The organism is Vibrio sp. S12_S33 (assembly GCF_963889785.1).
Lineage (GTDB): Bacteria > Pseudomonadota > Gammaproteobacteria > Enterobacterales > Vibrionaceae > Vibrio > Vibrio aestuarianus.
In genome coordinates this window covers 1-57,671 of sequence record NZ_CAWPQZ010000007.1, presented here as the reverse complement: position 1 = coordinate 57,671, position 57,671 = coordinate 1, and the positions used below count along the sequence as shown (strand labels likewise).

54 protein-coding genes and 1 pseudogene (1 of these 55 running past the window's edge) are annotated in these 57,671 nt (G+C 43.0%); 45 read left to right on the top strand and 10 right to left on the bottom strand.

Going from position 1 to position 57,671, the window contains the following annotated elements; all coding sequences use genetic code 11:
• A protein-coding gene (locus AACW06_RS05300) for a methyltransferase (RefSeq protein ID WP_192074337.1) crosses the window boundary here: on the bottom strand, window positions 1-942 show its 5' portion. Its footprint begins 189 nt before the window's first position; 942 of the gene's 1,131 nt are visible here — the first part of the coding sequence; its start codon is at window positions 940-942; its stop codon lies off the left edge, out of view.
• Window positions 943-1,104: 162 nt separating this feature from the next.
• Here AACW06_RS05300 and AACW06_RS05295 point away from each other — a divergent pair, with 162 nt between their 5' ends.
• The 9 genes from AACW06_RS05295 (at window position 1,105) to nqrM (ending at window position 9,193) form a co-directional block, all read left to right on the top strand.
• Window positions 1,105-1,413 carry a BolA family protein gene (locus AACW06_RS05295; protein WP_192074297.1) on the top strand — a complete coding sequence of 103 codons (309 nt, stop codon included), beginning with the start codon at window positions 1,105-1,107 and terminating at the stop codon, window positions 1,411-1,413.
• Window positions 1,414-1,912: 499 nt separating this feature from the next.
• Window positions 1,913-3,253, top strand: coding sequence for a Na(+)-translocating NADH-quinone reductase subunit A (locus AACW06_RS05290; RefSeq protein ID WP_192074296.1), 1,341 nt, complete (start codon window positions 1,913-1,915; stop codon window positions 3,251-3,253).
• Window positions 3,254-3,258: 5 nt separating this feature from the next.
• Window positions 3,259-4,503, top strand: coding sequence for an NADH:ubiquinone reductase (Na(+)-transporting) subunit B (locus AACW06_RS05285; protein ID WP_192074295.1), 1,245 nt, complete (start codon window positions 3,259-3,261; stop codon window positions 4,501-4,503).
• Window positions 4,493-5,260 carry a Na(+)-translocating NADH-quinone reductase subunit C gene (locus AACW06_RS05280; protein WP_053310890.1) on the top strand — a complete coding sequence of 256 codons (768 nt, stop codon included), beginning with the start codon at window positions 4,493-4,495 and terminating at the stop codon, window positions 5,258-5,260. The genes AACW06_RS05285 and AACW06_RS05280 overlap by 11 nt, the downstream gene beginning before the upstream one ends.
• A complete protein-coding gene (locus AACW06_RS05275; RefSeq protein ID WP_053310891.1) occupies window positions 5,260-5,892 on the top strand; it encodes an NADH:ubiquinone reductase (Na(+)-transporting) subunit D in 633 nt (210 codons plus the stop codon). The genes AACW06_RS05280 and AACW06_RS05275 overlap by 1 nt, the downstream gene beginning before the upstream one ends.
• A gap of 7 nt (window positions 5,893-5,899) precedes the next feature.
• Window positions 5,900-6,496, top strand: coding sequence for an NADH:ubiquinone reductase (Na(+)-transporting) subunit E (nqrE, locus tag AACW06_RS05270; RefSeq protein ID WP_053310892.1), 597 nt, complete (start codon window positions 5,900-5,902; stop codon window positions 6,494-6,496).
• A gap of 33 nt (window positions 6,497-6,529) precedes the next feature.
• The gene (nqrF, locus tag AACW06_RS05265; RefSeq protein ID WP_053310893.1) at window positions 6,530-7,753 is read left to right on the top strand and encodes an NADH:ubiquinone reductase (Na(+)-transporting) subunit F; all 1,224 of its coding nucleotides are present in this window, start codon (window positions 6,530-6,532) and stop codon (window positions 7,751-7,753) included.
• A 192-nt stretch (window positions 7,754-7,945) separates the two neighbouring features.
• Window positions 7,946-8,956 (top strand): FAD:protein FMN transferase, encoded by a 1,011-nt coding sequence (locus AACW06_RS05260; RefSeq protein WP_171979461.1) that lies wholly within the window; start codon window positions 7,946-7,948, stop codon window positions 8,954-8,956.
• Between the two features lie 3 nt (window positions 8,957-8,959).
• Entirely contained in the window at window positions 8,960-9,193 is a 234-nt protein-coding gene (gene nqrM / locus AACW06_RS05255) for a (Na+)-NQR maturation NqrM (RefSeq protein WP_192074294.1), read from the top strand.
• A gap of 33 nt (window positions 9,194-9,226) precedes the next feature.
• On the opposite strand, the gene AACW06_RS05250 is transcribed toward nqrM, so the two are convergent.
• Window positions 9,227-10,441 carry a response regulator gene (locus AACW06_RS05250; protein WP_192074293.1) on the bottom strand — a complete coding sequence of 405 codons (1,215 nt, stop codon included), beginning with the start codon at window positions 10,439-10,441 and terminating at the stop codon, window positions 9,227-9,229.
• 216 nt (window positions 10,442-10,657) lie between these two features.
• On the opposite strand from AACW06_RS05250, the gene dinB reads away from it, so the two are divergent.
• The 5 genes and pseudogenes from dinB (at window position 10,658) to AACW06_RS05220 (ending at window position 15,711) form a co-directional block, all read left to right on the top strand.
• On the top strand, window positions 10,658-11,722 hold the full coding sequence (dinB, locus tag AACW06_RS05245; protein ID WP_192074292.1) for a DNA polymerase IV: 1,065 nt from the start codon (window positions 10,658-10,660) through the stop codon (window positions 11,720-11,722).
• 156 nt (window positions 11,723-11,878) lie between these two features.
• Window positions 11,879-12,622 (top strand): YggN family protein, encoded by a 744-nt coding sequence (locus AACW06_RS05240; RefSeq protein WP_192074291.1) that lies wholly within the window; start codon window positions 11,879-11,881, stop codon window positions 12,620-12,622.
• Between the two features lie 151 nt (window positions 12,623-12,773).
• Window positions 12,774-13,378 (top strand): annotated as a pseudogene (locus AACW06_RS20950) (CHASE4 domain-containing protein).
• Window positions 13,336-14,229 carry a GGDEF domain-containing protein gene (locus AACW06_RS05225; RefSeq protein WP_238336636.1) on the top strand — a complete coding sequence of 298 codons (894 nt, stop codon included), beginning with the start codon at window positions 13,336-13,338 and terminating at the stop codon, window positions 14,227-14,229. Before AACW06_RS20950 ends, AACW06_RS05225 begins: the two are co-directional and overlap by 43 nt.
• Before the next feature lie 126 nt (window positions 14,230-14,355).
• Window positions 14,356-15,711, top strand: a complete 1,356-nt coding sequence (locus AACW06_RS05220; protein ID WP_192074290.1) for a sodium-dependent transporter — start codon at window positions 14,356-14,358, stop codon at window positions 15,709-15,711.
• Between the two features lie 57 nt (window positions 15,712-15,768).
• On the opposite strand, the gene AACW06_RS05215 is transcribed toward AACW06_RS05220, so the two are convergent.
• The 4 genes from AACW06_RS05215 to AACW06_RS05200 all read right to left on the bottom strand — a co-directional run bounded on the left by AACW06_RS05215 (window position 15,769) and on the right by AACW06_RS05200 (window position 19,889).
• Complete coding sequence (locus AACW06_RS05215) at window positions 15,769-16,866, bottom strand: succinylglutamate desuccinylase/aspartoacylase family protein (protein ID WP_192074289.1); 1,098 nt, start codon at window positions 16,864-16,866, stop codon at window positions 15,769-15,771.
• On the bottom strand, window positions 16,826-17,731 hold the full coding sequence (gene rimK / locus AACW06_RS05210) for a 30S ribosomal protein S6--L-glutamate ligase (protein ID WP_192074288.1): 906 nt from the start codon (window positions 17,729-17,731) through the stop codon (window positions 16,826-16,828). The genes AACW06_RS05215 and rimK overlap by 41 nt, the downstream gene beginning before the upstream one ends.
• Window positions 17,731-18,171: an ATP-dependent zinc protease family protein gene (locus tag AACW06_RS05205; RefSeq protein WP_053310900.1), complete on the bottom strand. Its 441-nt coding sequence runs from the start codon at window positions 18,169-18,171 to the stop codon at window positions 17,731-17,733. The genes rimK and AACW06_RS05205 overlap by 1 nt, the downstream gene beginning before the upstream one ends.
• A gap of 245 nt (window positions 18,172-18,416) precedes the next feature.
• Complete coding sequence (locus tag AACW06_RS05200) at window positions 18,417-19,889, bottom strand: beta-Ala-His dipeptidase (protein WP_192074287.1); 1,473 nt, start codon at window positions 19,887-19,889, stop codon at window positions 18,417-18,419.
• 892 nt (window positions 19,890-20,781) lie between these two features.
• Here AACW06_RS05200 and AACW06_RS05195 point away from each other — a divergent pair.
• The 14 genes from AACW06_RS05195 to pgpA all read left to right on the top strand — a co-directional run bounded on the left by AACW06_RS05195 (window position 20,782) and on the right by pgpA (window position 33,316).
• Complete coding sequence (locus AACW06_RS05195) at window positions 20,782-22,074, top strand: NCS2 family permease (protein WP_192074286.1); 1,293 nt, start codon at window positions 20,782-20,784, stop codon at window positions 22,072-22,074.
• A gap of 52 nt (window positions 22,075-22,126) precedes the next feature.
• Complete coding sequence (tet(34), locus tag AACW06_RS05190) at window positions 22,127-22,591, top strand: oxytetracycline resistance phosphoribosyltransferase domain-containing protein Tet(34) (protein ID WP_192074285.1); 465 nt, start codon at window positions 22,127-22,129, stop codon at window positions 22,589-22,591.
• 86 nt (window positions 22,592-22,677) lie between these two features.
• Complete coding sequence (frsA, locus tag AACW06_RS05185) at window positions 22,678-23,925, top strand: esterase FrsA (RefSeq protein ID WP_192074284.1); 1,248 nt, start codon at window positions 22,678-22,680, stop codon at window positions 23,923-23,925.
• A 100-nt stretch (window positions 23,926-24,025) separates the two neighbouring features.
• On the top strand, window positions 24,026-24,415 hold the full coding sequence (gene crl, locus AACW06_RS05180; RefSeq protein ID WP_192074283.1) for a sigma factor-binding protein Crl: 390 nt from the start codon (window positions 24,026-24,028) through the stop codon (window positions 24,413-24,415).
• A gap of 122 nt (window positions 24,416-24,537) precedes the next feature.
• Window positions 24,538-25,677: a glutamate 5-kinase gene (gene proB / locus AACW06_RS05175; protein WP_192074282.1), complete on the top strand. Its 1,140-nt coding sequence runs from the start codon at window positions 24,538-24,540 to the stop codon at window positions 25,675-25,677.
• A 15-nt stretch (window positions 25,678-25,692) separates the two neighbouring features.
• A complete protein-coding gene (locus AACW06_RS05170) occupies window positions 25,693-26,943 on the top strand; it encodes a glutamate-5-semialdehyde dehydrogenase (protein WP_192074281.1) in 1,251 nt (416 codons plus the stop codon).
• 125 nt (window positions 26,944-27,068) lie between these two features.
• Window positions 27,069-27,518, top strand: a complete 450-nt coding sequence (gene nrdR / locus AACW06_RS05165) for a transcriptional regulator NrdR (protein WP_053310908.1) — start codon at window positions 27,069-27,071, stop codon at window positions 27,516-27,518.
• A 5-nt stretch (window positions 27,519-27,523) separates the two neighbouring features.
• Window positions 27,524-28,618, top strand: a complete 1,095-nt coding sequence (gene ribD, locus AACW06_RS05160) for a bifunctional diaminohydroxyphosphoribosylaminopyrimidine deaminase/5-amino-6-(5-phosphoribosylamino)uracil reductase RibD (protein ID WP_192074280.1) — start codon at window positions 27,524-27,526, stop codon at window positions 28,616-28,618.
• A 1-nt stretch (window position 28,619) separates the two neighbouring features.
• Window positions 28,620-29,276: a riboflavin synthase gene (locus AACW06_RS05155; RefSeq protein WP_192074279.1), complete on the top strand. Its 657-nt coding sequence runs from the start codon at window positions 28,620-28,622 to the stop codon at window positions 29,274-29,276.
• Between the two features lie 67 nt (window positions 29,277-29,343).
• Window positions 29,344-30,453 (top strand): bifunctional 3,4-dihydroxy-2-butanone-4-phosphate synthase/GTP cyclohydrolase II, encoded by a 1,110-nt coding sequence (ribBA, locus tag AACW06_RS05150; RefSeq protein WP_192074278.1) that lies wholly within the window; start codon window positions 29,344-29,346, stop codon window positions 30,451-30,453.
• A gap of 203 nt (window positions 30,454-30,656) precedes the next feature.
• On the top strand, window positions 30,657-31,127 hold the full coding sequence (gene ribH, locus AACW06_RS05145; RefSeq protein ID WP_192074277.1) for a 6,7-dimethyl-8-ribityllumazine synthase: 471 nt from the start codon (window positions 30,657-30,659) through the stop codon (window positions 31,125-31,127).
• Window positions 31,127-31,594, top strand: a complete 468-nt coding sequence (gene nusB / locus AACW06_RS05140) for a transcription antitermination factor NusB (RefSeq protein ID WP_053310912.1) — start codon at window positions 31,127-31,129, stop codon at window positions 31,592-31,594. The genes ribH and nusB overlap by 1 nt, the downstream gene beginning before the upstream one ends.
• 247 nt (window positions 31,595-31,841) lie before the next feature.
• Entirely contained in the window at window positions 31,842-32,816 is a 975-nt protein-coding gene (gene thiL / locus AACW06_RS05135) for a thiamine-phosphate kinase (RefSeq protein WP_192074276.1), read from the top strand.
• The gene (gene pgpA / locus AACW06_RS05130; RefSeq protein ID WP_192074275.1) at window positions 32,813-33,316 is read left to right on the top strand and encodes a phosphatidylglycerophosphatase A; all 504 of its coding nucleotides are present in this window, start codon (window positions 32,813-32,815) and stop codon (window positions 33,314-33,316) included. Before thiL ends, pgpA begins: the two co-directional genes overlap by 4 nt.
• Before the next feature lie 56 nt (window positions 33,317-33,372).
• On the opposite strand, the gene AACW06_RS05125 is transcribed toward pgpA, so the two are convergent.
• The 3 genes from AACW06_RS05125 to map form a co-directional block, all read right to left on the bottom strand.
• Entirely contained in the window at window positions 33,373-33,756 is a 384-nt protein-coding gene (locus AACW06_RS05125; RefSeq protein WP_192074274.1) for a DUF3461 family protein, read from the bottom strand.
• Between the two features lie 128 nt (window positions 33,757-33,884).
• Complete coding sequence (gene glnD / locus AACW06_RS05120) at window positions 33,885-36,509, bottom strand: bifunctional uridylyltransferase/uridylyl-removing protein GlnD (protein WP_192074273.1); 2,625 nt, start codon at window positions 36,507-36,509, stop codon at window positions 33,885-33,887.
• A 104-nt stretch (window positions 36,510-36,613) separates the two neighbouring features.
• Complete coding sequence (map, locus tag AACW06_RS05115) at window positions 36,614-37,456, bottom strand: type I methionyl aminopeptidase (RefSeq protein ID WP_192074272.1); 843 nt, start codon at window positions 37,454-37,456, stop codon at window positions 36,614-36,616.
• Between the two features lie 379 nt (window positions 37,457-37,835).
• On the opposite strand from map, the gene rpsB reads away from it, so the two are divergent.
• The 17 genes from rpsB (at window position 37,836) to accA (ending at window position 57,159) form a co-directional block, all read left to right on the top strand.
• On the top strand, window positions 37,836-38,567 hold the full coding sequence (rpsB, locus tag AACW06_RS05110; RefSeq protein ID WP_053310918.1) for a 30S ribosomal protein S2: 732 nt from the start codon (window positions 37,836-37,838) through the stop codon (window positions 38,565-38,567).
• 130 nt (window positions 38,568-38,697) lie between these two features.
• Window positions 38,698-39,543 carry a translation elongation factor Ts gene (gene tsf / locus AACW06_RS05105; protein WP_192074271.1) on the top strand — a complete coding sequence of 282 codons (846 nt, stop codon included), beginning with the start codon at window positions 38,698-38,700 and terminating at the stop codon, window positions 39,541-39,543.
• A gap of 151 nt (window positions 39,544-39,694) precedes the next feature.
• On the top strand, window positions 39,695-40,426 hold the full coding sequence (pyrH, locus tag AACW06_RS05100) for a UMP kinase (RefSeq protein WP_053310920.1): 732 nt from the start codon (window positions 39,695-39,697) through the stop codon (window positions 40,424-40,426).
• Between the two features lie 33 nt (window positions 40,427-40,459).
• Complete coding sequence (frr, locus tag AACW06_RS05095) at window positions 40,460-41,017, top strand: ribosome recycling factor (protein ID WP_053310921.1); 558 nt, start codon at window positions 40,460-40,462, stop codon at window positions 41,015-41,017.
• A 90-nt stretch (window positions 41,018-41,107) separates the two neighbouring features.
• Entirely contained in the window at window positions 41,108-41,863 is a 756-nt protein-coding gene (locus AACW06_RS05090; protein ID WP_192074270.1) for an isoprenyl transferase, read from the top strand.
• A gap of 13 nt (window positions 41,864-41,876) precedes the next feature.
• Entirely contained in the window at window positions 41,877-42,719 is an 843-nt protein-coding gene (locus tag AACW06_RS05085; RefSeq protein WP_192074269.1) for a phosphatidate cytidylyltransferase, read from the top strand.
• A gap of 48 nt (window positions 42,720-42,767) precedes the next feature.
• Window positions 42,768-43,976 (top strand): 1-deoxy-D-xylulose-5-phosphate reductoisomerase, encoded by a 1,209-nt coding sequence (gene ispC / locus AACW06_RS05080; RefSeq protein WP_192074268.1) that lies wholly within the window; start codon window positions 42,768-42,770, stop codon window positions 43,974-43,976.
• Entirely contained in the window at window positions 43,973-45,331 is a 1,359-nt protein-coding gene (gene rseP / locus AACW06_RS05075) for a sigma E protease regulator RseP (protein ID WP_192074267.1), read from the top strand. The genes ispC and rseP overlap by 4 nt, the downstream gene beginning before the upstream one ends.
• Window positions 45,332-45,379: 48 nt before the next feature.
• Window positions 45,380-47,812 (top strand): outer membrane protein assembly factor BamA, encoded by a 2,433-nt coding sequence (gene bamA / locus AACW06_RS05070; protein WP_192074266.1) that lies wholly within the window; start codon window positions 45,380-45,382, stop codon window positions 47,810-47,812.
• A 14-nt stretch (window positions 47,813-47,826) separates the two neighbouring features.
• Window positions 47,827-48,336 carry an OmpH family outer membrane protein gene (locus AACW06_RS05065; protein WP_192074265.1) on the top strand — a complete coding sequence of 170 codons (510 nt, stop codon included), beginning with the start codon at window positions 47,827-47,829 and terminating at the stop codon, window positions 48,334-48,336.
• A gap of 7 nt (window positions 48,337-48,343) precedes the next feature.
• Complete coding sequence (lpxD, locus tag AACW06_RS05060) at window positions 48,344-49,375, top strand: UDP-3-O-(3-hydroxymyristoyl)glucosamine N-acyltransferase (protein WP_192074264.1); 1,032 nt, start codon at window positions 48,344-48,346, stop codon at window positions 49,373-49,375.
• Window positions 49,376-49,490: 115 nt separating this feature from the next.
• Window positions 49,491-49,922 carry a 3-hydroxyacyl-ACP dehydratase FabZ gene (gene fabZ, locus AACW06_RS05055; protein ID WP_171375422.1) on the top strand — a complete coding sequence of 144 codons (432 nt, stop codon included), beginning with the start codon at window positions 49,491-49,493 and terminating at the stop codon, window positions 49,920-49,922.
• A gap of 1 nt (window position 49,923) precedes the next feature.
• Window positions 49,924-50,712 (top strand): acyl-ACP--UDP-N-acetylglucosamine O-acyltransferase, encoded by a 789-nt coding sequence (lpxA, locus tag AACW06_RS05050; RefSeq protein ID WP_192074263.1) that lies wholly within the window; start codon window positions 49,924-49,926, stop codon window positions 50,710-50,712.
• 121 nt (window positions 50,713-50,833) lie between these two features.
• Window positions 50,834-51,985: a lipid-A-disaccharide synthase gene (gene lpxB / locus AACW06_RS05045; RefSeq protein ID WP_192074262.1), complete on the top strand. Its 1,152-nt coding sequence runs from the start codon at window positions 50,834-50,836 to the stop codon at window positions 51,983-51,985.
• A 2-nt stretch (window positions 51,986-51,987) separates the two neighbouring features.
• Window positions 51,988-52,599, top strand: a complete 612-nt coding sequence (rnhB, locus tag AACW06_RS05040) for a ribonuclease HII (RefSeq protein ID WP_192074261.1) — start codon at window positions 51,988-51,990, stop codon at window positions 52,597-52,599.
• A 75-nt stretch (window positions 52,600-52,674) separates the two neighbouring features.
• A complete protein-coding gene (gene dnaE, locus AACW06_RS05035; RefSeq protein ID WP_192074260.1) occupies window positions 52,675-56,154 on the top strand; it encodes a DNA polymerase III subunit alpha in 3,480 nt (1,159 codons plus the stop codon).
• A gap of 45 nt (window positions 56,155-56,199) precedes the next feature.
• Complete coding sequence (accA, locus tag AACW06_RS05030) at window positions 56,200-57,159, top strand: acetyl-CoA carboxylase carboxyl transferase subunit alpha (RefSeq protein WP_053310933.1); 960 nt, start codon at window positions 56,200-56,202, stop codon at window positions 57,157-57,159.
• 408 nt (window positions 57,160-57,567) lie between these two features.
• On the opposite strand, the gene AACW06_RS05025 is transcribed toward accA, so the two are convergent.
• Window positions 57,568-57,671, bottom strand: a 104-nt coding sequence (locus AACW06_RS05025; RefSeq protein ID WP_238336641.1) for an IS1 family transposase, incomplete at its 5' end; no start/stop codon positions are given.

Below are 57,671 nucleotides of genomic sequence, written 5' to 3'. Positions count from 1 at the left end.
GGTTTGTTGCTGATGAAACGGCGGGTTACACAATACTAAAAATGCACTGTCTTGTTTAAATCCATCCAAGCAGTTGTTAGTAATACATTGAATATTGCGATCTTCTCCCAAATTATCCATCAAGTTTTGTCTTGCAGATTCGACCGCCATGAAGCTTTCGTCAACGCAGGTAATTCGGGCATGAGGATTTAGTTGTCCCATTTTGACTGATAAGACGCCATTGCCGCAGCCGAGATCGATAACATGGCGCAGATTCGGGTCTTGAGGCAAGTGCTGCAGTAAAAAGCGCGCACCTAAATCCAGGCTTTCACCAGAATAGACATTCGGTAAATTTTTAAGATGAATTGATTCGCCATCAACATCCCACTCGACGAAAGAGTTGACCTCTTGAATCGGTGTGCAATTGGGGACGGAAAAGACGAGACGATGTTTTTTCCACGCAAGGGATGTGGTCGTTTCACCTAAATATTTTTCAAATAATCTAAGCGTGGATGTATGAATCTCTTTCGCTTTATTTACTGCTATCACTGGACAGCTAGCGGGGAGCTGATTGCGCAATTGGACAAGCTGCCATATTAGATGACGATTACTTTTAGGTAATTGAAATAAAACGAGATCAATATGCTGTGGAATGTCATCCATAGTAGTGAGCAAGTCGATTTCATTACCACCATTATTGTGTAAGTTTTTTAATGTCCCACGATGAGATATAAAAGAATCACTCATCATAGTGACGTGATGATTTTGTGAAAACCAACACGATAAGGCGCCAAAACTATCGTTTAGAATCAGAATCCGTTTGCCAGCATCTAAACCTTGCTCCTCAACGTAATTAATTACATATTCATCACCGGCGTCCCATGCTTGTAATGTTTCATTGGTACGTTTAGGGAAGCGATGTAAGCTCAATGAGCGTTCATGCAACGTTAGCTCTGTTTTCATCATGTGTGTATGTCATTGTGTGAATTGCTGCTACATTGTCGCAAATGGCAAGGAAACAAGAAACCAAAACCTTTCTCAATCCTAGTGGTCTAGGTAAACTAATCAACGTTATGTTCCGTATTTAAGTATCTCGTCCATCCTGTGACGTGATAAGGAAAAGGTATGATTCAAAGCATCATTGAAAAAAAGCTGCACCAGGCGTTTAACCCTGACTATTTAAAAGTCGAAAACGAAAGTTACATGCACAATGTTCCGGCAGGTTCTGAAAGTCATTTTAAAGTGATCATTGCGAGTGAACTTTTTGAGGGCGCTCGTTTGATTGCTCGACATCGACAAGTTAACCAAGTTCTGATGGAAGAATTGGCGAGCCATATCCATGCATTATCAATGCATATTTACACCCCTCAAGAATGGAAAGAGCAGACAAGTGGCGCGCCTGATAGCCCAATGTGCATGGGGGGCGGTAAATAAAAAGCATTGGATGTTTCATTGGTTGGTGAGTGTTTGATTTGTTTTTGAGCTGAATATTAACAGTGTGACAACAAACTCTTAAGTTAGGCAGGTTAAGACAGGTTGTTTCAATTGGTGATCAAAAATAAACACCTAGTTAGATTGTGGAATTGGCTATTTGTGCGATGCTTCAAACTTATGACGATTCGCTAGTCTTTGATATTCAATATTTTCGAAATAAAACCCGTTATCAAGGGATTGGTCGTGGCATCGAGTTCCGAAAAAATGCTAGACTACCGCACCTAATGGATCTATCGCATCGTATGTGATGAGATTGTTAAAAGGATGTTGCGATTTTGGCGTTTTAAACAAGCCGAAAGCGGACACAAATAAATGTCGTGTCTAAGGCTGGTTTAACTTTTATTTGGCCTCTTTCCAAGAACGACCATGAAAGATAAACAAGCTTTGAATTTACGCAAATTAAAAGAATCTTTTTCCCGATAAAATAGTGCAAGTGCGTATGATTACAATAAAAAAGGGTTTGGACCTTCCTATTGCAGGAACTCCATCCCAGGTGATTAATGATGGTAAAACCATCACTAAAGTCGCCTTGCTTGGCGAAGAGTACGTCGGCATGCGTCCTACAATGCATGTTCGCGTAGGCGATGAAGTAAAGAAAGCTCAAATTCTTTTCGAAGATAAAAAGAATCCCGGTGTGAAATTTACTTCACCAGCAAGCGGTAAAGTTATTGAAGTGAATCGTGGTGCTAAGCGTGTTCTTCAATCTGTAGTGATTGAAGTAGCAGGTGATGAGCAAATCACGTTTGATAACTTCGAAGCCAACCAATTGGCAAGTCTTGATCGTGCAACGGTTAAAACTCAGTTAGTTGAGTCTGGTCTTTGGACTGCGTTGCGTACTCGTCCGTTCAGCAAGGTTCCAGCAATTGAGTCTTCAACTCAGGCTATTTTTGTCACAGCAATGGATACCAACCCATTAGCGGCAAAACCTGAAGCGATCATTAACGAACAGCCTGAATCGTTCGTTGCTGGGCTTGATATTCTCTCAACGCTAACAGAAGGTAAGGTTTACGTTTGTAAATCAGGTACCAGTCTGCCGCGATCTTCTCAATCAAACATTGAAGAACATGTCTTTGATGGGCCTCATCCAGCAGGTCTTGCTGGTACTCACATGCATTTCCTCTATCCAGTTAGTGCTGAAAATGTGGCGTGGAGCATCGGTTACCAAGACGTCATTGCTGTTGGTAAATTGTTCCTAACCGGTGAGCTATACACTGACCGTGTAATATCACTTGCTGGTCCTGTGGTAAATAACCCTCGTCTTATTCGCACTCAGATCGGCGCTAGCCTTGAAGAGCTAACGGATAACGAATTGATGCCTGGTGAGGTTCGTGTGATTTCTGGTTCAGTACTTTCGGGTACTCATGCTAGTGGTCCACATGCTTATCTTGGTCGTTATCATGCTCAGGTTTCCGTCCTTCGTGAAGGCCGTGACAAAGATTTTCTTGGCTGGGCGATGCCTGGTAAGAATAAATTCTCTGTAACTCGTTCTTTCCTTGGTCACTTATTCAAAGGTCAGTTGTTCAATATGACAACGACTACCAATGGTAGTGATCGTGCAATGGTGCCAATCGGCAACTATGAAAAAGTGTTGCCACTAGATATGGAACCAACACTGCTACTTCGTGATCTATGTGCCGGTGATATCGATAGCGCTCAGCGTTTAGGTGCTCTGGAACTAGACGAAGAAGATCTCGCATTGTGTACCTTTGTATGTCCTGGTAAATACGAATATGGTCAACTACTTCGTGAGTGCCTAGATAAGATTGAGAAGGAAGGGTAATTTTCATGGGCCTTAAAAAGTTTCTTGAAGACATCGAGCATCATTTTGAGCCTGGTGGTAAACATGAAAAATGGTTTGCTTTGTATGAAGCAGCGGCAACGCTTTTCTACACTCCTGGTTCAGTAACAAAAAGAAGCTCGCACGTTCGTGATAGCGTTGACTTAAAACGTATCATGATCATGGTTTGGCTAGCGGTGTTCCCAGCAATGTTCTGGGGCATGTATAACGTTGGTCATCAAGCTATTACTGCTCTAAACCACTTATATACTGGCGCTGAACTGGCTGGTGTTATCAGTGGAAACTGGCACTACTGGTTAACCGAAATGCTTGGTGGCACATTAAGTGCCGAAGCCGGTTGGGGCAGTATGATGTTACTGGGGGCGACGTACTTTTTACCAATCTACGCAACGGTATTCCTTGTCGGCGGTTTTTGGGAAGTCTTGTTCTGTATGGTGCGTAAGCACGAAGTTAACGAAGGCTTCTTCGTCACTTCTATCCTTTTCGCCTTGATTGTTCCGCCAACATTGCCTTTATGGCAAGCCGCTTTGGGTATTACCTTTGGTGTAGTTGTAGCGAAAGAGATCTTCGGTGGTACAGGTCGTAACTTCTTAAACCCTGCGCTTGCTGGACGTGCGTTCTTGTTCTTTGCCTACCCTGCTCAAATCTCAGGAGATGTCGTTTGGACTGCTGCTGATGGTTTCTCTGGTGCAACTGCTCTTAGCCAATGGGCTCAAGGCGGTAATGGCGCACTAATGAACAAAGTAACCGGTGAAGCGATCACGTGGATGGATGCTTTTGTTGGTAACATCCCAGGCTCTATTGGTGAAGTTTCAACACTAGCTCTTGCGATTGGTGCGGCGTTTATTGTGTACATGGGCATTGCTTCATGGCGCATTATCGCTGGTGTTATGATCGGTATGATTGCTATCTCAACAGTGTTTAATGTTGTTGGATCAGACACTAATGCAATGTTCAACATGCCATGGCATTGGCACCTAGTGTTAGGTGGTTTTGCGTTCGGTATGTTCTTCATGGCAACAGACCCTGTATCCGCTTCATTTACCAATAAAGGTAAGTGGGCATACGGCATTCTGATTGGTGCAATGTGTGTAATGATTCGTGTGGTTAACCCTGCATACCCAGAAGGTATGATGCTGGCGATTCTATTTGCGAACCTATTTGCACCTCTGTTCGACCACGTGGTTATTGAGAAGAACATCAAGCGGAGACTAGCGCGCTATGGCAAGTAATAACGATAGCATTAAAAAGACGCTGTTTGTTGTTATCGCATTGAGCTTAGTGTGCTCAATCATCGTATCGACAGCGGCGGTTGGCCTGCGTGATAAGCAAAAAGCAAACGCAGTGCTTGATAAGCAAAGTAAAATTGTTGAAATGGCAGGTCTTCAAGCCGAAGGTACTGTGCCTGAGCTATTTGCTCAGTACATTGAACCTCGTCTTGTTGATTTTGACAGCGGTGATTTTGTTGAAGGTGATGCCGCTAATTACGACCAACGTAAAGCTGCAAAAGTACCAGCAGAGTCTATCAAGCTAACGGCTGAACAAGATAAAGCGAAAATTCTTCGTCGAGCTAACACGGGTGTTGTTTACCTAGTGAAGAATGGTGATGAGATTTCTAAAGTGATTATTCCTATTCATGGTAATGGTCTGTGGTCAATGATGTACGCATTTGTGGCTGTAGAAACCGATGGTAATACCGTGTCTGGTATCACTTACTATGAACAAGGTGAAACTCCGGGATTGGGTGGTGAAGTTGAAAACCCATCATGGCGTGCTCAATTCATCGGCAAGAAATTGTTTGATGAAAACCACCAGCCAGCAATTAAAATTGTTAAAGGTGGTGCTCCAGCAGGTTCTGAGCATGGTGTTGATGGTCTATCTGGTGCCACATTAACCAGCAACGGTGTTCAACACACATTTGACTTCTGGTTAGGTGATATGGGCTTTGGTCCATTCCTAGCAAAAGTTCGTGACGGAGGTCTGAACTAATGTCTAGCGCAAAAGATCTTAAAAAGAGCATTCTAGCGCCAGTATTGGATAACAACCCAATCGCGCTACAAGTTCTTGGGGTTTGTTCTGCTCTTGCGGTAACGACCAAACTCGAAACGGCATTTGTAATGACACTTGCGGTAACCTTTGTAACCGCATTGTCTAACTTCTTCGTTTCAAGCATTCGTAACCACATACCTAACAGTGTGCGTATCATCGTTCAAATGGCGATCATCGCTTCGTTAGTTATTGTGGTAGACCAAATATTGAAAGCTTATCTTTATGATATCTCTAAACAGCTTTCAGTATTCGTTGGTTTGATCATTACTAACTGTATTGTTATGGGCCGTGCAGAAGCTTTCGCGATGAAATCTGCGCCAATTCCGTCATTTATTGATGGTATCGGTAACGGTCTTGGTTACGGTTTTGTATTGATTACTGTTGGTTTCTTCCGTGAACTTCTAGGTTCAGGCAAGCTATTTGGTATGGAAGTGCTACCTCTAGTAAGCAACGGTGGTTGGTATCAACCCAACGGTTTAATGCTACTAGCCCCTTCGGCATTCTTCCTCATTGGTTTCATGATTTGGGCAATTCGTGTGTTCAAACCTGAACAAGTAGAAGCGAAGGAGTAAGGACGTCATGGAACATTATATTAGTTTGCTAGTGAAATCGATTTTCATCGAAAACATGGCGCTTTCTTTCTTTTTAGGTATGTGTACATTCCTTGCGGTATCTAAGAAAGTAAAGACATCTTTTGGTTTAGGTGTCGCGGTTGTTGTGGTTCTGACTATTTCAGTACCAGTGAACAACTTAGTTTACAACCTAGTACTGAAAGAGAATGCTTTGGTTGAAGGCGTCGATCTGACATTTCTTAACTTCATTACCTTTATCGGTGTCATTGCGGCATTAGTACAGATTCTAGAAATGATCTTGGATCGTTTCTTCCCGCCTTTGTACAACGCATTAGGTATTTTCCTACCGTTGATCACCGTAAACTGTGCCATCTTTGGTGGCGTATCCTTCATGGTTCAACGTGATTATAACTTCACAGAATCAGTAGTATATGGTTTCGGCTCGGGTGTAGGTTGGATGCTTGCAATTGTCGCTCTTGCCGGTATTCGTGAAAAAATGAAGTACTCAGATGTACCTCCGGGTTTACGTGGTTTGGGTATCACCTTCATCACGGTAGGTTTGATGGCGTTAGGCTTTATGTCTTTCTCTGGTGTTCAACTGTAAGTCGGGTAAACCGCAACAATAAAGGAATAGTCAATGGACATTATTCTTGGTGTAGTGATGTTTACTCTGATTGTTCTAGCACTCGTATTAGTGATTTTATTCGCTAAATCGAAGCTAGTACCAACAGGTGACATTACAATCTCAATTAATGGCGATGCTGATAAAGCCATCGTAACCACGCCAGGTGGCAAGCTACTTAGCGCGCTAGCTGGTTCTGGTGTATTCGTATCATCTGCTTGTGGTGGTGGTGGCTCTTGTGGTCAGTGCCGCGTTAAAGTGAAATCTGGCGGTGGTGATATTCTACCTACCGAGCTTGACCACATTACTAAAGGCGAAGCTCGTGAGGGTGAGCGTTTAGCGTGTCAGGTTGCAGTGAAGACTGACATGGATATCGAACTTCCAGAAGAGATCTTTGGTGTTAAAAAATGGGAATGTACCGTTATCTCTAACGATAACAAGGCAACATTCATCAAAGAGCTTAAGCTGCAGATCCCTGATGGCGAATCCGTACCTTTCCGTGCGGGTGGCTATATTCAGATTGAAGCGCCAGCTCACCACATCAAATACTCAGACTTTGATGTACCTGAAGAGTATCGTGGCGACTGGGATAAGTTTAACTTGTTCCGCTACGAGTCTAAGGTAGATGAAGATATCATCCGTGCTTACTCAATGGCTAACTACCCAGAAGAGTTCGGTATTATTATGTTGAACGTGCGTATTGCTACGCCGCCACCAAATAATCCAGACGTACCACCAGGTCAAATGTCATCGTTTATTTGGTCACTGAAAGAAGGTGATAAGTGTACGATCTCTGGGCCATTTGGTGAGTTTTTCGCGAAAGACACTGATGCAGAGATGGTCTTCGTCGGTGGTGGTGCTGGTATGGCGCCGATGCGCTCTCATATCTTCGACCAACTGAAGCGTTTGAAGTCAACTCGTAAGATGTCTTACTGGTACGGTGCTCGTTCTAAACGTGAAATGTTCTACGTGGAAGATTTCGATGGCTTAGCTGCTGAGAATCCAAACTTCGTATGGCATTGTGCGCTTTCAGACCCAATGCCGGAAGATAACTGGGACGGATACACAGGTTTCATCCACAACGTATTATACGAAAACTATCTTAAGGATCATGAAGCTCCTGAAGATTGTGAATACTACATGTGTGGTCCACCAATGATGAACGCTGCGGTTATCGGCATGCTGAAAGATCTTGGTGTAGAAGATGAAAACATCCTTCTTGATGACTTCGGTGGTTAATTTACCTCGATAGTTAAGTGATGGCTGGCTCTTAGGGGTCAGCCATTTGTTTTTATTCTCATTGTAATTGAAGTTTGATATTTTTTTAAAAAGGTTCAAATTCTACAATCGATAATGGTTGATTGAGTTGATATAGCAAATAGGAATGCGACTTCTTTCCTATATCCACTTTTCATTGATAGGAGTAAACAAGTGAAAAAATGGCTTGTTGCGTTAGCTTCTTTACTTGTGTTGGCGGGTTGTGAAAAACCAGTCGAGCAAGTGCATCTTAGCGGCCCGACGATGGGTACCACATACAATATTAAATACATTAAAGCAGACGGCATTCCGAGCTCTGAAAGTGTACAAAAAGAAGTCGATCGTTTATTGGAACAAGTCAATGATCAAATGTCGACTTATCGTAAAGATTCCGAGTTAAGCCGCTTTAACCAGTTTCAGGAGACAACGCCTTTCACTGTATCGAGCCAAACGGCTATTGTTGTGAAAGAAGCGATCCGACTGAATCAACTGACTTTAGGTGCGCTAGATGTCACTGTAGGTCCTCTGGTTAATCTATGGGGGTTCGGCCCAGAAGCCAGACCTGATGTTGTGCCTACTGATGCCGAATTAGCAAACAGAATGGCAAACATCGGTATTGAACATTTATCGGCAACAAGTACTACACTGAGTAAAGATCTTCCTAATCTTTATGTCGATTTATCTACAATAGCGAAAGGCTGGGGAGTTGATGTGGTTGCTGACTATATTCAGTCGCAAGGTATTGAAAATTACATGGTCGAAGTCGGTGGTGAGATGCGCTTGAAAGGGTTAAACCGAGATGGTGTCCCTTGGCGAATTGCTATTGAAAAGCCCACTATTGATGAGCGTACGATTCAAGAAATTATTGAACCTGGTGATTTAGCAATTGCAACATCTGGTGATTATCGTAATTACTTCGAACAAGACGGAATTCGCTATTCTCATATCATTAACCCTGAAACAGGCAAACCGATTAATCATAAAGTCGTGTCGGTTACCGTGCTTGATGCTTCATCAATGACAGCTGATGGCTTAGCGACCGGGTTAATGGTACTTGGTGAAGTCAAGGGAATGGAAGTGGCTGAGCAACAGCAGATCCCAGTGTTTATGATTGTGAAAACAGACAACGGGTTTAAAGAGATTGCATCGACAGCTTTTAAGCCCTATTTAAATAAAAGTGAGTAAACCATGAGTACGTTTTTCATTACATTCAGTGTTTTTTTATGTGTGATTGCTGCGATGGCAGTTGGCTACGTATTTCAAAAGAAAGTAGTTAAAGGTAGTTGTGGTGGGCTTGGTGCTGTGGGGATTGATAAAGTATGTAACTGTCCAGAACCATGTGATGCACGTAAAAAGCGTGAAGCACGTGAAGCGGCTAGAGCTGAAAAACTAGCGCAGTGGGATAAAGACCGCATCGCTTAAAAGAAAACGCCCGAACTTCTTCGGGCGTTTTCTTTATCGACTAACCAGTTGGTTTCGGCCATTTTCCTTTGCTTGATATAGGTAGCCATCCGCTTCACGAATTTGGTTTTTAAGCTCATCATTTACAGATGAAACTCCAATACTGATGGTGATATGAATGTTGTGCTCCTTGTGTCTGATGGTGGTTTTCTCCACTCGTTGTCTCATGTGTTCCAAGCGAGTGACGAAATCATCGTAACTTTGACAGGATTGGATACAAAACTCTTCACCACCAAACCGCGCCACGATTTCATTGGGAAAGCAAATTTTTAGAATGTTGGCTACGGTCTTTAAGGCAACATCACCGCCATCATGGCCCAAAGTATCGTTCACTTTTTTGAAGTGGTCGATATCAAGCATAGCAATATGGCGTAGTTCGCAACCGTTACACTCTTGGTCAAAGAGGTAACGACGATTCCACAGCCCTGTCAGGGCATCTTGGTTGGCCATGCGGTAGAGTTCGTTGGTCGCTTCTTTCATGTCCATGATTTGGTGGACACGACAAAAGAACTCTTCTTGGTTGAATGGTTTGTAGAGAAAGTCGTTCGCTCCAGCTTTAAGAAAGCGAGCAGTCATGGTTCGATCACCGCTACCAGAGAGCCCCAAAATGGCGAGTTTATTCTTGTCTGTACTTACCCGAATTTCACGAATCATCGTAATACCATCTTTTTTTGGCATATCGTGATCAGTAATGACGAAGGTTATTTCAGGATGCTCTTCCAATACTTTTAACGCGTCTTCACCGTTCTCGGCTTCGAGGGTATAAATATATTGGTGTTCTAATAATTGTTTGATGTGTTTTCTCACTACTTTGGAGTCATCGACAACTAACACCTTATGTAGATGATTGTTAGTAAGACGTTTAACTAAGGGCAAAAGGTAAGAGACAGACACCATACTGTCTTTTAAAATGTAATCTAGCACCCCTTTGGCGAGCACTTTGGCTCGAACTTCCTCATTAAACATGGCGGTCAAAACAATCACTTTTTGATTGTTTTGCAACGCGAGATCAATCACTTCCCCATCTTGACCATCAGGTAAGCAGTAATCGAGAACTGCACATAGGAAATCATGATTATTATTAAGATGCGTTTGCGCCTCGGCAACGCTTTCTGCAGCAAATACGTCATAACCAGCTTGAGAAAGCTGTTGTTGGAGGTAGTTGCGAAAAGCTCGGCTATCTTCTACGACCAGTATTTTATTACCCAAGAAAGAGGCCTCCGGAATTCTATTGACTACTAACATAAACAATAAATAGGATTAACAAAAATACCATAAACAAGCCATTATTTTGTAAAGAATTTTGACGGTTTCTCAAAATAACGACGTACATACGGATTCATCTGCATCTGAAATTGTCAGTTGAGAAAGAAAAATTCGCCTGTATACTGTTTTTTTATCCAGTTGTAATTTTGGCGAGCTTGTATGTCGGCAGAAACGAGAAAAATTATCCATATTGATATGGACTGCTTTTATGCCGCGGTTGAAATGCGTGACACCCCTAATTTTCGAGGGTGTCCTTTAGCTGTGGGGGGGCATGAAAAGCAGCGTGGCGTGATTAGTACGTGCAATTATGAAGCACGTACATTTGGTGTGAGAAGTGCAATGCCGACCGCACAAGCGCTCAAACTCTGCCCTGGTTTATTGGTGGTGCCTGGGCGAATGCAAGTCTACAAAGAGGTGTCGAAACAAATTCGAGGCATTTTCTCGCGATATACTCACTTAATTGAGCCTCTCTCGCTTGATGAGGCCTACTTAGATGTCACGCATGCTACGCAATATCATGGTTCCGCCACTCTGATTGCGGAAGCGATTCGCCGTGATATCTGGACCGAGCTACAGCTTACGGCTTCTGCAGGTGTCGCCCCAATAAAGTTTCTAGCGAAAGTCGCCTCTGATATGAATAAGCCTAATGGACAATTTGTGATACCACCCGATAAGGTTCAGCAAGTAGTGGATGAATTGCCGTTAGAAAAAATTCCAGGAGTTGGTAAGGTAAGTCTAGAAAAGCTTCATCTGGCGGGGCTTTATAAATGTAAAGATATAAAGCAAAGTGATTACCGAGAATTATTGCGTCAGTTTGGACGGCTAGGTGCTTCGTTGTGGAAAAAAAGCCACGGAATAGATCCAAGAGAGGTAGTGACTCAACGAGAGCGAAAGTCGGTTGGTGTTGAACGAACATTCAGTGAGAATATTTTAACCTATAGTGAGTGTTGGCATGTAATTGAATCCAAGCTTTATCCTGAACTAGAAATGAGGCTTCGTAAAGTTAGTCCTGATATGGCCATTATAAAGCAAGGTATAAAAGTTAAGTTTGCAGACTTTCAGCTCACCACTATCGAGCATCTACATTCCAGTTTAGAATTGGATGATTTCCGGCATTTATTAGAAAGTATTTTGCAGCGTCAGCATGGCAGAGAAATTCGATTATTAGGCTTAACAGTGATGTTAAAACCTGAAGAACTAAATAAGCAACTGAGTTTTTTCTAACTTTATTTGGTTAATAACAACCACACTTAGGTTATTTCTGGTTTAAATTGTATTGGAAACTATTGATGCAATGGTGTGTTTTACTGACAAGTTATTAACTCATTGAATGTTTATTTTTGATATGTTTCCCCACAATGTTACTCATGAGATAGAACGATGAAAAAAATAATATTACTAGCGTCGATGATGTTAAGTTCGCCGTTATGGGCCGCACAGTGTCGAGTGAATGTTGGTCATGAAGTTCATTTGGATGGCGAAAAAGTAGAGATCATTAAAACCTCTACCGATAAAGTGCTAATGGATGACCAGAATAACTTATACATACATGGTGAGAGAGTCGAATTAGATGCTGAACAGCAATCAGCGTTGGAGAAATATCAAGAAGGTATCAATACGGCATTGCCGAAAGCGAAGCAACTAGCCAGCGATGGTCTCGCGTTAGCTAATGATATTCTTGATGATATCGCGGCCAGCATTGATTCACCAAACGCTTTCGATAACGTTAAGCAGTCGATGACAGAATTTTTTGCCGACATCGAAAGCCGTTATTACCAAGATGGTGATTTAGTGTTACCAGCTCAAACTTTTGAATCAATGAGTGAAACATGGGCTGAAGATATTGAAAAGGCCAAGGCTTTGTTCAATCAAGAGTTCATCGCAAGCGCATTCGAGGCGCTATCGAGCAAAATGCAGCAAGAGGGTGGGTTAAATCTAACCGAACTGGCTAATACCATAGCTGAACTTAAAGACAAACTCGCTGTGCGTATAAATGAGTATTCCACTAAAATCCAAAAAGAGAACGACGATTTTTGTGAGTCCCTGGACAATATGGTTGAGCAAGAACAACAATTGCATCAAAAAATACCTGAACTAAAAGATTATCAGGTGTTTACCATCTAAACTTAGGGAGTGTCTTTTTCTCATCCCAACTTCGTTACAGTGGCTGATGGTTTGAACATTGTTTAAAAATTTTAGTTTAAAATGGTTAACCGCTTGGGCATCAGTGACAGTCATTGTATTGTTCGTTTTATGCTACCTACTTTTTAAGTATATGTGGTCTTATGATCGCGCAGTAGAGCATGCCTTATCTTTACAGCAAGGTGGAGTAAAACGGGTTCAAACCGTCGTTAATATTGCAAAAGCAGAGTTAGGATCTTCATTAGCCGATTACGCTGCTTGGAATGATATGGCAGACTTTATTCGCAATCCAACGGAGGAGTTTGTTCAAGATGATATTGGATCTCATGCTTTTGAATCTAACTCATTGAATGGTATTTTATTTTTGACCACAATGTGCAACTGGTTTGGGGATTAAGATATGATTACGAAACGGGTAATGAAATTAGTTATGATTCGATACGCTATCGCTTTGGTGAACTTCTTGCTGAGGTGATGAGAAAAGAGCAAAGTTTTGTCGACCCAATCATCTGTTTTATCGTTATCGACAATGCACTGTTTATCATAGGAACTTCAAGAGTTTGTAACAGCGGTGGTTCAGAGTGCGATAAAGGTTATTTAATATTTTTAAAGCGTATTAATAACAAGTTTTTAAATAGAATTGAACAAGCGACAGGAATCAGTACCAATATCCTTGTTCGATCAATCAAGATGTTTTGCTTAAGCCTATTAGTAATATTACCTATCTTGAAATGCTAGATTACCGTAACCACTCAACGGTATTAATTCAAGTCAATCACAGTGTTAAGATTCCTCCTTTTATTCACTGGCAAGAATTGTCGATGCTGGCTGTCTTTTCTGTCTTGATGTTTTTCTTCAACCTGATTGTTGTGAATAAGCTGGTCAAACCGATAACCGCTGCTAATAAAGTATTAGATCAATTTCAAAATTCAGGTGGAAAAATGCCGCATGAGGGCACATTTATATCTAAAGAGATGAAAGCTTTTTCAAGGACGATCAACCAGATAGTGACAGAGTTAGAAACAAGCCGCACTGAGTTGAAATGGCAGTCAGAACATGACCCGCTGACGCGAATTGCCAATCGACGCCGCCTCGAAAAGGTTTTTAAAAGCTATATAACTCGGTATGAGTTTAGATACATCACACTATTTTTAATCGATATTGATCACTTTAAACTTTTTAATGACAACTATGGGCACTTAGACGGTGATAAAGCGTTGAAAGCGGTGGCTGAGTGTTTAGGCAGTCTTGAGTTTGATGGTCGTGGGGAAAAACTTGTTGCTCGTTTTGGCGGCGAAGAGTTTTGTGTGGTACTGGCAAGTGATATGGAAATAGACAGTGAATCGTATGGAGAGAAGTTAGTCAATGCCGTTGAGTCACTGTATATGGTGCATCAATTTTCACCATCAAATAACGTTTTATCAATCAGTGTTGGTGGTGTTGAAATTGATACTCCTAAGCTCAATGATTATTTATATTTTTATCACGCCGCAGATCGAGCGTTATACTCTGCAAAAGCGCAGGGTAGGGGACGTTATCTAGTGCAAAAGTTTCAAGCAAACCCCAAAACGCAACTCTCTGTTCAATAATATTTACATCCGACTGTTATTCTAATTGCCGATTGTTTGCTTAATAAACAGGCAATCTGATTGCTCATTATCGCGCTTTGCATTAGTGTACTAGTCCGCTAGTTTATTGATATCTGTGTGAGTGGTATGACGCAATCTAATTCTCGTGAACTATTTGGTTCTCGCCTTGGTTTTATTTTAGCAGCAGCGGGTGCAGCCGTTGGCCTTGGTAATATTTGGGGGTTTCCAACGCAAGCGGCCAGTAATGGCGGCGGTGCTTTTCTGTTGGTCTACTTAGTGATGATTATGGTTGTTGCCTTCCCTATGCTCGTTGTTGAAATGGCTATTGGTCGCTTTGGGCAAGCAAACCCTGTCGATAGTATGCGTTCACTCACTGCTAATCCAGTTGCCAAGGCTATCGGAGGCGTTGTTGGTTGGATAGGCTTGAGTGTTCCTAGCGCTGTGCTTGCTTTTTATAGCATTGTAGGTGGTTGGTTAATTTGCTTTCTCCTTGGTGCGGTCACGGATCTGCTCGGTATGGCTGAAATGACCGCTTGGTTTAAAGGCTTTAGCGTTGAGAGAAATCTATTCGGGACGCTTATTTTTTATGTTTTGACGATTCTCATTGTTCAAGGTGGAGTGAAGCAAGGGATAGAAAAGTGGTCTACTCGCTTGATGCCTGCATTATTTATATTGTTTGGTGTTTTATTTATTTACATCATGACTCAATCGGGCGCAATGGAAGGGTTACAGCACTATTTGATTCCTGATTTCTCTAAAATTTGGGACAAGCAGCTATTATTGGCTGCAATGGGGCAAGGATTCTTTTCTTTGACCATTGGTGGTTGTTCGATGCTGATTTACGGTTCGTATTTAAGTAAGAAAGAAAATTTACCTAAGATGGCATTGAGCGTAACACTTGTTGATACCGCTGTTGCTTTTATCGCCGGTTTAGTGGTATTGCCAGCTATGTTTGTTGCCATGCATAAAGGTGTGCAGATCTATGCTGAAGACGGCTCATTGCTAAGTTCTGATACATTAGTTTTTACTGTGTTACCGCTGATGTTTGATAGTTTAGGATGGTTAGGGCAAGTATTTTCGATAGTGTTCTTTACTCTTTTGACAATTGCCGCATTAACTTCTTCTATTTCAATGTTGGAATGCCCCGTTGCTTTAGTGAGTGAGCGTTTTAATACAGCGCGAACATCAACAAGCTGGATTTTAGGGGGTACGATTGCCAGCGTCAGTGTGATTATTGTTTATAACTTTGCTGAGCTATTTGGGCTGGTCGCGATGTTAGCTACACAGTACTTACAACCAATGGCTGCGCTTATGTTTTGTCTGTTTGGTGGCTGGGTATGGAATCGCCACAGCAAGGTCAAAGAACTTGAGCAAGGTTTCCCAGAATTCCAATTGGGTTGGTTTGGTAAAATTTGGCCGTGGTATGTGAAGTTTGTTTGCCCAGTTCTTGTCACTACGGTGATATGGGCATCATTTAGTTAGGATACAATCAGACGTGATAAAACCAAGCCCTTATTAATGAGGGCTTGGTTTTTAGAGCTAGACCATTGAAGGTGGGGTAATGTGACCTGTAGTTAATGGTTCTAAATCGGTATCTGCGACTTCTTCAATGAAGTCTCCAACGACTTGTTCAACCATATCATCACTTTGTGAGAAGTATGCAAGGTGAAAAACCGCATCGCCCTCATTAACCAAAGGCAAAGTTTGCTGACCAATGACAATGCCACCTTTATTCGCTTTTAATTCAACCTCAACGTGGCCTAATGGTGAGTTGATATAAGCCAGAACTTGGCCTTTTTCTACTTTATCACCCAAGGTGACTACGGTTCTTAAAATGCCATCGCTTTCAGCTCGTAACCAACTGGTTGATTTTGCAATGATCGACGTCGGGATCGACTTTCTGCTTTTTCTCATCATACCGATAGCTTGCATGGTTCGTTTGACACCAACAATGCCTGCATTGATAGCAAGAGGATCAAATTTTAAGGCTTCACCAGCTTCGTAGGTTAGTACCGTAATGCCAGATTTTTCAGCCTCACTTCTCAGAGAACCATTGCGCAGTGGCGAATCGATAATCACTGGCGTCGCAAAAGATTGAGCCACACATAATGTTTCTGGGTTCGATAGGTCAGCGCGAATCTGTGGCAGATTGGTGCGGTGAATCGCCCCCGTGTGTAAGTCAATAATGTAGTCACAGCGCAGTGCGACTTGAGAAAAGAATGTGTGTGCCATACGAGAGGCTAAAGAGCCTGTTTCGCTACCGGGAAAGCAGCGATTGAGATCTCGTCTATCAGGTAAGTAACGTGATTTATGGATGAAACCAAATACGTTTACAATGGGTACAACGATCAGCGTTCCTTTAAGTTTCAAAGGATCAACTGAGTTAATCAACTGACGAACTATCTCAACACCATTGAGTTCATCACCATGAATAGCGGCATTGACCATGAGTGTTGGGCCTGACGAAATTCCGTTTATGATTTCGATGGGAATGGATAAAGGGGAGTGTGTATAAAGCTTAGCGGCTTCTAGTTCGATAGCTTTCCGTGTTCCTGGGGGAATGACTTCCCCCAGAAATTCAAATTCCTTATTTTTTTTAACCTTTGCCACGTGTTTTTGTTCCTTTTGTTGCCGCATTTTTTTCGATAAATTCGACAATCATCCCTGCAATATCTTTACCAGTTGCGGCCTCAATACCTTCCAGACCAGGAGATGAGTTTACTTCCATGACAAGTGGACCACGTTCTGATCTTAATAGATCAACACCAGCAACGTTAAGTCCCATTATTTTTGCAGCCTCGATAGCAGTGCGTCGTTCTTGAGGAGTAATCTTAATTAAAGAAGCTGTACCACCACGGTGAAGGTTTGAGCGGAATTCACCCTCAGCACCTTGACGTTTCATCGCTGCAATGACTTTATCACCAATCACAAAACAACGAATATCAGAGCCACCCGCTTCTTTGATATACTCTTGCACCATGATGTTGGCCTTAAGGCCCATGAATGCTTCAATGACACTTTCTGCTGCTTTGCGCGTTTCCGCTAACACTACACCGATGCCTTGTGTTCCTTCAAGTAATTTAATTACCACTGGAGCACCGCCAACCATTTCGAGTAAATCTTTAACGTCATCGGGCTTGCTAGCAAAGCCAGTGATCGGCATACCAATACCTTTACGCGACAATAATTGCATTGAGCGTAGTTTGTCTCGAGAACGGCTGATCGCAACCGATTCATTGACAGGATAGACTCCCATCATCTCAAATTGACGTAAAACAGCAGTACCATAAAAAGTAACTGAAGCACCGATACGAGGAATAACCGCATCAAACCCCGCCAACTCTTCACCTTTAAAGTGAATTTCTGGCTTGTCTGAATTGATATTCATATAGCAACGTAACGCGTCGATAACCTTGACTTGGTGACCACGATCTTTACACGCTTCAATCAAACGTTTGGTTGAATAAAGCGAAGAGTTACGTGACAGAATACCAATTTTCATTATTTGTGCTCCTCGAAAGCGATTAAAAAGGATTGTGTTGGGTCAACGACAATCTTATTGTGCATAGCGGTACGGCCTAACAGCATGCGAAAAGCCATGTTTTCACGGTTGGTTAAGGTGATCTCTATTGGCCATATTTGACCACCTAAACTGACTTCAGATTCAATCACGTAACGTGTTTCTTCATGGCCGCCTGAATCACGTACGGTGCGTTCATCTACCACTTTTGCTTCACAAACGACGACTTTTTCATCATTCCGTTGTAAAGGGTGGATCCAAAAGCGAACCCAAGGCGCTTCTTCCTTCGTAAAGCTTTCTACTTTAAATGCGTGCAAGCAAGACGTACGAGCTCCGGTATCTATTTTTGCTTTGATTTTTTCAATACCTAACGCTGGAAGGCAAAGAGTTTCCCGCCATCCGACAATCATTTTTTCTTTCATCGCAGTTTCAATCTTTTTGAGAATTAAAGATAACGCTAAGGATTAAGCGCTATCATCGATACAACAACGTGCTGTAATCGCTAGAAGAGAGTGTGGTGAATAACTCTAGGAACTTCAAGGGGGCGAACTCTAACAGTGGCTTAAAGTGTGCGCTAATGAATAAATTTTTTCTTATCGATAAATTTTTTTGATAGAAATCAAGTGAAAACAAAATACCGGGCTAGATAGCCCGGTAAAGTCATTAATTATGCTTTGGTTGGGATGGCTTCCAGTAGAGCAACCATCTGATCCCAGAAAAGATCCACAGTGTCGATTTTTACCTTTTCATCTGGGGAGTGAGGGAATTTGATTGTAGGGCCAAATGAAACCATATCCATTTCAGGATAAGGTTTTTTGAACAGGCCACATTCAAGTCCTGCGTGGATAACCATGATATTTGGTCTATGACCGTAGATACCTTCATACATATCACGGAAAATAGCCATGATTTCAGAATCTGCATCAGGCTTCCAGCCAGGATAGGCGCCAGAAAATTCAATCTGAGCACCAGCAAGTTCAGCGACAGAGGTCAGCATACCTTCAACTTGGCTGCGACCAGAGTCAATCAAAGAACGGATCAAACACAGGACAGTTACGCTATTTTCTGCCGTAGTAATCACGCCAACGTTCAGTGACGTTTCAACCACACCTTCAATTTCATCGCTCATACGGATCACGCCATTTGGACATGCATTTAACGCAGCAATAAAACGTTGTTGGTCTTCGATAGTAAATACAGTTTTAGCATCATCTTGCACTTCATTGAAGGAAACGATACTGGTTTCAACACGTCCAAGTTCTTCTTTAAGAAGGTCTGTGTAGAAGCTAAATAGTTGATCCAGCCTTGCTTCATTTTCTTTAGGTAAGGCAACAGTAACAAAAGCTTCACGAGGAATCGCGTTACGCAAGCTACCACCACGAAACTCAACTAGGCGTAGTTCAAGTTGTTGTGCGTGGCCAGCTAAAAAACGAGCAAGCAGTTTATTAGCATTACCGCGACCAGTATGGATGTCGCAACCTGAGTGGCCGCCTTTTAAGCCTTTCAATGTCAATTGACGAGTGACATAGTTACTTGGCGTGGCATCACGTTCAATACTAAATGTCATTGCGCCATCAATGCCGCCTGCGCAGCCCATGTATACTTCGCCTTCTTGCTCTGAGTCAGTGTTCAGAAGAATGTCGCCTTCTAGCCAACCTGCTTCTAGACCGAAAGCACCAGTCATCCCCGCTTCTTCATCGATTGTCAGCAGTACTTCAATAGGACCGTGTTTGATCCCATTAGAAGCCAAAACGGATAAACAAGCAGCCATACCAATGCCGTTGTCAGCACCTAAGGTTGTACCTTTAGCTGTTACCCACTCACCGTCGATGTAAGGCTGAATCGGATCTTTAGCGAAGTCATGTTGCGTATCTTCGTTTTTCTGCGGCACCATATCGATATGTGCTTGTAACACGACACCTTTTTTATGTTCCATTCCGGGAGTGGCTGGTTTTTTAATAAAAACGTTACCAGTTGGATCGCGGCGAACTTCTAAGCCTTGCTCTGTTGCCCACTGGATAATGTATTGGGCAAGTGCTTCTTCATGCTTCGAGGGATGCGCAATAGCACAGATTTTATCGAAAAATTGCCAGATAGGTGTGGATGATAACTTACTGATTTCAGAATAAAACTCAGACACGGAAGGCTCCTTTTATTTGAGTTTGCCAGATCAAGGTGAACAAGATGATTCTCTGGATAGAGATTGATTGATCATAGCGTGACTTTTGTTATTCACAGCATACCACTCCAGGCAATAGGCTAGTAGCCTGCTTTGAGAGGAATTATTTGAGTGAAATCATTGTTGGATCGTACATAGTGTACAAAGGAGATTACACATAGGTGTTTAGGCTCTTATTAATGACTACTTCTACTTATAATTAAATTGATATTAATGTAATTAAATTACCAAAAGCGAATGAAATAGATCAATAAAAGAAAAATGTGTGATTTAAGTCACCAAAGTAGTTGTAATTTAATTTCTTGGTGGTATATTTGTAACCAACTTCGAAAGCGAAGAAAAAATGCTCAAAGGATGAGTCCGTTTTATCGCCTCCAGGGAACCGAGAAATCAAGTAATACTCAATTGATTTAATAAGGTGATAGTTATGAAAGGTTTACCATCTGCAATGTTCTGGCTAAACAAATCTGTTTACACAAGTAACTTTGCATACCCAACAAGCTTTGGTTACTAAGACTCAAAGCATGTTATCTGAACGTTATGTTCACCCCCTATATATTGGAATTTTTTGACAGTCAATTTGACTTAGATGATTCGCCGCCACCTCAATGAGGTGGCGTTTTTTTTATCTGTAATTTGGCTTTATTACTTCAAATCACTGCGCTAACCATCCTAATAAATTGATGAATTTGCAATCGAAATCCCTTGTTTTTATGGGATTTAACTCATATTGACAGCCAAATTTCCTTCATATCAAAACAAATTGCGTCTGGAATTTGTGATCTGATGTCTCTATAATCCACAGCCAATCGATTACGCAACCGTTTACTTTTTACCATTATAGGACTCGATCATGCTCGAAAGGCTATTCAAACTCAGTGAAAATGGCACCAACGTGCGCACTGAGGTTATCGCAGGGATTACCACCTTCCTTACGATGGCATACATTATTTTTGTTAACCCTGCGATCTTAGCGGATACAGGTATGGATCGCGGTGCCGTATTTGTTGCTACTTGTTTAGCGGCAGCTATTGGCTGTTTTATTATGGGCTTTGTTGCAAACTACCCAATCGCCCAAGCTCCAGGGATGGGGTTAAACGCATTCTTCACTTATGCGGTTGTGCTTGGTATGGGCTATACATGGCAAGTTGCTTTGGCGGCGGTGTTTGTTTCTGGGATCCTGTTTATATTTCTCAGCATATTTAAAATTCGTGAATGGATTATCGAATCTATTCCTATGTCATTGCGGACAGGCATCTCAGCGGGTATTGGCCTTTTCCTTGCTTTTATTGCATTGAAAAATGCAGGAATTGTGGTCGATAACCCGGCAACATTGGTGTCTGTTGGTGCGATTACTTCATTACCTGCGGTGTTAGGTGCCATTGGCTTCTTCTTAACTATTGCTTTGGTGCACCGTGGTCTTAAAGGTGCCGTTATGATCGCTATTCTGGCGGTAACTGGCCTTGGTTTAATATTTGGTGATGTGCAATGGCATGGTGTTATGTCGACACCACCAAGTATTGCTCCAACATTTTTACAGCTTGATTTCTCAGCCATTTTTGACGTTGGTATGATTTCAGTGGTTTTTGCTTTTTTGTTTGTCGATTTATTTGATACTGCTGGTACCTTGGTTGGGGTGGCACAAAAAGCAGATTTAATTGGTAAAGATGGCAAAATTCCTCGCTTGAATAAGGCACTGCTTGCCGATTCAACCGCAACTTCTATTGGTGCGCTATTGGGAACGTCTAACACCACTTCTTACATTGAAAGTGTCGCTGGTGTTTCTGCGGGTGGTCGTACAGGTTTAACCGCCGTGGTCGTTGGCATTTTATTCTTACTTGCATTATTCTTCTCACCATTAGCTGGAATGATCCCAGCGTATGCAACGTCAGGTGCATTGTTTTATGTGGCCATTTTGATGCTTTCTGGCCTAGTGAGTATTGATTGGCGCGATCTGACTGAAGCGGCTCCAGTCGTTGTCACTTGTTTACTGATGCCTTTGACATTCTCTATTGCAGAAGGTATTTCACTTGGTTTTATCGCCTATGCAGCCATTAAGCTGTTTAGTGGCAAAGGACGCAGTGTATCGATGAGTGTGTGGGTTATGGCTGCTATCTTTATCTTCAAATACATCGCCTCTGCGTAATGGCAGGCAGATTATTTAAATTATTAGATTTATAACAATTAGGTTTATAACAATGAGCAATAAATTCATTATCACTTGGGACAACATGCAGACTTACTGCCGTCAATTAGCAGAAAAACAAATGCCAGCAGAACAATGGAAAGGTATTTGGGCTGTCAGTCGTGGGGGTTTAGTACCTGGTGCAATCTTGGCTCGTGAATTGGGAATTCGTCACGTTGATACCATTTGTATCTCTAGTTATGATCATGATCATCAGCGTGATATGACCGTCATTAAAGCACCAGAAGGTGATGGTGAAGGTTTCTTGATTGTTGAAGACTTAGTTGACAGTGGTGATACAGCTCGTAAATTACGTGAAATGTACCCTAAGGCTAAATTAATTGCGGTTTGTGCTAAACCTTCAGGTGTTGATTTATTGGATGACTATGTTGTCGATATTGCTCAAGACACTTGGATCGAACAGCCTTGGGATATGACGATTCAGTACGCTGAACCTATCAATCGTAAACAAAAATAAATCTTTTTGTGTTTATTTGAAAAAGGCCCTTTATAGGGCCTTTTTTTTGATTACTATAACCTTATCGCTCTCAACAGAATCGGCTTATGTCTGAACCTAAAAGCAAAAATCTCTCTGAAACCTTATTCCAAAAGCATAAACAAGCGAAAGAAACCTCGGCACTCATTCGCTATATGCCAAGCAGCCAAGAAGTCTTGGACAATAAAAAACAGCAGGAAGGGTATGCTTGGTATCGTAACTTAAGGCGTCTGCAGTGGATTTGGCAGGGTATCGATCCGGTAGAGCAAGAAGAAATACTGGCAAAAATCGCTTCATCGAAGCACTCAAGAACACATGACGAGTGGTTGGATACGGTGATGGGATACCACGGGGGCAATTGGTCTTATGAGTGGACAAAGCTTGGTATGCGACATCAAAAAAGGGCGAATAACAAGCAAAGTGAGGAGGCGGCAAATGAACTTTTTTCTGCGTCTTTGTGTTTTAGTATTGCCGGTTACCCTCATCTAAAAAATGATAACTTGTCCTTGCAGGCTCAAGTGCTAGCTAACAGCGCTTATAGTGAAGCGTCAAAACTGACGAGTTACGTTATTAAGCAAATAGAAGTACCGTACAAAAACAAAAAGATCATCGTTAACCTTCATTTACCTAATACCGATAGACCTCATCCCGTTATCATGGTGAGTGCTGGCTTAGACAGTTTGCAAACGGATATGTGGCGTTTATTCCGTGATTATTTAGCTCCACGCGATATTGCGATGATCACCATCGATATGCCTTCTGTTGGTCACAGTTCTCATTGGCCATTAACTGAAGATTCTTCATGCTTACACCAAGCGGTGTTGCATGAGTTATCGCGTCTACCTTGGGTTGACCATCAAAAAGTCGGACTTGTTGGTTTTCGATTTGGTGGTAATTCAATGATAAGACTGTCTTTTTTAGAACAGGATAAGATCAAAGCATGTGTCTCGTTAGGAGCTCCTGTGCATGATATTTTCACCTCTCCAACCAAGTTAAAGCAAATGCCTAAGATGTATCTAGATGTTTTGGCTTCACGTTTAGGTAAGGAGGCCGTTGATATTGATAGTCTCTCTAGGCAAATGATGGCTTGGTCATTGAAAATCCAAGGGTTCTTATCGAGTCGTCGCACTAAAGTACCTATTCTTGCGTTGGGCTTAGAGGGCGATCCAATTTCACCTTACTCTGATAACCAGCTTGTTGCGTTGTTTAGTGAATATGGCAAAGCTAAGCAGATAAAAAGCAAAACAATTTCACAAGGATATGAGCAATCCCTCGATTTAGCGATAAAGTGGTTAGAAGATGAGCTATTTAGGTGACTTTTCCTCTAATTTAGTTAAGCATGATATAAGTATGCCTTAACGAGCATATGAACAATCAAAAATAATGATCATTCTTAACATTGAAATGGAGAGTCATATGTCAGAGATGACCCAAGCCCCGACTCATTATCGTTTGTTGGCCGCATTAAAGGCTATCGGTCCTTATCTACGTGAAGGGCAGTGCCGAGAGGAGCACTACTTGTTTGATTGTCTTTCTGCCTGTGTTAACGATAAAAAATCCCCAGAGAAAAGAGAATTTTGGGGATGGTGGTTGGAGCTTACCAAAACAGAATCTGGGTTTGACGCTAAGTATCATGCAGGACGCTATAACTTGGCTGGAACGTGGGATGCCGATACGATTCCCAAATCAGTACAATCAGAAGTAAAACGTACTCAAGAAGATTTTCATGCAAAATTGGTTTCGGCCTTGTATGAACGATTTGAATTGACGGTTGAGATTACTGAAGATTCTGCTGAATTCGCCTGATTTCCTTTCTCTTGCCATTCTAGTGAGTAAAAAGGTGCTTTTTAGCACCTTTTCTGCTTGTGAATTTTCGCTTTGATTGTTAAAACATCCTTTCTTATGTGTTTTCCATTTCAGAAGAAATCATGACAACGAATCAACAAAGCGGAAAAGCAATGCAACTTCAAACCGTCGTTGTGAAGCTAGGGACCAGTGTTCTAACCGGTGGTACTTTAGCGTTAGACAAAGCTCATATGGTTGAGCTTGTACGCCAATGTGCCGAACTGAAAAAACAAGGCCACTCTGTGGTGATTGTATCATCTGGTGCGATTGCCGCAGGTCGAGAGCACCTTGGTTACCCCGCACTGCCCAACGCAATGGCAAGTAAACAACTGCTTGCTGCGGTAGGGCAAAGCCAGTTGATTCAAGCTTGGGAGTCACTTTTTGCTATCTACGGTATCAAAATAGGGCAGATGCTTCTTACTCGCGCTGATCTTGAAGACCGTGAACGCTTTCTTAACGCTCGTGACACCGTCAATGCCTTAATCGATAATAACATCATCCCTGTGGTGAATGAAAACGATGCCGTGGCTACAAGTGAAATCAAAGTTGGCGATAACGACAATTTATCGGCATTGGTTGGTATTTTGTGTGGTGCGGACAAGCTGTTGTTGCTGACTGATCAAAAAGGTCTTTTTACAGCTGATCCACGTAAAGATCCAAACGCAGAACTAATTAAAGAAGTTAAAACCATTGATGATACTTTACGCAAAATTGCTGGTGGCAGTGGCACTACATTAGGTACTGGTGGTATGGCAACCAAACTGCAAGCGGCAGATATTGCACGCCGTGCTGGTATTGAAGTGATCATCGCGGCTGGTCGTGCCCATAACGTGATTTTTGACTCATTAAGTGATAAGCCGCAAGGCACACGTTTTTTACCGTGTATTGAAGCGTTAGAAAACCGTAAACGTTGGATCCTAGCCGGCCCTGCTGCTTCGGGTGACATTGTGATAGATGATGGTGCTGTGAATGCTGTCGTAGGTAAAGGTAGCAGTTTGCTCGCCAAGGGTGTGCTTGAGGTACGAGGCAAATTTGCACGTGGAGAAGTAGCGCGTGTCACTGATCGTCGCGGTATGTTGGTTGCCAAAGGGATCGCTGCTTATTCAAGTAAAGATCTAGCGAAAATAACCGGCAAACACAGTAAAGATATCGGTTTGATTTTGGGCCACGATTACGGTTCTGAAGTCATCCATCGCGACGATTTGGTCGTGATCCAAGAATAATTGAGGGAGAGACTCGTGGACTTAATCAACATGGGAAAAGCGGCCAAAGGGGCGGCTTTTCACCTTGCGACAGCATCAACGGCACAAAAAAATGCTGCGCTCGCCATCATAGCTGATGAGCTAGAAGCTAATCTTGAAACCATTCTTGCTGCAAATGCGAAGGATATTGAGCTTGGTCGTGACGCTGGTTTAAGCGATGCGCTGCTTGATCGACTGTTACTCAATGAATCTCGTCTTAAGGCGATTGCTAGCGATGTGCGTAATGTGATCGGCCTTAATGATCCTGTCGGTAGTGAAATTGACAGTAAAGTACTAGAAAATGGTATGTCATTATCGCGTCGCCGCGTACCGCTCGGTGTGGTTGGGGTTATTTACGAAGCGCGCCCTAATGTAACCATTGATATTGCGGCTTTATGTTTAAAAACAGGGAACGCCAGTATTTTGCGTGGTGGTAAAGAGACCTTTTTCTCCAACATGGAGTTGGTCAAAGTTATTCAGCTTGCGCTTGAGAAAGCAAAGCTTCCTGCCGCTTCCGTGCAATACATTGAAAAGCCAGATCGCGAGCTTGTTTCACAGCTACTGAAGTTGGATGACTATGTCGATATGATCATTCCTCGTGGTGGGGCTGGCTTGCATAAAATGTGCAAAGAAAATAGCACAATACCGGTAATTATTGGTGGGTTTGGTATCAGTCATATTTTTGTCGACCAGTCGGCTGATTTAGACAAATCGGTGGATGTGATTGAAAACGCTAAAGTACAACGCCCTTCTGCGTGTAACGCGTTAGATACATTGCTCGTGCACCAATCGATTGCGAGTGAATTTTTGGCCAAGCTGGTGCAGCGCTTAAGCGGCAAAGTTGAATTTGTTGCAGAGCCAAAAGCTAAAGCCTTGATGGGCGATACTAAGCAATTGCGAGAGGCTGTTGATGGTGATTTCGATACCGAATGGCTAAGTTATACCTTGGGCGTGAAGGTGGTGAGTGATGTTCAGCAAGCTATCACTCATATGCGTGATCATAATGCGAGCCATTCTGACGCGATAATGACTAACGATTTGTTTAATGCCGAACTCTTCATTAATGCGGCTGGTTCTGCGGCAGTCTACGTTAATGCTTCGACTCGATTTACCGATGGGGCGCAGTTTGGACTCGGCGCTGAAGTGGCAGTATCAACACAGAAGCTGCATGCTCGTGGACCCATGGGGTTAGAAGAGCTCACCAGTTATAAATGGGTTGGAAAAGCGAACTACTTATCTCGTCAATAAATGACCTCGGTGTCGCAGTTAACAAAACCTACTAAACATTGGTTGAAAAGGGGCTACGCGGCCCCTTTTGCTTTCAACTTCGCCACCAATTCCGTTACACTAATGCACATTGCTATGGAGGTGATATGCATTGTCCTTTTTGTTCAGAGAACGACACCAAAGTCATTGATTCGCGCCTGGTGGCAGATGGCCATCAAGTACGTCGTCGTCGCCAATGTCTAGCGTGTAATGAGCGTTTTACTACGTTTGAATCAGCTGAATTATTGATGCCGAAAGTCATTAAGTCGAACGGTAATCGTGAACCATTTAATGAAGATAAAATGGTCGGCGGTATCCAGCGCGCACTCGAAAAACGTCCTGTTAGTGCTGATGCTATTGAGCTTTCAATCAGCATGATTAAGTCTCAGCTACGTGCGACCGGAGAACGGGAAGTACCAAGTGAAATGATTGGTAACTTAGTGATGGATCAGCTAAAAGAACTCGATAAAGTCGCTTATATCCGTTTTGCTTCTGTATATCGCAGCTTTGAAGACATTCGTGAATTTGGCGAAGAAATTGCGAAGTTGGAAGACTAACCGCCATGTATACTCCGTTTGATTATCAAATGATGGCGCAAGCGATTGCACTCGCGAAAGGTGGCCAGTTTACTACTGCTCCTAATCCCAACGTTGGATGTGTGATAACCCAAGGTGATGAAATTGTTGGTCAAGGCTTCCACTATCGAGCTGGAGAAGCACATGCTGAAGTTCACGCTTTGCGCATGGCTGGTGGCCGTACTGAGGGTGCTACGGCATACGTAACTCTCGAACCATGTTCGCATTATGGCCGAACACCACCTTGTGCCGAGGGATTGATCAAAGCCAAAGTTGCTAAAGTGATTTGTGCAATGCAAGACCCTAACCCGCAAGTAGCTGGGCGTGGAATTCAAATGCTGCGAGATGCAGGGATTGAGGTCGAAGTTGGGTTGTTAGAAGCGGATGCTATCGCACTTAATCCGGCATTCATCAAACGCATGCAAACGGGTATACCGTTTGTACAGTTGAAAATGGCCGCAAGCTTAGATGGCCAAACCGCACTTAGTAATGGGCAAAGTCAGTGGATTACCTCGGTAGCGGCTCGGCGTGATGTGCAGCATTTTCGTGCTAAAAGTGGGGCCATTTTATCAACCAGTAAAACTGTTATCGAAGATAATGCTTCATTAACGGTTCGTTGGAATGAGTTACCAGAATTGATTCAAGATAGTTATTCTCAAGCTGAACTTCGTCAACCGATCCGCGTTATTTTAGATCGTCAAAAACAACTGAATATATCACTCAACCTTTTCCATGATCCAAGTGAAATCATCTCGCTAACTGCAGATCATCGAACGTTACTCAATCAAAATGATCAATTTGATTTGACGCGAACCTTTGAATATCTCGCTCAGCAACACAATATTAATCATTTGTGGGTTGAAGCCGGAGCAACGCTTGCTAAGTCATTACTGCAAGCCGATCTGGTGGATGAAATTATTCTCTATCTAGCCCCTAAAATAATGGGCAGCGATGGCCGAGGTTTATTTGGCGCATTAGGGTTATCCTCTATGGCCGAGGCCTTAGAGTTAACAATTAAAGATGTACGACAAGTTGGGCCGGATATTCGGATCACAGCTGTACCGAAACTAAAAGATAAATAAGATGTTTACAGGAATAGTAGAAGCAGTGGGCACGCTCGCTGCCATAACACCAAAAGGTGAAGATATCAGTGTTACGGTTAACGTTGGTAACCTTGATATGGCTGATGTAAAGCTGGGTGACAGTATTGCTACCAATGGTGTGTGTTTGACGGTGGTTGATTTTGGCTCTCACCATTACAGCGCGGATTTATCTTTTGAAACTCTCAATAAGACAGGTTTCACTGCTTACCAAGTTGGTGACAAGCTTAACTTAGAAAAAGCGATGCTTCCTACGACACGTTTTGGTGGTCATATTGTTTCAGGACACGTCGATGGTGTTGGTGAAATTATTGAGCGTAACAGCGTTGGTCGAGCCATTGAATTATGGGTGGCGATGCCGAATGAACTGAATAAATACGTGGCGGAAAAAGGGTCAGTCACCGTTGATGGCATCAGTTTGACCGTTAATGAGTTAAGGAAAAACGCCTTCAAACTGACCATTGTTCCCCACACATCAGAAGAAACCACTATCAATGATTTTCACGTTGGACGTAAAGTGAATTTAGAGGTGGATGTTCTTGCGCGTTATATGGAGCGTTTACTTCAAGTTCAGCGTGGTGAAGATGCACCAGAATCTAAAATTACCATGGAATTTTTACAGCAAAATGGTTTTGCCTAAGCGGCAATATCATTACTGCCCTGATATGGGTAGGCAGCGGAAAGTAATCCAGTCATAGGAAGAGATTATGTCAATTAGTACGCCACAAGAAATTATTGAAGATATTCGTCTAGGTAAAATGGTCATCTTGATGGATGACGAAGATCGTGAAAATGAAGGCGATCTGATCATGGCCGCTGAACATGTTACCCCTGAAGCAATTAACTTTATGGCTAAATATGGTCGCGGTTTGATCTGTTTAACCATGACTAAAGAACGTTGCCAGCGTTTGGGCTTGCCACCAATGGTGCAAGATAATAACGCCCAGTACACAACCAATTTCACCGTCTCTATTGAGGCCGCTGAAGGGGTAACGACAGGGATCTCTGCGGCTGATCGTGCTGTGACAGTACAGGCTGCAGTCGCGAAAGATGCCAAAGCGTCTGATTTAGTGCAGCCGGGGCATATTTTCCCGCTAGCGGCACAAGAAGGTGGGGTATTAACTCGTGCGGGACATACTGAAGCCGGGTGTGACTTAGCGAGTCTTGCTGGGTTAGAACCCGCTTCAGTGATCGTGGAAATTCTTAACGAAGATGGCTCAATGGCGCGTCGTCCTGATCTGGAAGTTTTTGCACAGCAGCATGGCGTAAAGTTGGGCACTATTGCGGATTTAATCGAATATCGTAATAACACCGAAACTACCATTGAACGTGTCGCGCAATGCAAACTACCAACTGAATATGGTGAGTTTGAGCTCTTTACCTACCGTGACATCATTGATAACCAAATTCATTATGCATTGAAAAAAGAGACGTTAGCACAACAAGCACCATTAGTGCGTGTGCATTTACAAGATACGTTTACCGATTTACTACGCAGTGATCGTAATGCAGAGCGTAGTTGGACGTTAGACAAGGCAATGCAACGCATTGGTAGTGAAGGTGGTGTGTTGGTTATTTTGGGCAATGAAGAGTCAACCGATTTATTGATTCATCGTGTTAAAATGTTCGAGCAACAAGACAAGGGTGAAGCACCAACGTTAGCGAAAAAACAGGGCACATCACGCCGTGTCGGTGTCGGTTCACAGATGTTGGCCGATTTAGGTGTAAGTGAAATGCGTCTGCTATCTTCGGCGAATAAAAAGTATCATGCTCTGGGTGGTTTTGGACTTAACGTTATCGAATACGTCTGTGAATAATTTTCTGAATCTAGCGCACTTTTTCTAAATTGAATGTGATAGTGCAAAGTTCTATCAGTCAAAGGAAGCGAAAGGCTTCCTTTGTTATTTTTAGAGTTTGGTGTTTGGTTTGAACGCTAAGCCGAATTTCCATTAGATATTGCTCACAAATTTGTGCTAGAATCCGGCGATTCTCACTTGTGAATATAGTTAAAGGAAAGCTTATGAAAGTGATCGAGGGTGGCTTCCCAGCGCCAAATGCAAAAATTGCTATCGTTATTTCTCGTTTCAACAGTTTTATTAACGAAAGTCTTCTTTCTGGTGCAATCGATACTTTAAAGCGTCACGGACAAGTTAGCGAAGACAACATTACCGTTGTTCGCTGCCCTGGTGCTGTAGAATTACCTCTTGTTGCTCAACGTGTTGCAAAAACAGGTAAATACGATGCAATCGTATCTCTCGGTACTGTTATCCGTGGTGGTACACCACACTTTGACTATGTATGCAGTGAATGTAATAAAGGTTTGGCACAAGTGTCATTGGAATACAGCCTTCCAGTCGCATTCGGTGTCCTAACTGTTGATACTATCGATCAAGCCATTGAACGCGCAGGAACCAAGGCTGGTAACAAAGGTGCAGAGGCTGCACTAAGCGCGCTTGAGATGATTAACGTTCTTTCTGAAATCGAATCCTAATGGGGGCCAGTGTGAAACCAGCCGCACGTCGTAATGCACGTCAATTTGCGCTACAAGCAATTTATTCTTGGCAAATTACAAAAGAAAATGTAGCCACTGTTGAAGAGCAATTCCTCTCGGGTGGTAAGTATGATGAAGAAGAGCATCATGCTGCAGAGCCAGCTTTAACGGCTCCAGAAACCGACGTTGCATATTTCCGTGATCTACTCACGGGTGTAGTGCTAAGCCACACAGAGCTAGATAGCAAATTGCGTCCTTTCGTGTCTCGTCCTATGCAGGATTTGGACATGATGGAATTGGCGTTACTTCGTTTAGCCATGTATGAAATGACTCGTCGTGAAGATGTTCCTTATAAAGTGGTCATCAATGAAGCGATTGAGTTAGCTAAAGTATTTGCTGCTGAAGATAGCCATAAGTTTGTGAATGGTGTACTTGATAAAGCCGCACCTCACGTACGCAAAAAATAATTAGTCGTTTAAAAATAAAAAGGTCAGCATATGCTGACCTTTTTTATGACAATATTTCTCTGCTATATATCCAAACCACTTGAAGTTGTAAGTAGGCGGCAAGTGAGTTCATCCCCATCAGCATAGATGAACTATGTGATTGGGGTGAGCGAACGTAGCCAACACCGCTGCAACTTCAAGTCGGAAGGGTATCGCTCTAGCAACGAGAAATGCCACAATAATAAAAAATAAGGGCAGGAAACTTGGCATGTCCGGTGAATTTAATTTAATTAATCGCTATTTTTCTAACCGTCAACCGCAACGTAAAGACGTATTTCTCGCCTTAGGTGATGACTGCGCATTAGTTAAACCGCCTGAAAATGTTCGTATTGCGATCAGTACTGATACTTTGGTGGCGGGTACCCATTTTTTGATAGATGCGAACCCTGCTTGGGTCGCACATAAAGCGCTGGCTTCTAATATCAGTGACCTTGCTGCAATGGGAGCAACACCCGCTTGGGTATCGTTTGCACTCACGATGCCAAATCCCGATGAAGCATGGCTCAAGCCATTTTGCGATGCTTTTTTTGAACTTGCCAATTACTACAATATCCAACTGATTGGTGGTGACACCACCAAAGGGCCATTAAGTTTAACGCTTACGGTGCAGGGTTTTGTTCCTCAAGAACAAGCGTTACTTCGCAGCGGTGCTAAAGTGGGCGATTGGGTATATGTCACTGGTGATCTTGGTGATAGCAAGGCGGGGTTGGATGTTATTCTCAACAATGCGTTACGTGCTAAACCATTTGCGCTTGAGTTGGAAAAGCGCCACTATCTTTCGATACCGAGGATACTGGCAGGTCAGGCATTGCTGAATTTGGCTTCAGCAGCCATTGATATTTCTGACGGTCTGATTTCAGACATCAAACATATTCTCGAACACTCTCAGGTTGGCGTCAGCCTTGATGTTGCAAAATTACCTTTATCACAAGAGCTGTTGCAGTTTGCCGACAATCTTGAAACAGCGCAGCATTATGCGTTGACCAGTGGTGAAGAGTACGAACTGTGCTTTACCGTTCCAGAACAAAACAAAGGATCCATTGAAAGTGCGCTCGCTCATTGTGGTTGTAAAGTGAGTTGTATTGGACAGATTCGTCCACAAGGTACATTTGAATTACATCATCAAGGTAAAGTGCTTAATTGGCAGCTCAATGGCTATGACCATTTTAAGGTGAATTTATGACCAATCCGTTATCTCGTCTTTCATTGAAAAATCCGTGGCACCTTTTAGCTACAGGGTTTGGCAGTGGTCTATCGCCTGTAGTACCCGGTACAATGGGAACATTGGCGAGTGTGCCTTTTTACTTACTGCTTGTGCAGTTACCTATCGTGTTATATGCCAGCGTCGTAGTGATAACCTGTTTGGTCGGCATTAAAATTTGCCAAGTGACCTCTGATGATATGCAGGTTCATGATCACGGCTCCATTGTTTGGGATGAATTTGCTGGTTTTTGGATAACCATGTTGGTGGTGCCATTGTTTAATTTATCCCCTTTCGATTGGAAATGGCTGGTCACCGGTTTTATGCTGTTTCGCTTTTTCGATATGGTGAAACCTTGGCCTATCGGTTGGTTAGATAAGCGAGTTCATGGTGGGTTAGGGATCATGATTGACGATATTGTTGCCGGGTTGATGTCGGCAATTGCACTGTATTGGGTGGGGTTCTATGCCGGGTGGCTTTAAAAAAGGCGACAAAAAAGGTTCCCTATGGAACCTTTTTCTTGGTTATAAATTGGGTGTTATTTAAGCTTCTCTAAATCGGCTTCAATCTCAGAAATTTTGCTGGAGACAACTTTTTCTAAATGACGCAGATCAGTGAGTATTTTTTGCTTAAGGTCTATCTCGGCCTGTGGTGCTGGTTTCGTTATCTCGTTCAGTTCATCAATTACTAACGTCAAGTTACGGTTGATTTCGGTAACTTCTTTGTACTGATGACTACCACTGTCGACTAAGACATTTTTTATCTGTCGGGGGTACTTAAATTTTACGCTTTTAGCGAAAAGCTCACCTTTCTGTTTATGAAAGTAAATCTTTAACACATCTTTATGTGCTTCTTGACGAAGTGAATAGCGCTCAATTTGTTTAGGATCTTGAATACCTAAACCTATGAGGTATGGAAACATAAGCGACCTCTATTATTTTATGTGACACATCAACGACCTGTTTCAATGTAGCAGGCTAAATCATCGCTAGATAGTTCCTAACCCCATCAATACCTCAACTTGTGGGCAAGATCGCTTTCCGCCTCCTTTTAATTTGGCGCAAGTTCAGAGACATTTTTTATTAGCGTTTCGCGTAAACTTAATTCCTCTTCTTCGCTTAATTTTCCTCCTTGAGAGCTTGTTAGAATGAATAAATCTTCCGCTCGCTCGCCAATGGTGGTGATTTTTGCCCCATGCAAATGAATATCTAAATTGGTAAACGTGCGACCAACCGTTGCGAGTAACCCCGGTGTATCAAGTGCAACAAATTCCATTAAGGTGCGCTTATTGCTTTTTGTTGGTAAGAAATCGACTCTGGTCTTTACTTTAAAATGTTGTAAGTTGCGTGGTGTACGGCGTAATTTCAATTTATCTTGCCAACCTGCTTTCAGACCATTAAGCAGATTTTCTATAACAAAATCATGGTGATCTTCATCAATTGCTTCACCGTTGTGATCTAGAACCATGAATGTATCGAGTACATAGCCATCTTTACTCGACATGATTTGTGCGTCGTGGACACTTAAATTACGTCGGTCAAGTTCTGCCACTACGGTGGCGAATACGGCTGGTTGATCTTTGGTGTACACAAAAACTTCGGTGCCACCTCGCGTTGCTTTTTTGCTAAGCAGAATGAGTGGTTGGCTTGAGTCTTCATGACGCAGTAAGTGTGTACAGTGCCAGGCGATCTGCTTGTGGGTATGGCGTAAGAAGTAATCAGCTTTAAACCGTTGCCAGAGCACTTCGATTTCTCGTGCATTAAAACCTTCTTTGCGCAGTAATGCTGACGCCAGTTGTTGATTGTGTCTAATTCGGTCACGGACATCGACGGGGTTTTCTAAGCCACGGCGTAATGCACGTTGCGTTGAATGGAAAAGTTCAGCCAATAACGTGCGTTTCCAACTGTTCCAGAGCTCTGGGTTTGTTGCGCAAATATCGGCTACGGTTAGGCACACTAAATGTTCTAGATACTCTTCATCACGGACCTTTTTGGCAAATTCTGTGATGACATCTGGGTCATAAATATCACGCCGTTGAGCGGTGACCGACATCAAAAGGTGATTTTGCACTAACCAAGCCACAAGTTTGGCTTCTGGTTTGGATAAACCATGTTCAATACAAAAATTGTACGCTTCGGTTGCACCAATTTCAGAATGGTCACCACCACGACCTTTACCAATATCGTGGAAAATCGCGGCGAGGATCAGTAGCTCTTTTTTCTGAAGGCGAGGGTAGACTTCACAGCAAATCGGATGCTTGTCATGATTTTGGGCATGGCTAAAAGTATTGATGTGCTTGAGCAAACGAATACTGTGTTCATCAACAGTATAAACATGAAAAAGATCAAATTGCATTTGTCCGACAATTTGACTCCATTGTGGCAAATAAGCTGCAAGTACCCCTAATTTGTGCATCAAGCTAAATGCACGATGCAGTGCATTGGGATGGCGTACTAACGCCATGAAGGTTTCACGAGCTTCGGGAATCGTGTGTAGGAATTTGTTCAAGCGACGACGAGCAGTACGCAATTGGCGCATCGTTGCAGGAGCAACACTCTCAATGGTCGAGTCATTGGCAATATGAATAAACATATCCAAAATTGTTTCTGGACGAGCTTGGAAAAGAGCAGGTTTACGTGCTTCAATCAAGTTGCCGCGACGTTGAAAATCGTCATCTAAAATGATAGCAGGTATCTCCTCACCGTTATTGAGGATGGCTTGATCAAACAAACGCAGTAACATTTTGTTTAGTTCAGCAACACGGCGTAGTGTGCGATAGAACTCTTTCATCATCATTTCTACACCGCGGTTGCCCTCACCAGTGAATCCTAAGTGCTCGGCTACTTGAGCTTGATGGGCAAAAGTGAGGCGGTTGTCATAGCGTTTTAACTCAATGTGTAGCGCGAATCGTACGCGCCATAGGAAATCTTGGCATTCCACCAATTCACGGTATTCTGCATCAGTTAAAAAACCAAAGTGGCTCATTTCCAATAATGAGGTAGCACCAAAATGGCGTCTCGCAACCCAGCTTAATGTATGAATATCTCTTAAACCGCCCGGAGTTGATTTGATATCAGGCTCAAGGTTGTAAGTCGTATCGTGATAGCGTGCGTGGCGGTCTCTCTGCTCTTGAATTTTGGCTCGGTAAAAGGTTTCACTGGGCCAAAATGACTCGGAGTGGATTTGCATTTTTAAATGATGAAAGGTGTCGTTGCTGCCACATAACAAGCGAGCTTCTTGCAGGTTTGTCGCTACGGTTAAATCTTCACGCCCAATGTCTGCGCATTCTTTAACTGTGCGAACGGCATGACCTACTTCTAAGCGTAAGTCCCACAATAGCGTAATGAATTCGCTGATTTTGAGGCCAAGCTCTGCTGGCAAGGTTGTTTTTGAAACAACGAGAATATCAATATCAGAAAGTGGATGAAGTTCACCACGGCCATAGCCACCAACCGCCACTAAGCTAATATCAACAAGTTGATTAAACTCAAAGTATTCCCATAAGCGATAAAGCAGTTGGTCCATGTACTCAGAGCGACCAAGCACTAAGTCGTTCACTGGATGGTGATTTAGAAATTCGCTTTTCTGGTAGCCGGTAAAATGTTCAAGCTGTTGTTTGAGTTCACTGATCGTGATCTGTGAATCGGAGAAGGTCAGTGGTGACTGAAAAGGCATAACGGCAATCCATGCTAGTGAAAATTCACAACGTGGAGAGACTGTATCAAATCGTTACCGATAAAAAAATATCCCTGCGAGCAGGGATATTCGTAACCGAGTGATTAGGCGTTATTCATTAAGCGAGGAATCGACTCTTCTGCACGTAGCGTAAGTACTTCACAGCCGGTTGCTGTCACTAAAATAGTGTGTTCCCATTGAGCTGAATTTTTGCCGTCAGCGGTATAAACTGTCCAGTTATCTTCTTCATCAAGGCGACAGCCAAATTTACCTGCATTAATCATTGGTTCAATGGTGAAAATCATACCTTCACGTAATACGGTTCTGTCGCCATTTTTATAATGCACAACCTGTGGATCTTCGTGGAATTCAGAGCCGATACCGTGCCCACAGTAATCTTTAACAATAGAAAGCTTCAAGCGAGGATTATTTTTATTGTTGGTTTTAATGTGCTTTTCTATCGCCGTACCAATTTCACCTAACTGAACGCCTGGTTTAACTTTTTTCATGCCAATGTAAAGACACTCTTGTGCCACAAGGCATAAGCGTTTGTCAGAAGGTGAAACTTCACCGACTAGAAACATTTTAGAGGTATCACCGTGGTAACCATCTTTGATAACGGTAATATCGATATTGACGATATCGCCATCTTTTAGAACCGCAGGGCGCTGTAGTTGACCGTACTGCTCGTCTTGAGAGGCTGGAATGCCATGACAGACAATATGATTAATGGAAGTACAAATTGATTTAGGAAAACCGTGATAGTCCAGTGGCGCAGGGATTGCTTGCTGAACTTCAGTAATGTACTTGTGGCAAATTTGGTCGAGTTCTTCGGTTGTTACACCAACTTGCACATGAGGTTCAATCATTTCTAGAACATCAGCAGCCAGCTTACCCGCTACACGCATTTTCGCTATTTCTTCAGCATTTTTTATTTTTACAGACATCGGCTTTCTCTAATTCATTCTTTTGCACAGCGTGTGCTAATGGGCGTTATTCTAGCAGTGCGTCGGTGAATCGCAAGAAGTCCCTTTCTGTAAGTAAGACTTGTTTTCATAAAATGAATAAGACGTGTACAAGCACATAGGGATTTTTTTCTAGCCAGATAAGGCTTAAATATGGTATAAAGCGCGCCGGAATCGAAGTGTGTTTTCTCCATTTTTGGCGAAACCCATATTCATTCCACTCACATTATCTTTAAATCACACACATTCCGACACGTGTTCCGGGGTGCTCCAACAGTAAAACTATTTACATTAAGTGGATAGATGTTAGGGGTCGGATTCATGGGGGATGTGGAGGCCTAACCCCATAGAGGATTTTAAAATGGCAACTGTATCAATGCGCGACATGCTAAAAGCTGGTGTTCACTTCGGTCACCAGACTCGTTACTGGAACCCAAAAATGAAGCCATTCATTTTCGGTGCTCGTAGCCGTGTTCATATCATCAACCTAGAAAAAACTGTACCTATGTTCAACGAAGCTCTAGCTGAGCTACACAAAGTTGGCGAGAAAAAAGGTAAAGTTCTTTTCGTTGGTACTAAGCGCGCTGCATCTGAAGCTGTTAAAGAAGCTGCTATCGCAAGCAACCAATTCTACGTTAACAACCGCTGGTTGGGCGGCATGCTAACTAACTGGAAAACTGTTCGTCAGTCAATCAAGCGCCTAAAAGAGCTTGAAGCTCAATCTACAGACGGTACTTTTGATAAACTAACTAAGAAAGAAGCTCTAATGCGTACTCGCGAAATGGAGAAGCTAGAGAAATCTCTTGGTGGTATCAAAGACATGGGCGGTCTACCTGACGCACTGTTTGTAATCGATGCTGATCACGAGCACATTGCAGTTAAAGAAGCAAACAACCTAGGTATCCCAGTTTACGCTGTTGTTGATACTAACTCTAACCCAGACGGCGTTGACTACGTTATCCCAGGTAACGATGATGCAATCCGTGCAATTCAGCTTTACCTAAACGCTGTTGCAGAAACGGTTAACGAAGGTCGTAACAAAGATGCAGCTGCAATTGCTGCTGCAAAAGACGGTTTCGTAGAAGCTGAATAATAGCGGCTCTGAGTCACGCTTAGTCGTCTATGTGTCACACGATTGATGCATTGACTAAGTTATAGTTAGCATCAGGGGCCAAACAATCGGCCCCTGATTTTTACCACCAGAATCAACTGAGGAATAGAGAATGGCAACTGTAACTGCTGCTCTAGTAAAAGAACTGCGCGAGCGTACTGGCGCAGGTATGATGGAATGTAAAAAAGCACTTGTTGAAGCAAACGCTGACATCGAACTAGCGATTGAAAACATGCGTAAAAGCGGTGCGGCTAAAGCAGCTAAAAAAGCTGGTAACATCGCAGCTGAAGGCACAATCCTTATCAAAGGCGCTGACGGCGTTGCTGCGCTTCTAGAAGTAAACTGCCAAACTGACTTCGTAGCTAAAGATTCTAGCTTCCTAGCTTTTGCTAATGAAGTTCTAGACGTTGCTCTTACTGAGCGTCTGGATATCGAAGCACTTCAAGCTAAGTTTGAAGAAGCACGTATCGCTCTAGTTGCTAAAATTGGTGAGAACATCACTATCCGTCGCGTTCAATTCATTGAAGGCGCTAAAGTGGGTTCATACCGTCACGGCGACCGTATCGGTGTTGTTGTTGCTGGCGATGCTGACGAAGAAACTATCAAGCACGTAGCAATGCACGTTGCTGCTGCTAAGCCTGAGTACGTTAATCCTGAAGATGTACCAGCTGACGTTGTTGCTAAAGAACGTGAAATTCAAATCGAAATCGCAATGCAATCTGGTAAGCCAGCTGCAATCGCTGAGAAAATGGTTGAAGGCCGCATGACTAAGTTCACTGGTGAAGTGTCTCTTACAGGTCAAGCGTTCATCATGGATCCTTCTCAAACTGTTGGCGCAATGCTGAAAGCTAAAGGCGCAACAGTAACTAACTTCGTTCGTTTAGAAGTTGGTGAAGGTATCGAGAAAGCTCAAGAACTAAGCTTCGCTGAAGAAGTTGCAATGGTTCAAAAAGGTTAATCCTAGCGATTTTGCCTAAAAAAAGACCGTAGCCAAGGCTGCGGTCTTTTTACGAATAGCAGCTTGAGATTAATTGTGATGATTTGGAATTCGATCTTTAGTTTCAAACCATGACCGTTAATCGACAACTCTCTATTGGAAGGTAAGCTTCATGACTACGAACCCTAAACCAGCATATCAACGTATCCTGTTAAAACTTAGCGGTGAAGCGCTACAAGGCGAAGAAGGTTTTGGTATTGATCCTACGGTACTTGACCGTATGGCTCAGGAAGTAAAAGAACTGGTTGAACTGGGTGTTCAAGTTGGCGTTGTTATCGGTGGTGGTAACTTATTCCGTGGTGCAGGTCTAGCTGAAGCTGGCATGAACCGTGTTGTTGGCGACCATATGGGTATGCTTGCGACAGTTATGAACGGCTTAGCAATGCGTGATGCTCTGCACCGTGCTTACGTGAACGCTCGTGTTATGTCGGCTATTCCTCTTAAAGGCGTTTGTGATGATTACAACTGGGCCGATGCGATTAGCCAATTGCGTCAAGGTCGAGTGGTTATTTTCTCAGCAGGTACTGGAAACCCATTCTTCACCACTGATTCTGCTGCATGTTTGCGCGGTATTGAGATTGAAGCAGACGTAGTTCTAAAAGCGACAAAAGTAGATGGCGTATTTAGTGCAGACCCAGTGGCAAACCCTGACGCAGAACTGTATGATAAGCTGTCTTATACAACTGTGCTTGAAAAAGAGTTAAAAGTTATGGACTTGGCAGCGTTCACACTTGCGCGTGACCATAAAATGCCAATCCGCGTATTTAATATGAACAAACCAGGCGCATTACGTCGTGTGGTAATGGGTGAAGCGGAAGGCACGCTAATTAGCACTGCTGAATAATCACTCCAAACAGATAAGAATTAAGGTGATATTGTGATTAACGAAATCAAGAAAGACGCTCAAGAGCGTATGGATAAGAGCGTAGAAGCCCTGAAAAACAACCTTTCTAAGGTACGTACTGGTCGCGCTCACCCAAGTTTACTCTCAGGTATTTCTGTCGATTATTATGGTTCAGCAACACCGTTGAATCAGGTAGGTAACGTGGTAGCAGAAGATGCACGTACGCTTGCTATTACTGTATTTGATAAAGAGCTGACACAGAAAGTTGAAAAAGCAATTCTGATGTCTGACCTAGGTCTAAACCCTATGTCAGCAGGTACCGTTATTCGCGTTCCACTTCCACCATTGACTGAAGAACGTCGTAAAGACCTAGTTAAGATTGTACGCGGTGAAGCTGAAGGCGGTCGTGTTGCTGTTCGTAACATTCGTCGTGATGCTAATGGTGATCTGAAAGGTCTGTTGAAAGACAAAGAAATTTCAGAGGATGAAGATCGCAAAGCGCAAGATGACATCCAGAAACTAACGGATGCAGCCATTAAGAAGATTGATGATGTTCTTGCCGCTAAAGAAAAAGAGTTAATGGAAGTTTAATAACTTTACCCCTTCAAAAAACGCTGTACTCACAGTGCAGCGTTTTTTATGCTATTTTGCCCTTTCAGTTTGGTAATCAATTAATCTCTTATGCAAAATCCATCACTCAGCTCCGATGTATTACCTCAACATATTGCTATCATTATGGACGGAAACGGCCGTTGGGCGAAAGCTCAAGGTAAGCCGCGTGTTTTTGGTCATAAAAATGGTGTTGCAGCGGTCAGAAAAACCATTTCAACTTCGGCTAAGTTAGGTATCAAAGCGGTAACGTTGTTTGCATTTAGCAGTGAAAACTGGCGACGTCCGCAAGAGGAAGTGGGAGTGTTAATGGAGTTATTTATTTCTGTATTATCAACGGAAGTAAAAAAACTGCATAAAAATAATTTGCGTTTAAGAGTGATTGGCGACAAGACACGCTTTAGTTCACGTTTGCAGGCTAAAATAGCTCAAGCGGAAACACTAACGGCGTCAAACAGTGGCATGGTGGTTAATATCGCTGCAAACTATGGCGGTAAATGGGATATTACTGAAGCTATGCGCAATATTGCCACCAGAGTGGCCAATGGAGAATTGACTGCGGAAGAGATTGACGAGAGCTTAATCACTCAGTCGTTAACCATGTCTGATTTGCCGGAGGTTGATCTGCTCATTCGTACCAGTGGTGAATGTCGTATCAGTAACTTTATGCTCTGGCAGTTAGCCTACGCCGAGATGTATTTTACTCCTATTTACTGGCCAGAATTTGGCGAAGAAAGTTTAATTGAAGCAGTGACTTGGTTTGTTAATCGTGAGCGCCGTTTTGGCTGTACTGGTGAGCAAATCAAGGCATTGATGGAACAGCAATAAAGGATCCATTAGTTTGAAGCAACGAATTATCACAGCGCTCATTTTAGCCCCACTGGTGATACTAGGGATTTTTAAACTGTCGCTTCCCCTGTTTATGGCCGCTTTGGCTGTCGTCGCGATAATTGGTGTATGGGAATGGACTCAGTTTGTCGATGCTAAATCGAGATACTTAGCGGCTATTCCTACCGTAGTCGTTGGCGCTGCCAGTTACGTACTCGTTTCTCCTGATGTAACCAGCCTAAACGATATGGCGAGCATCCATTATCTGATTCTTGGTATCGGCGCGGTTTGGTGGCTGTTTTCGAGCTTCTTAGCTATTACTTATCCGAAGTCTCGTTCGTGGTGGGAAAACTCCAAGACGTTGAGACATCTATTTGGTGTGCTTACCTTACTCCCTTTTTTCTGGAGTGTGTTATTTCTACGCGCAGAATCCTTTTCGAGTGATCCTTACCACGGTGCAAAATTAGTGCTGTTCGTTTGCCTGATCGTTTGGGCCGCTGACAGTGGCGCTTACTTTGCCGGGAAAAGTTTTGGTAAGCGCAAAATGGCGCCAGCCGTCAGCCCAAATAAAACCATTGAAGGTTTGATCGGTGGGGTTATTACCGCTCTTATCGTCGCGTGGTTCACGGCAGATTTGTTTAATATTGAATTTTCAAGCCCAGTATCGATGGTGGTGATAACACTATTCACCGTGGTTATTTCAGTATTAGGCGATCTAGTTGAAAGCATGTTTAAACGTGTTTCTGGAATTAAAGACAGCAGCAATATTATTCCTGGGCACGGTGGTGTCTTGGATCGCATTGATAGCCTTACTGCTGCGTTCCCTATTTTTGCTCTTCTGTATTTTATTTTCTAATGCATGGGGCAAATATGCTTGCCTTATGCTTACTTCACGGTTTTTGCTATGCGTAAGTTAACGATTCTCGGTGCAACAGGTTCAATTGGTGCGAGTACGCTAAAAGTTGTTGCTCAAAACCCTGAGCAATTCTCTGTCGTTGCGTTAGCGGCAGGAAGTAACGTCAATAAAATGCGTGAGTTATGTCAGCAGTGGCATCCTACTTACGCGGTTATGGCGACTCAAACTGCAGCAGACCAGTTATCGCTTCAGTTAAAATCACTCAATCTCAACACTCAAGTGCTATTTGGTGATGAGGCGATGTGTGATGTCGCAGCCCTAGATGAAATTGATACTGTCATGGCCGCGATTGTTGGTGCGGCAGGCTTATTGCCTACTATGGCGGCGATAAAAGCTGGTAAGCGGGTTCTGTTAGCGAATAAAGAAGCGTTGGTGATGTCTGGCCAACTGTTTATCGATGCCGTTGAACAATATGGCGCTGAATTATTGCCAGTGGACAGTGAACACAATGCGATTTTCCAATGTTTACCCTCTGAAATACAGACCAAACTTGGTCGTTGTGATTTGCAAGCACATGGTATTCAACACATATTGCTGACAGGCTCTGGTGGTCCTTTCCGATACAGTGATTTGAATGCATTAGCCGATGTCACCCCAGAGCAAGCTATCGCACACCCTAATTGGTCAATGGGGCCAAAAATTTCTGTCGATTCGGCAACTATGATGAACAAAGGGTTGGAGTACATTGAAGCCAAATGGCTCTTTAATGCATCACAGCAGCAGTTAAAAGTACTGATCCACCCGCAGTCGGTTATTCATTCTATGGTGCAATACCGTGATGGCTCAGTATTAGCACAAATGGGTGAGCCAGATATGGCCACCCCAATAGCCTTAACGCTTGCTTATCCTCAGCGAATTAATGCTGGTGTACCAGCACTTGATTTCACTCAGCTATCCGAGCTGAGTTTTATGGACGTCGATTATGACCGTTACCCATGCTTAGGTTTAGCCATCGATGCTTGTTATCAAGGTCAGCATGCGACCACATCACTCAATGCCGCTAATGAAATTGCGGTTGACGCTTTTTTGAATAAGCAAATTCGATTTACCGATATAGCACGGGTTAATGAACGCGTATTGTCAAAAGTGTGTGCAACACATACCCAGTTATATTCCTATGACTTGGAAAGCTTGTTAGAGCTAGATAGAATGGCTCGCGATCTTGCCTACCAAACAATAAAAGAGCGTTTATCATGAGTGGCATTTTATGGAATTTTATATCCTTTATCATTGCATTAGGCATACTTGTCGCCGTTCATGAATTCGGTCATTTTTGGGTTGCGCGCCGCTGTGGGATCAAAGTCGAAAAGTTCTCTATTGGTTTTGGTAAATCGATCTGGAGCCGTGTCGCTCGTGACGGTACTGAATACAGCCTGTCAGTGATCCCTTTAGGTGGTTATGTCAAAATGCTTGATAGCCGAGTTGATGACGTAGCTCCGGAATTAAAACCTTTTGCTTTTGATCAAAAACCGTTATGGAAAAGGGCCGCAGTCGTTGGCGCTGGACCTGCCTTTAATTTCTTCTTCGCCATTTTTGCTTACTGGTTGGTGTTTTTAATTGGCGTACCAGCCGTTAAACCTGTCATTGGCGATATCACCCCTCAATCAATCGCCGCACAAGCAGGCCTTGAATCAGGTATGCAGATTCAAGCGGTTTCTGGCGTTGAAACGTTAGATTGGGAATCTGTGAATATGGGCCTTATTGGCCACATTGGTGATGAGCAATTAACCCTGACCGTCAGTTCTAGCGATAGAATTGGCCTTGAAGAAATCAAAACTTTAGATCTGCATTCTTGGAACTTTAACCCAGAAACAGAGTCTGCTATGGGAGCATTAGGTTTTAAACCTTTCGTGCCTGAGATTTCACATACCTTGACCAACGTGTCTCAAGGTGGGGCCGGTGAAAAAGCAGGGTTACAAGTTGGTGATACGCTTATTCAAGTCAATGGTGCGAAAATAGAACAATGGCAACAGGTGGTAGAGTTAATTCAAAGCAATCCTAGTCGGGCTATTGATCTGACGGTTGAGCGAGATGGTCAACCTGTTGAAGTTAAGCTAATACCGGATACTCGCGAGTTACCGCAAGGTAAAACGATTGGTTTTGCTGGAATCGCTCCTAAAGTCGCAGAATGGCCGGAAAGTTATCGATTTGAGCTTCAATATGGTGTATTTGAATCAATCGGTAGAGCGGTTGAAAAAACAGAACAAGTGATTGGTTTGACCATCAACATGTTGAAAAAATTGGTGGTGGGTGACGTGGGTCTGAACAATCTTAGTGGACCTATTTCGATAGCGAAAGGTGCAGGAGCAACAGCGGATTACGGTTTAGTTTACTTCTTAGGTTTTCTGGCGTTGATCAGCGTCAACTTAGGGATTATTAACCTTGTACCTTTACCAATGCTAGATGGTGGGCATTTACTGTTTTTTGTAATTGAAGCGATTATTCGCCGTCCAGTCCCTGAAAAGGTTCAAGAGATGGGATACCGTATTGGTGGGGCGATCATCTTTTCTTTGATGGCTGTAGCAATATTTAATGATTTTACTCGCCTGTGATTGATAAGCACTAGGCAAAGGTAGTAGCAAGGAATAACAAGAATAAATATGGCAATGAAACAGATCCTTTTCGCGACATTATTAGCAACAAGTCTCTCCGCGAATAGTGCTGAGAACTTTGTAGTCCAAGATATACAAATTGAAGGTCTTCAGCGTGTTGCGCTCGGTGCTGCATTACTCAAAATGCCAGTTCGAATTGGTGATACGGTTGATGCACAAGATGTTGCGGATATTATCAAAGCGCTTTATGCCTCAGGTAATTTTGAAGACGTCCAAGTACTACGAGATAACAACGTTCTTATCGTCCAAGTTAAAGAACGCCCAACTATTGCCAGTGTTTCATTCTCTGGTAACAAAGCTATCAAGGAAGAGCAATTACAACAAAACTTAGATGCTTCCAATATTCGAATTGGTGAGGCGTTAGATCGCACTACCTTGAGCAATATCGAAAAAGGACTGGAAGATTTTTACTACAGCGTCGGCAAATACAACGCAACCGTTAAGGCGGTTATAACGCCTCTGCCGCGTAATCGTGCTGACCTCAAATTTGTTTTCACTGAAGGGGTTTCAGCGAAAATTCAGCAAATCAACTTTATTGGTAATGAAGTTTTCACTGATAAAGAACTGCTTTCTCGCTTTAACTTAAATGTTGATATTGCATGGTGGAATTTCCTTGCTGATGACAAATATCAAAAGCAAGTATTGGCCGCAGATATCGAAGCATTGCGATCTTTTTACCTTGATCGTGGGTATCTAAAGTTTCAGGTTGATTCCACACAAGTGGCTATTTCGCCAGATAAGAAAGGTGTTTACATCACGTTAGGGATCAACGAAGGCAAACCTTATCAAGTCAAAGACGTCAAGTTCCGTGGGGAATTAATAGGTAAAGAAGCTGAGTTTGAAGCGATGGTTCCGTTTGCTGCAGGTGAAACGTATAACGGGTCATTGCTGACGAGATTAGAAGAAGATATAAAGCGCGTACTTGGAGAAGCGGGTTACGCTTACCCACAAGTGCGAAGCATTCCTGAATTCGATGATGAAACTCAAGAAGTATCTTTGGTTGTCAACGTTGAAGCTGGACATCGTATTTATGTGCGTGATATTCGTTTTGTGGGTAACAACTCAACCAAGGACGAAGTGTTGCGCCGAGAAATGCGTCAAATAGAAGGAAGCTGGCTCAATTCAAAAGCGATTGATACTGGTAAAGGGCGCTTGAATCGTTTAGGTTTCTTTGAAACAGTTGATGTCCAAACGGTGCGTGTTCCTGGTAGTGAAGACCAAGTTGATTTAGTTTACAACGTTAAAGAGGCAAACTCAGGCAGTGTAAACTTTGGTGTTGGTTACGGTACTGAATCTGGTATTAGTTTCCAGGTTGGTCTGCAACAGGATAACTTTATTGGTTCTGGTAATCGTGTTGGTATTAATGCCATGATGAATGACTACCAAAGGAACATTAGCTTAGATTATCGAGACCCATACTGGAACCTTGATGGTGTCAGTTTAGGCGGTAAAATTTTCTACAACCAATTTGAAGCATCAGAGGCCGGTATTGTTGACTATACCAACGAAAGTTATGGAGCAAACCTAACTTGGGGCTTCCCATTTGATGAGCTCAATCGTTTTGAATTTAGTATTGGGTATACACATAACAACATCGGTAATATTGATGAATATGTTCAAGTGAGCCAATTCTTGCAGTCTCAAGCGAGCAATCGTAATGAGGACGGTAACCTAATTACCGATGACTTTGACCTCAATATTTCTTGGACTCGTAATAACTTAAACCGCGGTATTTTCCCAACGGCGGGTAATCATCAGCGCGCGTTCTATAAAATGACTGTACCAGGTTCAGACGTCAAGTATTTCAAAGTACAGTATGATATTCGTCAGTATTACCCATTGACGAAAAAGCATGAATTTAGTCTCTTACTAAGAGGTCGTTTAGGTTATGGTAATGGCTATGGTCAAACCGATGGCCAAGATAACCTCTTCCCATTTTATGAAAACTACTACGCGGGCGGTTTCACTACCCTTAGAGGTTTTGGTTCAAACTCGGCAGGTCCAAAGGCTGTTTATAATGACTCCACGGGTTGTAATGGTAATAATGGCGGTAACAACCGTTGTTATACGGCAACGGATGATTCCGTTGGTGGTAATGCCATTGCGCTGGCAAGTATCGAGTTGATCGTGCCGACACCATTTACTTCAGACGACTATCGTAGCCAAATTCGCACCAGTATTTTTTACGATATGGCCAGCGTTTGGGATACCGAATTTGATTACCAAAACACTAAATTAAGTTATGGTGACGAGTATTATTATGATTATTCTGACCCGATGAACTACCGTTCATCTTATGGTGTAGCATTACAGTGGATGTCACCGATGGGGCCTCTGGTTTTCTCTCTTGCTAAACCGATTAAATCTTATGAAGGTGACGACGAAGAATTCTTCACTTTCACTATTGGTAGAACCTTCTAACAAAGGAAAATATTTTGAATAAAATCATTAAAGCGGCTAGTGTAAGCCTTGTAGTACTAAGTTCTTCTTTCTTTGCACAAGCAGCTGAGGCAGCGCAAAAAGTTGGCTATATAAATACTGCGCAAGTTTTCCAAGCTCTACCTCAACGTGAAGTCGTTTTGCAAAAGTTGCAGGAAGAGTTTAAAGATAAGGCGGCAGAGCTACAAACGATTCAAGCTGAAGCTAAGACTAAAATCGAAAAGTTGAAGCGTGATGGTGAACTACTAGGTCAAGATGAAGTTGAGAAGCTACGCATCGAGATCGGTCAACTTGACAGTAAGTACAAAATCAAAGCTCAAGCACTAGAAAAAGCATCAGCTCGTCGCGAAGCGGAAGAGAAACAAAAACTGTTTATGGTGATCCAAGAAGCCGTACAGAAAGTAGCTGAGAAAGAAGGTTACGATATCGTTGTTGATGTACAAGCCATGCAATATGGTAAAGCGGACTACAACTTGTCTGAGAAAGTAATTAAGCAACTAAAATAATACTATTATGGTAAAACTGACTTTAGCCGAATTGGCAACCATCACCGGCGGAGAAGCGTTTGGGGATGACTCTGCGACTGTTGTTGCAGTCGCACCAATGGACAAAGCGCAGCAAGGTCATGTGACTTTTCTGTCTAATCCAAAATACAGTAAGCACCTTGGTGAATGCAAAGCTAGCGTGATTATGGTGAAGGCTTCTGAGCGTGAGCTGTGTAAAACTAACGTTTTGGTTGTGAATGACCCATACGTTGCTTTTGCTAAAGTCGCACAAGCCTTGGATATCACACCTAAACCAGCGTATGAAATAGCAGCCTCAGCAATCATTGCCGATGATGTAAAGTTGGGTCACAACGTTTCGGTTGGGGCTAATGCCGTGATTGAGTCAGGCGCTGAGCTTGGTGATAACGTTTCAATTGGCGCAGGATGCTTCATTGGCAAAAATGCTAAAATTGGTAGCGACACCAAGTTGTGGGCTAACGTCAGTATTTACCATCAAGTTCAAATTGGTAGTACGTGTTTAGTTCAGTCCGGTACTGTTATTGGTTCTGACGGTTTTGGCTATGCTAATGAGAAAGGTGAATGGATTAAAATTCCGCAAATCGGTTCTGTTCGCATTGGCAACCGTGTTGAAATTGGTGCTTGTACCACCATTGACCGCGGTGCGTTGGATGATACAGTTATTGAAGATAATGTGATTATCGATAATCAATTACAGATCGCACACAATGTGCACATCGGATATGGTACTGCTTTAGCTGGTGGTACCATCATTGCGGGGAGTACCAAAATTGGTAAATACTGCATTATCGGTGGTGGTACGGTGATCAATGGTCATATTGAAGTGGCTGATGGCGTAACGATTACAGGCATGGGTATGGTCATGCGCAGTATCACAGAGAAAGGCATGTACTCCTCAGGAATACCGTTGCAACCCAATAAAGAGTGGCGAAAAACAGCGACTCGCGTTCATCGTATTGATGATATGAATAAGCGCCTTAAAGCGCTAGAAAAGCAGCTAGAGCAAAAAGCGGAATCATAATTCCACTATTTCGAAAAAGGCTCGCCAATTGCGAGCCTTTTTCGTCTATAATGCTGAATAATTTTTTGAAGTTTTACTGTATAGGAATATGACTTTGACTACTGAAAAGAAAACGATGAACATCACTGAAATTCAGGAGCTACTTCCTCATCGCTACCCATTTTTGTTGATTGACCGAGTTATTGACTTTGATGAAGGTAAATACTTGGTGGGTCTAAAAAATGTTTCAGTGAATGAACCTCAATTTACTGGTCATTTCCCTAAGTTGCCTGTTTTTCCTGGTGTTTTGATTCTTGAGGCGATGGCTCAAGCAACTGGCTTATTAGCGTTTAAAACCTTCGGTGCACCAAAAGAAAATGAGTTGTATTATTTTGCCAGTATTGATAAGGCAAAATTCCGCAAACCTGTTGGTCCTGGCGATCAACTGATTATTGAAGTTGAATTTTTAAAAGAACGTCGCGGTATTGCACTATTCAATGGTGTGGCGAAAGTTGATGGCGAAGTAGTCTGTTCTGCTGAGCTAAAATGTGCTCGTAGAGAGTTTTAATATGATTCACGAAACTGCACAAATCCACCCAAGTGCGGTGGTTGAAGACGGTGCTATCATCGGTGCGAATGTAACGATTGGGCCTTTTACTTACATCACATCAGGCGTGAGTATTGGGCAAGGCACCGAGGTGATGTCACATGTCGTCATCAAAGGTAATACCGTTATTGGTGAAGACAATCGCATTTTTCCACATGCGGTGATCGGTGAAGAGAACCAAGATAAAAAATACGGTGGTGAAGATACCCGCGTAATTATCGGTGACCGCAATGTTATCCGCGAAGCGGTGCAAATTCATCGCGGTACGATGCAAGATAAAACGCAAACTGTTGTCGGTAATGATAACCTATTGTGTGTCAACGCCCATATCGCTCATGACGTTGTTGTTGGTAACCATACTCACATTGGCAATAATTCCATCCTTGGTGGTCACGTGACAGTTGATGATTATGCCGGAGTGATGGCTTTATCGGCGATTCATCCTTTTTGTACCGTTGGTGCATACGCTTACGTTGGTGGCTGCTCTGCAGTAGTGCAAGATATACCGGCGTATGTATTAGCTCAGGGTAACCATGCTTCACCATTTGGCCTTAATTTGGTTGGTTTGAAGCGTAATGGCTTTGAAAAAGCAGAAATTCGAGCGCTGCAAAAAGCATACAAAGAGATTTATCGTTCAGGAAAAACGCAAACTGAAGTGCTACCAGTGTTACTTGAGATGGCGCAAGAGTGGCCGTCAATCAAGCGTCTTTGCGATATGTTACAGCAGACAGAGCGTGGCATTATTCGTTAATTCTACGTGCCTTAATTACTTGTCGAATCTCGATAACTATCTGAAGATCGCTACTTTTTAGCGATCTTTTGTCTTTTAGATGCACAACCGTTACGCTGAGCTCATCTTGTTAGGAAAGAATATGCATCCAATGGAAAAACCATTACGAATTGGTATTGTTGTCGGAGAATTATCCGGTGATACGTTAGGTGAAGGCTTTATTAAAGCAATAAAGCAGCAATACTCTAATGCGGAATTTGTTGGGATTGGCGGTCCTAAAATGATGGCGCAAGGCTGTAAATCTCTGTTTGAGATGGAAGAGCTAGCGGTAATGGGCTTGGTTGAAGTGCTTGGTCGTTTACCGCGCTTGCTCAAGGTCAAAGCCCAACTGGTCAAGTATTTTAAAGACAACCCACCAGATGTCTTTGTTGGTATTGATGCCCCTGATTTTAATTTACGCTTAGAGCTTGATCTCAAAAAAGCGGGCATTAAAACCGTTCATTATGTCAGCCCCTCAGTATGGGCTTGGCGACCTAAGCGCATTTTTAAAATTGATGCCGCAACGGATTTAGTCTTAGCATTTTTGCCGTTTGAAAAAGCGTTTTACGACAAATATCAAGTAGCGTGTGAATTTGTCGGTCATACACTGGCCGATGCAATTCCTCTTCAGCCTGACAAAATGGCAGCGCGTGAGTTATTACGGTTAGAAGCTGCTAAGCAGTGGTTAGCGGTATTACCAGGTAGCCGTGGTGGTGAAGTTGGGTTAATTGCTAAGCCTTTTATTGAAACCTGCCGTCAAATAAAACAGAAGTACCCAGATATTGGTTTTGTGGTTGCTGCGGTTAACTCAAAACGTAGACAGCAATTTGAAGAAATTTGGCAAGCCACCGCACCAGAGCTCGATTTTATGATTGTTGAAGATACTGCACGCAATGTAATTACCGCAGCAGATGCGGTATTACTTGCCTCTGGAACTGTAGCATTAGAATGTATGTTACTGAAAAGACCGATGGTTGTTGGTTATAAAGTTAACCGCCTAACAGGGTGGTTAGTACAAAAATTAGCGATTACCGAATATGTTTCACTGCCAAACATTCTTGCCGGAGAAGAGCTGGTAAAAGAGTTTATTCTTGATCAATGCGAAGCAGAATTTTTATACCCTGAGGTCGATAAAATGCTCAGTGGTGACAACAGTACCCTGATTGAACGCTTTACTGAAATGCATCAATGGATCCGTAAAGATGCCGATAAACAGGCTGCAAAAGCTGTTTTGACTTTGATAGGAAAAGCATAACTATGGCAGAAAAAGAATTCCCACCCTTCGAATATCCTCAAGGGTATCATCTGATTGCCGGGGTTGATGAAGTAGGGCGAGGCCCATTGGTCGGTGATGTCGTCACCGCCGCGGTTATTCTTGACCCAAGCAACCCTATTGCAGGGTTAAATGATTCGAAAAAACTTTCTGAGAAAAAGCGTTTAGCTCTGTTCCCTGAAATTCAGCAAAAGGCACTAGCGTGGTCAATTGGCCGCTGCTCACCGGCTGAAATTGATGAACTCAATATCCTGCAAGCGACAATGGTTGCGATGCAGCGCGCCATTGCAGGTTTACATGTACAGCCTGATTTAGCCTTAATTGACGGCAACAGAGTACCTAAGCTACCGATGGATGGTGTTGCAGTCGTAAAAGGCGATATGCGCGTAGCCGAAATCAGCGCGGCGTCCATTATTGCTAAAGTGGTGCGAGATCAGGAGATGGAAGCGTTAGATGAGCAGCATCCGCAGTTTGGTTTCGCCCAGCATAAAGGTTACCCAACCAAAGCGCATTTTGCCGCAATAGAGCAATACGGTGTTATTGCCGAACATCGCAAAAGCTTTAAGCCAGTGAAACGAGTACTCGGCATTGATTGAGGTGTAAGCCGCAATCAGATTCGCGTAGAATAGCCGTCAAATATCGAACCAAACCTAGCATCTAGGATAAGTTGAATGTCAGAACCCAAGTTTGTCCACCTTCGTGTCCACAGTGATTACTCTATGATCGATGGCTTGTCCAAAGTGCCACCGCTTGTAAAAAAAGTGGCCGAGATGGGCATGCCTGCAATGGCGTTGACCGATTTCACTAACTTATGTGGTTTGGTTAAGTTCTACGGCACGGCGCATAACTGTGGTGTTAAGCCAATCATCGGTGCCGATTTCATTATGCAATCGGAAGAGTTTGCTGATGAATTGACCAAGCTAACAGTGCTTGCGACAAACAATGTCGGCTACAAAAATCTCACCCTTCTCATCTCCGAGGCTTATTTACGGGGGCATGTCCAGCACCAACCCGTGATTGATAAATCGTGGTTGATCAAATATGCCGAAGGGTTGATCATCCTATCGGGGGCAAAAAACGGTGAAATTGGCAAAGCGCTATTAAAGGGTAACCATGCATTAGTCGATAAATGTGTTGAATTTTATCAAACCCACTTTGCGGATCGTTTTTACCTTGAGCTTATCCGAACCAACCGAGCTGACGAAGAAACCTATTTGCATTTTGCGCTTGAATTAGCCGAAAACAAGCAGTTGCCAGTGGTTGCGACCAACGAAGTGGTATTCCTAACTGAAGAATTCTCTGAAGCCCATGAAATTCGTGTTGCTATCCATGATGGTTACACCATGGTCGATCCTCGTCGCCCCAAAAATTATAGCCCTCAGCAGTACTTACGCAGTGAAGCTGAAATGTGCGAATTGTTTGCTGATATTCCAGAAGCTTTGGAAAACAGCGTTGAAATAGCCAAACGCTGTAATGTCACGGTTAGGTTAGGGGAATATTTTCTGCCCGCCTTCCCAACAGAAGGGATGGAAGAAACCGAATACTTGGTGATGAAATCAAAACAGGGCCTCGAAGAGCGCCTTGAATTTCTATTTCCCGATCCAGAAGTTCGTGCTCAACGTCGTCCTGAATACGATGAACGGCTGCTGATAGAACTTGAAGTGATCAACAATATGGGCTTTCCCGGTTACTTCTTGATCGTGATGGAATTCATCCAGTGGTCGAAAGATAACGATATTCCTGTTGGTCCAGGGCGTGGTTCAGGCGCTGGTTCATTGGTAGCTTATGCGCTAAAAATTACAGACTTAGACCCATTGGAATACGATCTACTCTTCGAACGTTTCTTGAACCCCGAACGTGTTTCAATGCCCGATTTCGACGTCGATTTCTGTATGGATAAACGTGACCAAGTAATTGATCACGTTGCTGAAATGTATGGGCGTGATGCCGTATCACAGATCATCACCTTTGGTACTATGGCCGCTAAAGCCGTTATTCGCGATGTTGGCCGAGTCCTAGGGCATCCCTTTGGCTTTGTTGATCGCATTTCAAAACTGATCCCTGCCGATCCGGGCATGACGCTCGAAAAAGCGTTCAAAGCTGAACCTGCGCTACCTGAGCTGTATGAAAACGATGAAGAAGTCAAAGAACTCATCGATAAGTGTCGCATTTTAGAAGGTTGTACGCGTAATGCGGGTAAGCATGCTGGTGGTGTGGTTATCTCTCCAACCACTATTACCGACTTTGCCCCAATTTACGCTGATGCTGAAGGGCATTTCCCCGTTACGCAGTTTGACAAAAACGATGTTGAAACCGCGGGTCTGGTGAAGTTCGACTTCTTGGGCTTGCGTACCTTAACCATCATTGATTGGGCATTGGGGTTGATAAACCCGCGTTTGCAACGAGAAGGCAAAGAGCCTGTTCGCATCGAATCGATTCCTTTGGTTGATGCCGCCTCTTTTCGAGTGTTACAAAATTCAGAAACCACCGCGGTATTCCAGTTGGAATCACGTGGCATGAAAGACCTCATCAAACGCCTGCAACCAGACTGTTTTGAAGATATCATCGCATTAGTGGCGCTATTTCGTCCGGGGCCATTGCAATCAGGGATGGTAGATAACTTTATCGACCGTAAACATGGCCGAGAAGCGATCTCATACCCAGACGAAAAGTGGCAACACGAGTCACTTAAAGAAATTTTAGACCCGACTTACGGCATTATCTTGTATCAAGAACAAGTGATGCAAATCGCTCAGGTACTTGCTGGTTATACGTTAGGCGGTGCAGATATGCTGCGCCGTGCGATGGGTAAGAAAAAGCCCGAAGAAATGGCCAAACAGCGTGCGATTTTCGAGCAGGGGTCGATAAAAAACGGTGTTGATGGTGAGTTGTCGATGAAAATCTTCGACTTGGTGGAAAAATTCGCCGGTTATGGCTTTAACAAATCGCACTCTGCTGCTTATGCCTTAGTCTCTTATCAAACGCTGTGGTTGAAAACCCATTATCCAGCCGAGTTTATGGCCGCAGTAATGACGGCAGATATGGATAACACCGAGAAAGTCGTTGGCTTGGTCGATGAATGTTTCCGTATGAACCTAAAAGTATTACCTCCGGACATAAATGCTGGTTTGTACCGCTTTAATGTCGATGAAACCGGTGCCATCGTTTACGGTATTGGTGCGATCAAAGGGGTGGGCGAAGGGCCGATTGAAGCGATTTTAGAAGCACGTAATGCGGGTGGCTATTTTAAAGACCTGTTTGATTTTTGCGCCCGTATTGACCTAAAAAAAGTCAATAAACGGGTCATTGAAAAATTGATTTATGCTGGTGCATTAGACCGCTTAGGCCCACACCGTGCGGCAATGATGGCATCATTAAATGACGCGGTAAAAGCGGCTAGCCAATATCACCAAGCTGAAGCGTTTGGTCAGGTGGATATGTTTGGTGTGCTAACCGATGCACCAGAAGAAGTGGAACATAAATATACCCAAGTCGCTAAATGGCCAGAGAAAGTGTGGTTAGAGGGAGAGCGTGATACATTAGGCCTTTATTTGACCGGTCACCCAATAAATGCCCATATTAAGGAACTGGCTAAGTACACCAGTTGTCGATTAAAAGATGCAACGCCCACTCGACGCGATCAATCGGTTACCTTAGCGGGTTTAGTGATTGCCGCAAAAGTGATGACGACCAAGCGCGGCACGCGGATTGGTATCATGACGTTAGACGATCGTTCAGGGCGAATGGAGGTAATGTTATTCTCCGATGCATTAGAACGGTATGCAGAACTGCTAGAAAAAGATAAAATTTTAGTGATTTCTGGACAGGTCAGCTTTGATGACTTCAATGGTGGCCTTAAAATGTCGGCGCGCGAAGTCATGGACTTGGGCAGCGCGCGTGAAAAATATGCCCGTGGTCTGTCGGTATCGATTGAACAATCGCAAATAGATGACCAGTTTTTTGAGCGCTTTAGTCAGATCTTAGAGCCTCACCGAGCAGGGACCATACCTGTCAATGTATACTATCAGTGCTTAGAGGCGAGAGCGCGGCTAACGCTCGGTACGCAATGGCGTGTTACGCCAAGTGATACATTGTTAGACGAATTGAAACAGCTACTTGGGAACGACCAGGTAGAACTCGAATTTAACTAAATTCAGCGTCATTGAGTTGAACGCTGAGTCAAAAAGGATCGGTAGATGAGCCTAAATTTTCTAGAATTTGAAAAACCAATCGCTGAACTTGAAGCAAAAATTCAGGCACTACGTGACGTATCTCGCCATGGTGGTGATAAGTCCGTTGATCTAGATAAAGAGATAGAACTGTTAGAAAAGAAAAGCTTAGAACTGAAAAAGAAAATTTTCGGTGATTTAGGTGCCTGGCAAGTGGCGCAACTTGCTCGTCATCCACAACGCCCATACACCTTAGATTATATCAATCATGTCTTCACGGAATTTGATGAACTGGCGGGTGATCGCGCTTTTGCTGACGATAAAGCTATTGTTGGTGGTATTGCCCGTTTAGAAGGTCAACCGGTTATGGTCATTGGTCACCAAAAAGGGCGTGAAACCAAAGAAAAAGTAAGACGCAACTTCGGCATGCCAAAACCGGAAGGTTACCGTAAAGCGCTGCGTTTAATGCAAATGGCTGAACGCTTTAAAATGCCGATCATCACCTTCATTGATACCGCTGGTGCATACCCTGGTGTGGGCGCAGAAGAGCGCGGTCAATCAGAAGCCATCGCTAAAAACTTAAAAGTAATGTCTGGTTTAACAGTACCGGTTATTTGTAATGTAGTTGGTGAAGGTGGGTCTGGTGGTGCACTGGCTATTGGCGTGGGTGACTACGTGAACATGTTGCAATATTCAACCTATTCGGTAATTTCGCCGGAAGGCTGTGCTTCTATTTTATGGCGTGACTCAGATAAAGCACCACAAGCTGCGGAAGCGATGGGCTTAGTTGCTCCGCGCTTAAAAGAGCTAGAACTGATTGATGAGATCATTGAAGAACCATTAGGTGGTGCGCATCGCGATCCAATTCAAATGGCGGCGAATATGAAAGCCACACTGCTAAAACAGTTAGCTGATTTACAACCACTAAATGAAGAAGCGCTGTTAGAACGTCGCTACCAGCGCTTAATGAATTACGGTTATTGCTAATATAAAAAGTCATTACCAATATATAAAAAGGGTTGGACTAAGGTTCAGCCTTTTTTTTCATCTACTAATCTATTAATTAATGGCTAGCTGGAGTTTTCCCTACTTAAGTAGCCACAGTACTATTTGTTAATTATGTTATTTAAGCCAATGGGTAATAACTCATTATTGGGTGTATTTAAGGTTTGGAAATCAATCAACGCTAATTAGTGGTGTAATGATTTGTTTAATATACATTTATTACCATTGTTTACCTTATTTTAGAGCATTATATGATGTCATCGGTATTAGTTTCTTTTTTTCATTATTAAATCATCTTTTATCAGGATTAATGCTTGATAAATAATTTATATACCCGTTCAACTTGAAGATGCAGGTTTCAAAATCTGGTCGTGACTCAAATCAGTTGAATTACCAGTAGAACTCCCGCTCGATAAACGTCCCTATAACTTTGTCATGCATCTCTTCTGATTTTGAAAAACCGATCGTTTTACGAACAAGGCGCTTCAATCTTG

What these genes read in the sequence shown, in the direction of transcription:
- lpxB (WP_192074262.1), top strand. Translation starts at nt 50,834, where the DNA reads ATGCATCCAATGGAAAAACCATTACGAATTGGTATTGTTGTCGGAGAA.
- ribH (WP_192074277.1), top strand. Translation starts at nt 30,657, where the DNA reads ATGAAAGTGATCGAGGGTGGCTTCCCAGCGCCAAATGCAAAAATTGCT.
- rseP (WP_192074267.1), top strand. Translation starts at nt 43,973, where the DNA reads ATGAGTGGCATTTTATGGAATTTTATATCCTTTATCATTGCATTAGGC.
- nusB (WP_053310912.1), top strand. Translation starts at nt 31,127, where the DNA reads ATGGGGGCCAGTGTGAAACCAGCCGCACGTCGTAATGCACGTCAATTT.
- bamA (WP_192074266.1), top strand. Translation starts at nt 45,380, where the DNA reads ATGGCAATGAAACAGATCCTTTTCGCGACATTATTAGCAACAAGTCTC.
- dnaE (WP_192074260.1), top strand. Translation starts at nt 52,675, where the DNA reads ATGTCAGAACCCAAGTTTGTCCACCTTCGTGTCCACAGTGATTACTCT.
- nrdR (WP_053310908.1), top strand. Translation starts at nt 27,069, where the DNA reads ATGCATTGTCCTTTTTGTTCAGAGAACGACACCAAAGTCATTGATTCG.
- nqrF (WP_053310893.1), top strand. Translation starts at nt 6,530, where the DNA reads ATGGACATTATTCTTGGTGTAGTGATGTTTACTCTGATTGTTCTAGCA.
- tsf (WP_192074271.1), top strand. Translation starts at nt 38,698, where the DNA reads ATGGCAACTGTAACTGCTGCTCTAGTAAAAGAACTGCGCGAGCGTACT.
- lpxA (WP_192074263.1), top strand. Translation starts at nt 49,924, where the DNA reads ATGATTCACGAAACTGCACAAATCCACCCAAGTGCGGTGGTTGAAGAC.
- AACW06_RS05240 (WP_192074291.1), top strand. Translation starts at nt 11,879, where the DNA reads ATGAAAAAAATAATATTACTAGCGTCGATGATGTTAAGTTCGCCGTTA.
- rnhB (WP_192074261.1), top strand. Translation starts at nt 51,988, where the DNA reads ATGGCAGAAAAAGAATTCCCACCCTTCGAATATCCTCAAGGGTATCAT.
- pgpA (WP_192074275.1), top strand. Translation starts at nt 32,813, where the DNA reads ATGACCAATCCGTTATCTCGTCTTTCATTGAAAAATCCGTGGCACCTT.
- ribD (WP_192074280.1), top strand. Translation starts at nt 27,524, where the DNA reads ATGTATACTCCGTTTGATTATCAAATGATGGCGCAAGCGATTGCACTC.
- rimK (WP_192074288.1), bottom strand. Translation starts at nt 17,731, where the DNA reads ATGAAAATTGGTATTCTGTCACGTAACTCTTCGCTTTATTCAACCAAA.
- dinB (WP_192074292.1), top strand. Translation starts at nt 10,658, where the DNA reads ATGTCGGCAGAAACGAGAAAAATTATCCATATTGATATGGACTGCTTT.
- AACW06_RS05290 (WP_192074296.1), top strand. Translation starts at nt 1,913, where the DNA reads ATGATTACAATAAAAAAGGGTTTGGACCTTCCTATTGCAGGAACTCCA.
- lpxD (WP_192074264.1), top strand. Translation starts at nt 48,344, where the DNA reads ATGGTAAAACTGACTTTAGCCGAATTGGCAACCATCACCGGCGGAGAA.
- AACW06_RS05090 (WP_192074270.1), top strand. Translation starts at nt 41,108, where the DNA reads ATGCAAAATCCATCACTCAGCTCCGATGTATTACCTCAACATATTGCT.
- proB (WP_192074282.1), top strand. Translation starts at nt 24,538, where the DNA reads ATGACAACGAATCAACAAAGCGGAAAAGCAATGCAACTTCAAACCGTC.
- rpsB (WP_053310918.1), top strand. Translation starts at nt 37,836, where the DNA reads ATGGCAACTGTATCAATGCGCGACATGCTAAAAGCTGGTGTTCACTTC.
- accA (WP_053310933.1), top strand. Translation starts at nt 56,200, where the DNA reads ATGAGCCTAAATTTTCTAGAATTTGAAAAACCAATCGCTGAACTTGAA.
- ribBA (WP_192074278.1), top strand. Translation starts at nt 29,344, where the DNA reads ATGTCAATTAGTACGCCACAAGAAATTATTGAAGATATTCGTCTAGGT.
- AACW06_RS05220 (WP_192074290.1), top strand. Translation starts at nt 14,356, where the DNA reads ATGACGCAATCTAATTCTCGTGAACTATTTGGTTCTCGCCTTGGTTTT.
- crl (WP_192074283.1), top strand. Translation starts at nt 24,026, where the DNA reads ATGTCAGAGATGACCCAAGCCCCGACTCATTATCGTTTGTTGGCCGCA.
- AACW06_RS05195 (WP_192074286.1), top strand. Translation starts at nt 20,782, where the DNA reads ATGCTCGAAAGGCTATTCAAACTCAGTGAAAATGGCACCAACGTGCGC.
- thiL (WP_192074276.1), top strand. Translation starts at nt 31,842, where the DNA reads ATGTCCGGTGAATTTAATTTAATTAATCGCTATTTTTCTAACCGTCAA.
- glnD (WP_192074273.1), bottom strand. Translation starts at nt 36,509, where the DNA reads ATGCCTTTTCAGTCACCACTGACCTTCTCCGATTCACAGATCACGATC.
- AACW06_RS05285 (WP_192074295.1), top strand. Translation starts at nt 3,259, where the DNA reads ATGGGCCTTAAAAAGTTTCTTGAAGACATCGAGCATCATTTTGAGCCT.
- AACW06_RS05295 (WP_192074297.1), top strand. Translation starts at nt 1,105, where the DNA reads ATGATTCAAAGCATCATTGAAAAAAAGCTGCACCAGGCGTTTAACCCT.
- ispC (WP_192074268.1), top strand. Translation starts at nt 42,768, where the DNA reads ATGCGTAAGTTAACGATTCTCGGTGCAACAGGTTCAATTGGTGCGAGT.
- nqrE (WP_053310892.1), top strand. Translation starts at nt 5,900, where the DNA reads ATGGAACATTATATTAGTTTGCTAGTGAAATCGATTTTCATCGAAAAC.
- map (WP_192074272.1), bottom strand. Translation starts at nt 37,456, where the DNA reads ATGTCTGTAAAAATAAAAAATGCTGAAGAAATAGCGAAAATGCGTGTA.
- AACW06_RS05215 (WP_192074289.1), bottom strand. Translation starts at nt 16,866, where the DNA reads ATGCGGCAACAAAAGGAACAAAAACACGTGGCAAAGGTTAAAAAAAAT.
- frsA (WP_192074284.1), top strand. Translation starts at nt 22,678, where the DNA reads ATGTCTGAACCTAAAAGCAAAAATCTCTCTGAAACCTTATTCCAAAAG.
- pyrH (WP_053310920.1), top strand. Translation starts at nt 39,695, where the DNA reads ATGACTACGAACCCTAAACCAGCATATCAACGTATCCTGTTAAAACTT.
- AACW06_RS05155 (WP_192074279.1), top strand. Translation starts at nt 28,620, where the DNA reads ATGTTTACAGGAATAGTAGAAGCAGTGGGCACGCTCGCTGCCATAACA.
- AACW06_RS05125 (WP_192074274.1), bottom strand. Translation starts at nt 33,756, where the DNA reads ATGTTTCCATACCTCATAGGTTTAGGTATTCAAGATCCTAAACAAATT.
- nqrM (WP_192074294.1), top strand. Translation starts at nt 8,960, where the DNA reads ATGAGTACGTTTTTCATTACATTCAGTGTTTTTTTATGTGTGATTGCT.
- AACW06_RS05280 (WP_053310890.1), top strand. Translation starts at nt 4,493, where the DNA reads ATGGCAAGTAATAACGATAGCATTAAAAAGACGCTGTTTGTTGTTATC.
- fabZ (WP_171375422.1), top strand. Translation starts at nt 49,491, where the DNA reads ATGAACATCACTGAAATTCAGGAGCTACTTCCTCATCGCTACCCATTT.
- AACW06_RS05205 (WP_053310900.1), bottom strand. Translation starts at nt 18,171, where the DNA reads ATGAAAGAAAAAATGATTGTCGGATGGCGGGAAACTCTTTGCCTTCCA.
- AACW06_RS05275 (WP_053310891.1), top strand. Translation starts at nt 5,260, where the DNA reads ATGTCTAGCGCAAAAGATCTTAAAAAGAGCATTCTAGCGCCAGTATTG.